The organism is Acidobacteriota bacterium, assembly GCA_003225175.1.
GTDB lineage: Bacteria > Acidobacteriota > Terriglobia > Terriglobales > Acidobacteriaceae > Gp1-AA112.
The window spans coordinates 1-57,671 of sequence record QIBA01000033.1 but is presented as its reverse complement, the minus strand read 5'-3'; the positions used below and the strand labels follow the sequence as shown (position 1 = coordinate 57,671).

The following is a 57,671-nucleotide window of genomic DNA, read 5'->3' as shown; positions in this document are numbered from 1 at the left end:
GCGCTGGAAGCAGAATCCTGGATCACACCGCCGCCAGAACTGGTCGACAGAAAATGTTTGGGCAAGTCGAGCATCTCAACCAGCCAGTCGAGCATGCGCATTTCGAGTTCAGTGCAGGCCGGACTCGTCAGCCACAGCATTCCCTGCACCCCGATGCCTGACGAAAGTAGATCCCCAACTAATGAAGGCGGCGAGCTGTTGCCGGGGAAATACGCGAAGAAATTTGGTGACTGCCAGTGCGTGATGCCCGGGAGGATCTTGCTTTCGAGGTCTCTCAGGATAGCTGGCAGCGGTTCCGGAGCGGAGGGCGCCTGATGCGGAAGAGACGCGAACACTTCGCCGGGCTTCACTTGCGAGAGTACCGGAAACTCCGGCGCACGCTCCAGGTACTTAGCAATCCAGTCGAGTGCGATACAGCCGTTACGAAGAAGTTCCTCTGCGGCCAAGCGAGATTTCTTGTTGGTATTTCCCATTTCTGTTTTGGCTGTCGGTTTTCGGCGATCTGCTTTCGGCCACTATGGCATCCCGCAGGATACGAGAAAACCTTGCGAGCTGACAGCTGTAGGTTCTAGAAACGCACCTTGAAATCCGGCTCCTGATGCACGTGGATGCTATCGATAAAGCGCACCTTGCCTGTACTGCGCGTCATGACCAGTGACTGAGTGCGGATTCCATCCCCAAAGAAGCGCACGCCTTTGAGCAACGATCCATCGGTCACGCCGGTGGCGGCGAAAACGATGTTCTCGCCCGGCGCCAGGTCTTTAGCGAGATAAACCTTCTTCGAATCCTTGATACCCATATTCTTCACTCGCTCTTCCAGCTCCGGTTTGTCCACCACCAGCCGCGCAAAGATCTCGCCGTTCAGGCAGCGCATCGCAGCCGCGGTTATTACACCTTCAGGCGCTCCACCAACACCCATTACCGCGTGGACACCGGTTCCCATCACTGCCGCGGCGATTCCCGCCGAAAGATCTCCGTCGCCGATTAGCTTTATTCGTGCCCCCGTCGCGCGGATCTCGGAGATAAGCTTTTCGTGCCTGGGACGATCAAGCACGATGACCACAAGGTCTTTCACATCGCGGTCAAGGCTCTTGGCAATCATCTTCAAGTTGTACTTCACCGGAGCGTCGAGATCGATTCCATCCTTGCACGGCGGTCCAACAACCAGCTTTTCCATGTAGCAATCTGGTGCGTGCAGCAGCCCGCCGCGTTCCGAAGCCGCGAGAACAGTAATCGCGTTGGCGGCTCCCGTAGCGCACAGATTCGTTCCTTCCAATGGATCAACGGCGATATCCACTTCCGGAAATGCCGTGCTCTCGGGATGTTTCGCTCCGACCTTCTCGCCGATATACAACATCGGAGCCTGATCCCGTTCACCTTCGCCGATGACAATCGTGCCACGCATTGGCACCGAATCCATCGCGCGGCGCATCGCCTCGGTCGCGACTTGGTCCGACTTAGGACGGTCCCCCATGCCCATCGTTTTTGCCGATTCGATCGCCGCCTCTTCCACGATGCGAGTGAATTCGAGCGCGAGTTCGAACTCCATTGCTTGGCTAAGACCGTTAGGCGAGGTAATCGTGTCGACCTGGGTTTTTGGCATGGAGAACCCTCCAATAAGGATGCTGATGCTTATGCAGGTGGGAGCAGCCTGCAGACGAAACTGCCGATTATATCGGAGCTTTGGACTACATGGGTTCCGGCCGCCCTCGGCCGGTGTAAGCGTGCCCATGCCCTCGGCCTGCAGCGGACCAAAAATCATCAATTGATGCGTGAAGTATGGAGTGTAAGTTAGCCTAACAATACTGCGCTTTTCAGCCTGATACCGGCCGGAACCCCACGTTTACTTCGTGACCGTTTTTGCCGCTGACATATTGTCGAAGCGATCCCAAACGCGCACGACTATAACGTGCTCGCCAGAATTGACGACTTGGCTTGGATCGTCGCCACCACCATCACGCATACGCGACCGCTTGCCCGGTTTTTTGGCATTGTCCGCAAGGATGACTTGAGACTCCCCAGGCGGCAACAGAGCAGCCGAAAAGTCGTACTCCTCCGTTGGTGAGTCGGAAAGCTTTCCTACGGGCTCCACGTAATGCCATTCGCCGGCGTCGATTGAGTATTCAGCGCGTTTAATGGGTGAAAAACTGTCAGCGGCGCGGAAGCTGATGTGCATGGTGTTTCCCTCCACCTTGGCTTGGAGGGATTGAACCACAGGAGGCGTGCTGTCGACTTCAAAGCGTGAACTAATCTTCTCGTCACTGAGCGCCTCGTCTGGCGAGTGCGAAGCAGCGTCCGAGGCCACGATGCGCACTACATACCCTCCATCCGGCAGCAGGCTCGAATCCCACGAGTAATACTTCTCAGTGATGTTGTCCTTCAGCAGCTTCCAATCGCTCTCGTTGTCGCCTCGGTAGTAGATGGAGTAGACAAGGTCGTCGTCATTGTCGTCATGTGCGCCCCAGCGCATGGCAATGTAGTCACGATCTTTGACCGCCGACGGCGGCGTGTCAAAGCGTACAGGCGCCGCAACCGTCGGCGTATTTCCCAAGGGAATGTTTACGCTCTCGCTGGTTGGTTTCTGCACAGGCAAAGAGGTGATGCGCGCGCCAACTTGCACGTTGATATCCTCCATTACGGGAGCAATATTCTTCGGCAGGTAATTGATCGCCACGTTTTCGATCTGGGTATTCGGATTTCCAGGATGTAACGACACTTTCCATTGCACAAAGCGCGCCGCCGGGATCGACAGCCGCCCGGCCGTTTTGAGATCGATCTTGGTCCATGGACTCCAGTTGCGATCGGGATTGTCGACATTCCCACTGCGGGCAAAGAAATCAAAATCGCCGGCACCACGCACTTGCGGACGTCCCCACTGCGAGAAGCTCTTGGCATCGAAGACGTCGCTTTCATACGTTCCTGCCTGATCGCGTCCAGGGCCGAGCACAAATAGCTTTCCCAGATTGGCCGTCACTGCATACACCGCCCCATTGCTGGCCCGAGCCATCGACGTAATCTGGTTGGCACTGAGCTTCACCAGATCGCGGTAAATTTCCGTTCTGGAATTCGGCGTCACGGCATAAATGTGGCCGCGATTGCCGGTACCCGCAAGCAGCTGTCCATCCGGCCCGAAGGTGAGCGCGTACACAAGATCGTCCTTCGACGTCCAGATGCGGCTCGGGGATCCATCGCTGGAGATCAAGTAGATCTCGGAACCTCCGCTTAGCTGTCCGGGCAGAGCGGGCGGAGGAGCCGAAGCCACGGCAGGAACACTGGCACCGATAGGAGGTGGAGGCTGTGGAACCGGAGTCGCTGCCCCGCGCTTTTCTCCCACACCAGCAGCGAAGATGTTACCGGCAGAGTCGGTGGCGAGCGCGGTGATCTCTTTCTTGGGAGCGCTATACAAAACGAAAGCCTCGCCCGCCGGCGGAATCCGATACACAAGCCCGCTGCCGTCCGACCCGGCAATCACAGTGCTCAATGCGGGCGCAGCCTTTTTATTGCGCTTGCCATCTTCTTGCTCGGAGGTTGACTTCACCAGAGCCAGGCAACGGATATGCGCTTCGTCGCTCTTGAAGAAGACCGATCCTTCTCCGTTTTTCTCAACTTTGAAGATCTGCCCATTATCGCCGGTAGCAACGTACATCGGACCAGCCGGATCAAGTTCAATGTCCCAGATGTATTTCGTTTTGGGATCGAAGAAGACAGAAGACTTGTACATATCCTCGGCTGTCTCGGTCTTCGAAACCGTCGATTCGGATGGCGTGGCCTCTTCTTTCTTTGCTTTCTTCTTTTCGGGAGCAGGCGAGTTGGGCTGGAGCTTGTACACACGCCCATCGGGAGAGGTAGCTGCGTAGATCGTGCCGTCGCTATCGATGGCGAGCGCCTGCACCTGAAGCTCTTTGGCTTCGAAGATCACGGCCGCCTTGCCGTCCGGAGTCACGCGATATACGCGAGCCGGCGATCCCGCTCCTAAATAGGCATTGCCTTGCGCGTCGCTCACAACCTGCCAAATGTACGTGGAAGGTGATGTGTAAATTGATTTCAGCGATGGGGCGAGCTGCAAGCGGCCATCGCTTGAGATCGCGACGCCATTGCTCGTCCCTTTTTCAAACTCTTCGAACTTGGATTGTTGCCACAGCTGAGTGCCCTCAGCCCAAACGGCCGAGGAGAGTAGAAGAAGGCAGAGCGCCTTCAGAAAGCCTTGAACCATATTTTCAAGTGTAAGCGAAAAGACTGGCCGAGGAGCGAACACGAAGGTCACGAAGAGGCGGCTGCCGGGCTGTCAGCAAGCGGTTTCGGCCTGTCCGCTTGGTTTGAGCAAGACAGCTTACTGGCCGAACGCTGACAGCTCAGTGCTGATAGCTGTCCTGCGTCACCGCAGCTTGCCCTGAGCGAAGCCGAATGGGTGTTCGCCTCGGCCTTTTTTTCCGAAGTACCCACAACAGTCCACAGCTTTGCCCTGATAAGCGTCATTGCTTCCGGCAGCGGACAGCCCTAGAGTCGAATGCCTCCAACGGCGTTAAACGGGCGACGCTGGAGTGGTGACTGCGACGAACAGGTGCGGGCTGGGCCGCACCTGTTATCCACAAATTATTAACAATCCGAATTCCGCCAAAAACAACCGTTCGGTCCTGTCGGGCATTGAACAGCAAGGGGTTAACCGTTCAGCAGCTGCTCTGCATTTCGGCTACAATATATAGGGCTAGACTATTGACAGACCCAATATGCAGGTGTAACTTACGTTTCCACCCACTCCTGAAAGTCGAGGCAGCGGGTGCAGTAGCCCTCCCCATCGGAATGGTTTTGCGATCGGGTGAGTTTCAAAGCGATGTCTCCCAAGACCGCAAATCTCGGATTCATCAAATCGCAAAATCATCCAATTTGCGTCGGACCCCTTGGACGGTCAGAGGTGAGCGTCCGTATGAGAAAAACCATTAACAGGGTGCCAGCGGTGACCCCAAGAAGTGGCTGTCGGCTTTCGGCCAATCGGTTTTTCTGTAATTCAAAAAACGGATTACTGGCCGAACGCCGAGAGCCGACAGCCTAGTGCCGATCGCAGACTGAAAACAGCGAATCCCTGAGTAGGAGCCCCATGGCGGAAAGTATTCATAAGACGCAAGTGGCAACCGGAGCAACCGCGAAGACGGTGCCCGCAGCCTCCACCCCTGCAACTAAGAAAGCGCCAGGTCTCCAATTCCGTCGTTACTTCACCAAGCCGGGTACATCGCCCTACGACCAGTTCCAGTGGGAGCTGCGTACGGCGTCGATTACCGACGCACAGGGCAAGACGATCTTTGAGCAGAAAAATGTAGAGACTCCTAAAGATTGGTCGATGACCGCAACCAACATCGTTGCCAGCAAGTATCTGCATGGAGCCGTGGGAACCCCCGAACGCGAAAGCGGAGTTCGCGCCCTGGTGGGCCGGGTGGCCGAGACCATTCGCGACTGGGGAGTCAATGGCCGCTACTTTGCCACTCGCTCGGATGCCGACACATTTCATGACGAGCTCGCCTACATCCTCCTCGACCAGCGCGCTGCGTTCAATTCGCCGGTATGGTTCAACGTAGGATGCGACCGTCTCGAGCCCAACTCCGACGCGCAGAACTGGCACTGGAATCCCGAATTGGGAAGCGTGCAGTTTGGCGTGACCGGATATCGTAATCCGCAGTGCTCCGCCTGCTTCATCAACTCGGTGAAAGACTCACTCGACTCCATTCTTACATTGGCCAAGACCGAAGGCATGCTCTTCAAGTGGGGATCGGGAACCGGCACCAATCTTTCTCCTCTGCGCTCTTCGACCGAGCAGCTCTCCGGCGGAGGCACAGCGTCAGGTCCTCTGAGCTTCATGCGCGGATTCGACGCCTTTGCCGGCGTGATCAAATCAGGCGGGAAAACTCGGCGTGCAGCCAAGATGGTGATCCTGAATGTCGATCACCCCGACATCGAAGAGTTCATCGATTGCAAGCGGGAGGAAGAGGCTAAAGCCTGGGCGCTGATCCGCGAAGGTTACGACGGCAGCACACCAGACTCACCGGCCTATTCGTCGATCTTCTTCCAGAACGCAAACAACTCGGTGCGGGTGACCGACGAATTCATGAACGCGGCTATCAACGACGAGAACTTCTTTACCCGCAGCGTGAAGGAGAAGAAGCCGTTCGCGTCGAAGAAGGCCAAAGATCTGCTCCGCAAGATCGCAGAAGCAACGTACTACTGCGGCGATCCCGGCATGCAGTACGACACCACCATCAACAAGTGGCACACGTCGAAAAACACGGCGCGCATCAATGCTTCGAATCCCTGCTCGGAGTACATGTTCCTCGACGATTCGGCCTGCAATCTCGCCAGCATCAACCTGCTGAAGTTCTACACGAACAACAGCTTCGACATCGAAGCCTACAAGTTTGCCTGCGACTTGCTGATCACAGCGCAGGAGATCCTGGTGGATAGCTCGGGCTATCCGACCGAAGCAATCGCGCGCAACTCGCACGACTACCGCCCGCTGGGACTCGGCTACGCCAATCTCGGCGGATTGCTGATGGCCGCAGGTCTTCCATACGATTCCGATGCCGGACGCGACTACGCCGCCTGCGTAACGGCCATCATGTGCGGCGAGGCGTACTACCAGTCGTCCCAGATCGCGGAGCTGTGCACGCAGCTAGCTCCGGCGACTCCGCTTACGCAAACCGCAGAGATCACCGGCGCAGCCTGCCCCGGCTTCTATGTCAACCGCGAGCCATTCCTGGACGTAATCAGGATGCACAGAGCAAGCGTCAACAACATTGGTTCTTCTGTGTCCTCTGTGGTGAACGATAAGCAATTGCCCAAGCTGATCGAAGCCAGCAAGGAAGCTTGGGATAACGCGCTCACACACGGCGAGAAGCACGGTTATCGCAATTCGCAGGTCACAGTGCTCGCACCAACGGGCACGATCGGCTTCATGATGGACTGCGACACCACAGGCATCGAGCCCGATTTGGCACTCGTTAAGTACAAGAAGCTGGTCGGCGGCGGCATGATCAAAATCGTCAACAACACCGTTCCGACGGCTCTATTCAAACTCGGCTACTCCGGTGAGCAGGCCAACAACATCGTCAGCTACATCGACGCCACCGGCACCATCGAAGGCGCTCCAGGTCTTAAGGACGAGCACCTGCCCGTCTTTGACTGCAGCTTCAAGCCGTCCAAGGGAACGCGCTCCATCCATTACAGGGGCCACATCAAGATGATGGCGGCCACGCAGCCGTTCATCTCCGGCGCGATCTCAAAGACCGTCAATCTGCCGAACGATGCAACCATTGAAGAGATTGCCGAGGCGTACATTGAATCCTGGCGCCAGGGCCTGAAGGCCGTAGCCATCTACCGCGACGGCTCCAAGGGCGCACAGCCACTCAACGTGTCAGACGGAAACAAAGCAAAAGACACAAAAGCCAGCGGCCAGCAGCCAGTAGCCAGCCAGCAGATCGTGCCAGAAGTCCAGGACCAAAATGGGCCACCGAAAGCCGTGCGCCATCGCTTGCCCGAAGAGCGCGCCTCTCTCACGCACAAGTTCTCCATCGCTGGGCACGAGGGCTACATCACTGTAGGTCTCTATCCCAACGGACAGCCGGGCGAAATCTTCATCAAGATGGCCAAAGAAGGCTCCACAGTCTCCGGACTCATGGACGCCTTCGCAACATCAGTCTCGCTGGCTCTGCAACACGGCGTGCCCCTGAAAGTGCTCTGCGAGAAATTCGCGCACACCCGCTTCGAACCCAGCGGCTGGAGCGGCAACGGCAAGATCGGCTTCGCCAAATCGATTACTGACTACATCTTCCGCTGGCTCCACTTCCGCTTCGTAGAGCCCGAACAAGGCGATCTGTTCGAAGGCATGCTGAAACGCAATGGAGTCGTGGATCCAGCCGCGTCGGCCGGAAGTTTGACGGCGCCGCCTGAGAGCGCGGTCAGCACGTTCCCCGCTGGTGCACAGCCTGGATTAGCCGGCAGCCGGAAGCTGGAAGCCGGCAGCGTGCATCCCGCCGATGCACTGCGCGAGATTGTGGACTTGGGCGACGCGCCCTCGTGCCACGTCTGCGGCTCCATCATGACTCGCAACGGAAGCTGCTACAGATGCATGAGCTGCGGCAGCACCAGCGGATGTAGCTAAGGACTGTTCGAAGCTGTGGTGGGTGACTTGGTGATATTGGTTTATTTCATCCGATCACCCGATTCAGTTTGCCTCTGGCCGAGAGGAGCACTCCCCCGAATGCGCGAGACGAAAGAGCTGTTGAGACCAGTTGAGGAAATCGAGTATCAACCCGAGCCAGGCAGTCTGGCAGGTTTCATTGCGAGCTTGACGGAAAAGGTAGACGAGCTCTTACTCGCCGCAAACTTGCGGCCCAATTTGGAATAGGTTTTTCGCTCCTAGCGTCAGTGCCTTGCCTGCGGCCAGGCGTCGAAGTCGCCGAGTTGTTGGGCTGCGGTTCGGCGCATCGCGTAGGCGACGGCCCACACTACAACGCCGGAGGTCCAGGCGAGCAGGAAACAGACAGCAATGCCCGAGATCAGTCCGTAGTATGAGGGCCATTGCCACGCCTTGTGAGGCAGCTCACCGCTGATGATCCTCCCGTAGAAGTGCGATACTCCGTGTATCTTCGCGATCATTCCGAGGACGATTACGAACACGATTGTCATCATGAAGATGGCGGATCGCGGAAAGCGGCATCTGGTCTGTCGAATCATGATTCCTCCGATCTTTAAGCCCTGTGGTTCGCTAAAACCGATGGCTTGGAGCTGCTCGCGCACGGCCCCGCCGGCAAGTCCGAAAAATTCCCGCAGATAAAAAGTTGCGCGCTCGCACATGCCCTTGCGTTTGTTCTCGTCTTGGGCCTCGACAAAGACGTCGAGCATCTCGTTGGCGAACTTGCAACGGTGCGCACGTGGATAGAGCCTGAGTAAGCATCGGTAAAGCGCGATCATGTTTGCTGCTCCGTTGCTATCACACGTAAGCCGGCAAGCCGGGTTAACTGCTTCAAGCGCGCGATCTCCTGCTGGAGAATTTTGCGACCTCGAGCGGTAAGCCGATAATCCTGGCGGCCGCGCGCTTTGTCGTCGGCGCTGTGCCGCGTAATCCATCCATAGTCCAACAGCCGCCGCAACGCTCCGTAGAGGGTGCCTGTGCTGAGCCGCACTCGCCGTTCGCTCATCTCTTCCACACCCTTCAATATGGAGTAGCCATGCTGCGGCTGCTCTTTTTGACGAAACATCGCTTTGCTATTTCCCTACCGCCTGCACGAGTTTCTGTATCGGTGTAACGACGACCAGGAGAAGTTCCGACTGTCCCTTCTTCATCGCTTCGAGCTGCGCCATCTGCTGATCCGCCCAGCCGGCCGGAACCGAGGCGCGAGAGCCCAGCATATCAAGGGCTTGCAACCCAATCGTGGCTGCGGTAGAGAGGTTTTGCGAAACCAGACTGTCCTCAGACAGGAGCGAATTCTGCAGCGCAGGCGACAGGCGATCGTGATTCAGCTTCCAGTCGATCATGGTGTCTCGTGCCACCGCGACGTCGTCATCGGAGACAGTTCCCGCGACGATGCGATCGACTAAGCGCGCAAATTTCCTTCCTTCAAGGCTTTCCGGCGGCACGGCATCGGGCAAGCGGTTGAGTGGAGCGTCAGCACCGTATTTTTGCGTACCTGAGCGGGAGTATCCCTTGACCGGCTCGATTGTTGTCCCCAACGTTCGGAGCGCCTCAAAGTGCTGTGGAGCGAGCCGTTCTTTCATCGCGTGCAATGCCGATTGATGAGTGAGCCCGAGCGTCTCCAGCCGCTCGCTTACGACTTCCATGCGGGCATACATCGAGTCCACATCGCGCACCTCGGCGGGAGACCAGAGGCGTTCGGCGACTACTGCCGTGCGCGGCCAGATACGGGAATCGACATTCTCGGCGCTCACCATCTCCGACCACATACATGCCTCTCCGCCGAGGATCATCTTCTGCTGGTCGGGCGAGAGCTTGGCAGCATCACCGCCAAGCGGATCGTTCAGGTAATGCTTCTCGGCCGACTCAGCCAGATCGAGGTAATAACCGTTCGAAAGTAGCGCGCGATTGCCTTGCTGCACTGCTTTTGCCTCTGATTCTGGTCCGCGCCAGGAGTGAACAACCACGTCTTTCGGTAGATCGGAAGTAAGGACTTCGTCCCATCCGACAGGTGTTTTCTTGTATTTCAGAATGATCTTGACGACGCGCTGCGTGAAGTACGTCTGGAGCTCCTCGTTGGTCTTCAGGCTGTGCGACTTCATGAAGCTCTGAATCTCGGAATTCGCCTCCCATTGTTTGCCATTGACCTCGTCTCCGCCGAAGTGAAAGAACTCGTCGGGAAATAGTCCCGTCATTTCCTTGATGAATTTGTCGAGGAACTTGTACGTGGATTCCTTCGTGGGATCCATCGCCGGATCGAAGACTCCCCATTTAGTCTCGATTTCATATGGACCGGGTGCCGATGCCAATTCGGGATAGCCGACGAACCATGCCGTAGTGTGTCCGGGCATGTCGAACTCAGGCATCACGCGAATGCCGCGATCGCGCGCGTAGGCGATCAGCTCCTTGATCTGTTCCTGCGAGTAGTAGTGACCGGCGGAGCCCATTTCATGCAATTTTGGGAATTTCCTGCTCTCGACACGGAATCCCTGGTTCTCGCTCAGGTGGAAATGGAGGACGTTCATCTTGACTGCTTCCATGCCGTCGAGAGTGCGTTTTACGACTTCGACCGGCATCCAGTGACGACAGGAATCAAGCAGGAGCCCGCGCCAGGAGAATCGTGGAGCGTCTTCGATGTGCACGGCGGGAGCCGCAAATCCTTGGGGGCTGGGTGAGACAAGCTGCAACAGCGTCTGCAGTCCATGAATTACACCGATAGCCGTTGGCGCGGCGAGCTTGGCGCCGCTGACAGATACATCCAGCTTGTACGACTCGTCCTCTCCAAGCTTTTGCACTTTTTCGGCAATGCGATCGCACTGGATCTGGATCGTTGCCTTGCCCGCTTCGGCAGTCAGGTAGCGCAGCGGAATTCCACTCTGGCGCGATAGGTGATCGACAAATCGCTGCGCGGCGCTTCGGACACGTGGATCATCGGCACCGCTTAACGCAATAGTGAGTCCCTGTTGGACCACCCACTGTCCTGAGCCCGCATCGACTTTTGCAGGCACAGGCATCAGGTTCCACGGCGGGCCGGATTGGGCTGCGTTAGTCGTTGAGGATTGTGTTGCGAACAGGGAAGTGGCAGAAAACACGCAAAGCAGGACAAGAAATCTCATCTATGATCCCGGTTTGGATTTGAAAACGAGCAGCGGAGCAGATTATCGCAATTCGTCGAGAAGTGCTTGCATCTCGGCGAGAGCGTGCTGATTTCGCGTGCGAGAAGCGCAGGCGATGCCGTCCTGGAGCATCTTGCGCGCTTCAACCTCACGGCCCGCTTTCATCAGCGTCTGCGCGGACATCTGGTACGCTGGCGTGTAGTCGGGATTCGCCCCAATCAGCCGCGCAAACTCGCTCAGAGCGGTATCGGAATCGCCTTTATTGGCATATTCCATCGCCAAGCCGTAGCGCGCGAAAGCGTCGTTGGGGTTCTGCGCAAGCATCTCCTGAAGCATTGCCACGCGGTCCATAGGCTATTTGTGCGCGAGCGCTCCGACCATGGATTCGAAGATGCGAAAGCCGTCGTTCATTCCCAATAGCGGATCGGAGCTACGATCCGGGTGAGGCATCATGCCCAGCACGTTCCGTCCAGCATTGCAGATGCCAGCGATGTTCTCGATTGAGCCGTTGGGATTGGCATCTGGAGTGATTCGCCCGTCAGCTGTCGAGTAGCGGAAAATGACGCGCTCCTCGCGATTCAGTTCTGCAAGCGTATTCGCATCGCAGAAGTAATTGCCTTCCATGTGGCCAATCGGAATCTCCACCACTTCACCCTGAGTGCAGGTATGTGTGAAAGGCGAGTGCGTGCTCTCGACGCGAAGCTTCACCGGCTTGCAGATATATTTCAACCCTGCGTTGCGCATCAGCGCACCGGGCAATAGGCCAGCTTCGCACAGGATCTGGAAGCCGTTGCAGATGCCGAGCACCAAGCCGCCGATGGCGGCAAAACGATTCACTTCCTGCATAATCGGAGCGAACTTCGCGATCGCTCCGGTGCGCAGATAGTCGCCGTAGGCAAATCCGCCGGGCACGACGATGGCATCGCAATCCTGGAGGTCGTGGCTGGCATGCCACAAGAACGTGACAGGCTGCTTCGCCGCCGCAGCGATAACGTGATAGGCATCGTGATCGCAATTGGAACCCGGGAAGACGAGTACGCCGAATTTCATGGTGTAATTTCAGTCTAGCATTGTGGCCGACACGATCCCGAGAACAGATTTTGCATGGAAATTCGCACGCACCTGCGTACTACCGGTTCTGCCCTGAGGAATTGGTTCATCGCCACTTTGCAGGATGCCGCTGCCGTGGGCGCGATGTGGCTTATCGGCCTGCTCATCCTCCGCGTTCCTCTTGCCTTCGTTTGGGCGATCATAGGCGGAGCCTGCCAATTCATTCCTAATTTCGGTCCGCTGATCGCAGTGATTGGGCCCGCGTTATCGACACTATTTACCAGTCAATCCGACGCGATGATGCACCTGCTGTACGTCTTCATGCTGTACGCAATCATCGCTGTCATCGACGGCTTGGTGCTTCAGCCGTACCTGATGAAGCGCAGCAACAAGGTACCGATTTGGGCCTCGATTCTCTGTCCCATTGCGCTCGGAATCGTCATCCCGTTCTGGGGCGTCCTGCTGGCGCCGCCGCTGCTAGCGGTGATTTATGCGTTCAAACGCAGGCAGCTTCCGCAGGCTCCGCCGCGCTGAGTAGGCTTTTGTTGCGTGCTATACTTCTCGTTTGTTCTCATGCGGATGCGGATTATCAGCGTCCAACTACATATCAAATTCGCTTCTGAGGTTGTTGCATGTCTGGCCACTCAAAATGGGCCACAATCAAGCACAAAAAGGGCGCGCTGGATGCTAAGCGCGGCAAGACATTCACGCGGCTAATCAAGGAAATCACCATGGCCGCTAAGTCAGGCGGCGGAGACCCTGAGGGTAATCCCCGTTTGCGCACGGCCATCGCCGCTGCCAAGGCTGAAAACATGCCTGCCGACAACATCAAGCGCGCAGTTCAGCGCGGCACTGGCGAGCTCCCTGGCGCAACTTACGAGGAAATTCTCTTCGAGGGCTACGGCCCGGGTGGTGTGGCGCTCCTGGTCGATGTCACGACCGATAATCGCAATCGTACCGTCAGCGAGATCCGCCACGCCTTCGGCAAGAACGGTGGAAACCTTGGTGAAGCTGGCTCTGTGGCCTGGATGTTTCACAAGAAGGGCTACATAGTGGTGCCGAAGTCAGTGGCAAAGGAGGACGATCTTATGTCGCTGGTCCTCGAGAACGGTGGTGAAGATCTTCGCGACGATGGCAATGATTGGGAAATCGTCACTGATCCCGCAGCCTTTGAGAGCGTACTCAACGCGATCAAAGGGGCCAATGTAGAGACTTCACTCGCCGAGATTTCGATGATTCCCCAGAACTACATCAAGCTGGAAGGACACGCCGCTAACACAATGATTCGACTGCTCGAAGCCTTGGAGGATCATGACGACGTCCAGCACGTTTACTCCAACTTCGATGTTGATACAAAGCAGCTCGAGGAAGTCGCCGGTTAAGAGACGAAAAGCAGTTGTCGTACAGCAGAATTCTCTGTTTGTTTCACTTTGCGGCTTCCGTCATCCATCTGCCGGCAGCAACTTCTTACCTCGGGGTCGCATCTTCGGCCTGTGAGCGGCAGTGCCTGCGGCAACGGAACCAAGCCCGCCATGAGCGACTGTGCCTGGCTCCCGTTACAATGGCTTGCCACGTTCTGTGCGCCAGTACGTACGAGCGCGATCGATTTCGCTTTCGACGAGGAGAGAACCGCTTGATCCCGAAAAATTTCAGAAAATTTGCGTTAGTTGCCACGCTTTGTATTTTCTCGGCGGCTTGTGGAAATAAGTCCGGGAGCAGTAACGAACCAGCTCCTGCGGGCCAGCCGACAGCAACTTCTACCCCCGGAACTGCGGGAGAAAGCTCCAGCGCTTCCAAGACAGCAGTTGCCCCTTCCCCTACGCTCAAGACGCGATCCTCCGCTGAGTCAGGTCCAGTCACAATTCCGGAGAACACGGTGATCACTGTGCGAACCGCACAACAACTGGGCTCAAAGATCAGTCAGGACGGAGACAGTTTTACAGCGACAGTTGCTCGTCCCGTGGAAGTCGGCGGCACGTTAGTGATTCCAGACGGTGCGAGCGCCACCGGAACCGTAGTTGCTGCGCATCCGCTTGGACGCTTCAAAGGTGGAGCGATGCTCCAACTGAGGCTCACGTCTGTGACGATCAACGGCCAGAACGTTCCCGTCAGCACCGCGTCATTCGCGCGGTCAGAAAAGGGTAAAGGCAAACGTTCAGCCACGCTGATCGGCGGCGGCGCCGGACTGGGTGCCCTCATCGGCGGACTCGCTGGCGGCGGCAAAGGCGCTGCTATCGGAGCGTTGGCAGGTGCTGGAGCCGGCACAGCAGGTACGGCTTTCACCGGCAACAAGGAGATCGTCATTCCAGCCGAATATGCGCTCAGCTTTAAGCTACTTAAGCCAGTGGAAGTGAAAAAGTAGCGACCGAAGACAGTTCCTCGCGTCGCTCAGGCAATACTAACCCCTACTCCGCAGCCGCTCGTTTACCCAGTTCTACTTTTCAAAGCGGAGCGGGGGACCGCTTGGTTCGGTTTTTGTCCTTGTCCGACTTTCCCATTTTCGGAACTCGTGTACCTGGCGCTCCTTATCGACTCCGGCCCAGCGCCTATGCTTTAGTCCGCAATGAGGTTGGGTTGTTTGCCATTGTCCGCACGCCGCTCGCATGTTACTTGCCGGGCGGCGGCATGGAAGCGGGAGAGAATCCAGAGCAGACAATAATCCGCGAGGCTCGCGAGGAATGTGGATTCATCCTCGATGCCGTAGCACTGGTCGGACGGGCGATGGAGATCTGCTACTCGATCGAAGAAGGCGAGTACTTCGAAAAAGACAGTTTTTTCATCGAAGCGACCATTGCCGGTCATGGCCCTCAGACAGAGCTCGATCACGAACTAATCTGGATGGATGCCGCCAAGGCACGGGAAGCCCTTTCCCACGGAAGTCATCGCTGGGCCGTTCACCGAGCCTTAGAGTCCTCATCCTCTTCTTAGACTCCGTCGTGCTGGAACCTTTTCCAAGGCACATGTACGAGGATCCCGCGAGTCGATAAACCGGGCGTTCTCCGGTAGAGCAACGGATAACAAAAACATTTTCTTTCTCCTCTGTAACTGCTTGAAGAGACACGAGCGGAAAAGTTGTAGAGTTGTAGAGCAACGGACGAACCTTGCTTTTACCTGGCCATCTGGCCATCATCGAGAGGTGGATCGAAGTTCCAATTTGGGAACAAGCGGCCTGGTCACGAACCTCTGGTTAACTCGCGGGAATAGCACAAGTGTTGAGTTCCAATCGCTTCGGCTCCAGGATCCCCGGGGGATCTCGGTGGGATCTCAACGCTAAGTCCTTCAGATTCTGAGATCGCCAAAAATGTGGGCAGGCGAACGACGGTTGCGACCTAGTGAATCAATGTCTATGGAGGAAAACGGTGCGGCTCGCAAATGGATATATGTTGGAACCGGATTAGTCAACGGTACATTCCTGATCTGGAATTCAGCGAAATCGCTCTGAAGCAGGCTAGATACACCAAAGTTTTGCAAACAGTGTTACCACTGTGATTTGAATGGCTTGAGAATGCCGCCTAAGCTGCGGCAGGATGTCGTCCTCGTCAATCAATATGGGCACAGGTGTACGCCGCTCGCAGCGCTTCCGCGTGAACTTTCCGATCAAGCTGTTCACGGTTGTGCAGCAGCGCCGCTGTGTGCTGCAGGGACGCAGTCATGACCTCTCGGAAGCAGGCATGGCGATCTATATTCCGGCTGAGCTGCAGGTAGGCCAGATGCTACAGATCGAGTTCATTCTTCCCGAATCCAGCCAGAGGCTCGGGGTAAGCGCTATGGTTCGAGATTGCTCTGGTTTTCGTTGCGGGGTGGAGTTCCTGAGTCTAACGGCTACAGAGCAAAAGGCCTTGACGGACTGCTGCGATCGGCTTGGTGGGACGTCGACGCATCCTCAATAAGATCCGCTAACGCGAAAATATTAGCGATTATTTGTTGCGCAATCGTTAGACTTACGAGCCATCGCCATGGAGACACCCGCCAAACGACAAATGCTGCACCGCATCATAGGCGCGGTTTTGCTCTTATTGATCGTGGGGTATGCTGCGCTTCTCTTCTCCGTAAATCACGCAATGCATCGATCGCCCGCGGAATTTGGGCGATTCATGATGAAGATGCCTTCGGCGATCTTCTTGATCGCGCCCTTTGAAACCATGTGGACACGCGCCCGTGCTGGACATTTGAACGTCGGCGATCCTGCGCCAGACTTCACGCTTGCCACTCTGGACAAGAGCGCACATGTTAGCCTCGCATCTCTGCGGAACGACAAACCAGTAGTCCTGGTCTTCGGCAGTTACACTTGACCGCCATTTCGGCGGGAGGTTCCCGCACTCAACAAGCTTTACGACGAATATGGTCAGCGTGTGCAGTTTTACGTCCTGTACATTCTGGAAGCGCACCCCAGCGACGTCTGGCAGATGCAGAGCAATGTTCGCGATAGAGTCGTCTTTGCCAGCCCAAAGAGCATGGGAGAGCGCGAACAGGTTGCAGGCATGTGCGTGCGCAAGCTTGGTATCAAATTTCCCGCGCTGATTGATAACTTCGATAACACCGCGGAGCAGGCTTACACCGGCTGGCCTGATCGGATTTATTTGATTGATAAAGACGGACGCATCGTTTACAAGAGCCGTCCAGGCCCCTTTGGGTTCCATCCCGAGGAGCTGAAGATCTCTTTGTCCCAGTTGCATTAGTCTGACAGCCGCCCTTTCGTCTCCAGCGGCACTAAAGATGGAACCGGGTAATTTGGGCTTCCCTGCCGGTAACAGGAATGGCGTTCCGCAGTAACGCGTGCGACCGGTTTGAGATGCCGCGGAACCGCATTTCAGGCGGATGATGTAAGCAGTGACATTGTTCCAACACATCGTAAGGACATTGGTGGGCGCGGAGCCCGGATCATTATCGCCGCCCGAAGTGGTGATCTGGCCTGCCGCCAGTAACGATCGTCGGCTTGTAGCCGTGTGCTCGCGCTGTAGCAAGACCCTTCGCGCTGGCTTTACTGCCGACGCGCTGCGGGGCCACTACGATCACGTCTGCGATTTCCATCCCCGCTCGGTAAACCGCTAATTCTTGCTTGCCTCGGATTGTTCTTATCAGCGGGATCAAAGGAGACTCAGCGGTTACGTTCTGCAACAAATGGGGCGCGAGTATCGCAGTATCGTCGCAATACTGTCAGCGTTGTGGGACTTCAATAGGATCGGATTGCCCGAGTATAGGTCTTGCTCGATACAATGTTCGCCATGTCTGAACCAACTCCTGAGCAACTGAAAGCGCGAATCGCGGAACTCGAAGCTAAGCTCACATCACGCAAGTCCAGGAATCTGGAATTTCGTGTGAGTGAAAAAGGTGGAGTAAGCGTGTATGGTCTGGGCCGGTTTCCTGTCACGTTGTATTACGAGCAGTGGATGCGACTTTTGGGGTCTGTCGATGAACTACGCGCCTTCATCGAAGAGAACAAGTCGCGGCTCAAAACAAAAGATGCGGAATAAGGTCATGCCTGCTGTGGCTCGCGTATGGGCACCGGAGTAGTAGTATCTCTTTCGCGCCAGGCGATGATCTGCTCGCGCAGCGTATTCAGGCTGTTAGTGATGCGGTCTATCTCATCCGCTAGCAACGTGCGATGCTCGGTTCCCAAGGCAGGAAGCAGAGCGTGATGATCCTCTCTAAGATCGGCGAATTGCGCGGTGAGACTTCCGCTCGGCGCAACACCGCGCTCAGCAGCTCCAAGGTTCTATCTACACTCTGAGCAAACTTACGAGACGTGTCGATCTGTGCACTTTTCGCAGCACTGTGCAAATCTGCTGGACATTGACATCAGCGCTGCAAGTGCCACGTCCGCAGCTGGGAAATGTATTCTCTTTGATGTTTTAGGAAAGGGCATCGGGTTCAGCCGCCATTAAGCAGCTAGATCAATGCACGGCTTTAGCCGTTACGGTCTGACGATGCCGCCCAATATTTTCCTGTGAGGCTAGTTATCCTCGCGATCTGAGCTTCTAATCTCAGGGGCTAAACCCATGAACACCAGCACTCCTTTAATGGCACGGCTGAACCCGATGCCCCTGCCGAAGCGGTGTACTCTCCGATATTTTCAACAGGGTGGAACTCATTCCACTAAGATTAATCAGCCTCAGAAGTAGGCTGAGGCAGGGCGCTTTCCTCGTAGGCCTTATGGTGTTTGGGCGCAAAAAGAATCTCGACCATAAGGATGGCAGCGCCTATCACAATCGCGCTGTCGGCGATGTTGAAGTCAGGCCAGACGTATTGGCCGATGTAAAACTCCAGGAAATCGACTACGTGTCCGGAGAGCACACGATCCCATAGATTCCCAAGGGCTCCACCGAGGATGAGAGACAGCGCAAAAGCTGTGCTGTTCAGGCCCTGCGTATGTCGCCAGAGAAGGGCAGAAACTACGATAAGAGCGAGCAGCGAAAAGAAAATCAGAAATACGATACGCAGCTCGGAGGGGGAATCGGAAAACAAACCAAAAGCCGCGCCTCCGTTAGTAACGTGAGTGAGCTTGAACAGCCCGGGAATCACTGTGATGCTGTCGTGCAGCGGAATCGTGTTGGCAATGATCCATTTGCTGAGCCGGTCGAGGGCGAGCACGACTCCAGCAATCAGCAAAACGTACTTTCGTAGAGTCCCTGTAGGCATTCCTAAACTACTGCGCTCCCAAAACGTCTAACTGATAAGCTCCGAATCCCTTTATAAGATTGCCACAGGAGATAGTTCGTTACCACTGGTCGAGTCTTGTTCGTATCATGGCATCGACTCTAAATCGTGCCGATGAAGCGACCTAATGTTCTCTACCGAACGCTCTCCCTGTCTTCCATCTCGTGCAGGGCTGCGCTGCAGCGCTCGCACACCGTTGGATATTCGGCATCGCTCCCAACCTGGGTCGAGTAGTTCCAGCAGCGTTCGCATTTCGTTCCGTCCGCCGGCGACACTTCAATTTTGAGACCCGATCCATTTCCATTGCTGGGAAGCTGTTGCAGCTCTACTTGAGAGACGATGAACAGATATCGCAGGGTTGCGAAATATTTTTCGAGCAGACCATGCGTCTCGAGTGGAGCAGAGATCGCGACCTTGGCTTGCAGCCCGCTGCCGATAACTTTGTCTTTGCGCGCGGTCTCCAGAGCGCGAAACACTTCTTCACGAACCAGTAGAAGTCGTTGCCAATCGGCCCGTATACGATCAGTGTCTGAGGGCACGGATTGTCCCTGCCGGTCAGGCTGGCGCTCGGTATTTCCCAAGACCTCTTCGGCTGTGGGGAAGAGCGCGAGGTGCACGCTCTCAGGCTTCTCGCCCATAAATGGCATGAATTCCCACACCTCTTCGGCCGTGAAGCTCATGATCGGCGCGACCAGACGGACGAGCACTTGCCCGATGCGCCAGATCGCAGTCTGTCCGGAGCGTCGTGCGCATGATGTGCGCGGATACGTGTACAGACGGTCCTTGAGCACGTCGAAGTAAAAGTTGCTCAGCTCGCTGGTGCGGAAGGCGATGAGGCGCTGGTAGATGCGATGGAACTCGAACTGTTCGTACCAGCGAAGCACGTCCTTCACCAGGTCGGAGGTGAGGAGCAGCATGTACTGGTCGATGGATTCCGTTTCCTCGAACGGCACCTGATCTTGCGCGGGATTAAAGCCGTCAAGATTGCCGAGGATCCAGCGAAAAGCGTTGCGGATGTCGCGATAGTTATCGGCGACGCGCCTCATTAACTCATCAGAGGCGTGCATGTCTTCGCGGAAATCAACGGACGCAACCCATAACCTCACAATTTCGGCGCCGAGCTTCTCTGCGACCTCTACAGGATCTACTCCGTTGCCGAGTGACTTCGACATGGCGCGGCCTTGAGGGTCGAGCGTCCATCCGCAGGTCACGGCGAGGCGGTATGGCGCTCGATTACGTGTGCCTACAGAGCAGAGCAGGGAAGACTGAAACCATCCGCGATGCTGGTCTCCGCCCTCGATGTACATGTCGGCGACGGCATCTTTCATCACTACCGCCCAACTTGAACCCGACTCAAACCAGACGTCGATGATGTCGAACTCTTTGCGGAAGTTTTGCGCGCCGCAGTTCTGGCATTTCACATTGGCAGGAACGATGTCCTTTACATTGCGCGTGTACCACGCGTCCGCGCCTTGTGCTGCGAACAGCTTGACTACCGCTTCGTTTGCCTCTTTCGAGCGCAGAGGCTGATTGCACCCTTGGCAGAAGAAGATCGGAATGGGAACGCCCCACACGCGCTGGCGCGAAATGCACCAGTCGGGACGCATCGCCACCATGTTCGAGATGCGTTCCTCTCCCCAGGCCGGATCCCACTCGGTCTTGCGAATCTCTTCGCGCGCGCGCTCACGCAGGGTCGAGCCGTGCATCGGGCTCTCCATGCCGATAAACCACTGCTCGGTGGCACGGAAGATCACGGGATTGTGGCAACGCCAGCAGTGCGGGTACGAGTGCGTGATCTTTTCTTCGCCCATCAACACATGACGCGCTTTCAATAACTCGATAATCGGCTGGTTGGCTTCAAATACGGTCTTGCTGTTGTACTCGGGCAGGCCGTTGCGCAGGCGTCCCTCGGCATCGACATTGCAGGTTTGGTCGAGCCCGTATTTGACGCCGGTATAAAAATCGTCTGCACCGTGCGAGGGAGCGGTGTGAACCGCACCTGTGCCTTGCTCGAGCGTTACATAATCGGCGAGAACTCCCAGGATCTTGCGATCCAGAAATGGATGCTGGAAGGTTGTGCCTTCCAATTTGCGTCCCGGGAAGCGTGCTATGACACTACCGTTCTGCAGTCCAGTGTGCTCCCGCGTCGCTTCGAGGAGCCCTTCAGCGATGATGTAAACGTTTCCTGCGTCTTCTAGCGCAACGTAGTCGTAAGCAGGATGGAAAGCTACCGCCATCGACGCAGGAAGCGTCCACGGAGTCGTCGTCCAGATGATGGTGTTGACGCATTTGCCGGCGAGCGCAGGATCGATCGCCTCCGGCTTACTCGTGAGCGCGTACTTCACCCATACGCTGGGACTGGTGTGCTGTTCGTATTCGACTTCGGCTTCGGCGAGTGCGGTGCGATCGACGATGCACCAATAGACGGGACGAAGTCCCTTGTAGACGAATCCGTTTTCCCAGAAGTCAAAGAAGACGCGCGCGATCACCGACTCGTATTGAGGTGACATCGTCGAGTACGGATGCTCGAAATCGCCGAAGACGCCGATGCGCTGAAACTGTTCGCTCTGCAGATTGAGATATTTTTCTGCGTACTCGCGACATGCACGACGCACCGCCGTCGGAGCCATCTCCAGCTTTTTGCGGCCAAGTTTTTCGTCGACTTTGATTTCGATGGGAAGGCCGTGACAATCCCATCCCGGGATGTATGGCGCGTCAAAGCCGGCCATTGTCTTCGATTTCACGACGAAATCTTTCAGCGACTTATTTAGGGCATGACCGAGGTGGATCTCGCCGTTGGCATACGGGGGACCATCGTGCAGATGATATTTAGGCGCACCTTTTCGCGCTTCTCGAATACGCTGATATATGCCGATTTTCTTCCAGAATTCGAGCCTTTTTGGCTCGTTTTGAGGCAGATTCGCCTTCATGGCGAAGCTGGTTTTCGGCAGATTCAGCGTGTCTTTCAATTCAGAGGGCATGCCCGGTCGTTATCTACTCCTCACACTAAAAAGGCGGGAAACTTCATTATAGGGGATGGGTTTCCACACATAACCATATCTGTGGTTCTGTCGTCGTTTGCTCGCATCTAACAAGCGATGCTGAGGTGGTGTCGGCAAAGGGCTATTTCGCTGATGCCAAATTGTGGGAAGAGTTGCTCGGTTTTTTTGAGCTTTTCGGAAACTTTTCGATGATTTTTTAGTCTGACATCTTGACAAACTCGCAATGCTCAGAGTTGCTGCGCGAGCAACATAAGGACTGAAGAATTCATCGGAAGAAGGTAAGCAGCCACTCCCAACGCGACGAGCGGAATCGGCTGAATGGGTCCAGAAAAAGTTTTTATGGCAAACCAGGTTTTGATCGCCCCCACTGAAAGTTCTCCGGTCCGGAGGCGGGTACCAGCAAGTGTACCCAACTTTGGTTTGAAGGCGGAGGGGTCGCTCTTTCAATCTCTGAAAGAGAATCTTCGCGACGTTTTCTTTCCAGAAAAATTACCACCGCTCAAGCTGACATCCCGTCCAGTTCCAGTTCGCAGCATCTGGGGTGCCTATGACAATCGGAAAGTCGCGCGCACATCTTCGGTGGTTGTGCATGCTGGAATTATCGCAGCTCTGCTTGCTGCCTCTATCTTGGGGCACAAGGTTTACCAGGAGGCGAAGAAAGAGACTGTTATTGTTATCGCTCCGGACATCTCCGAGTACATGCCGATGACACCTAAGCAGATGCCGACACTGCAAGGCGGCGGCGGGGGTGGCGATCGCGACAAAGTCATCGCTCCCAAGGGACGCATACCCAAGCCGGCGATGGAGCAGATCACGCCTCCAGAGGTCGTCATTCGTAACGAACATCCCAAGCTCACGGCCGAGCCAACTGTAGTGATGCCTCCACAGGTGAAACTGGCGAATAATAATCTGCCGAACTTTGGCGATCCGAAGTCCCCGGTAATCGCTGGACCTCCATCGAACGGCGTTGGGGCCGGATCTGGTATTGGCTCTGGAAGCGGTGGCGGAATCGGCTCTGGAGCCGGAGGTGGCGTTGGACCTGGTTCTGGCGGCGGATACGGCGGCGGAGTCTTCCGTCCCGGCATTGGTGGTGTAACTGCTCCTCGCGCGATCTATAAGCCGGATCCGGAGTACTCGGAAGAAGCTCGCAAGGCGAAGTATCAGGGCAAAGTAGTTCTGGGGCTCATCGTTGATGCCAGTGGACGTCCGCGAGGACTCAAAGTCGAGCATGGACTGGGCATGGGACTTGATGAAAAGGCGCTAGAAGCGGTCCGCACGTGGAAGTTTGAGCCAGCTGAGAAAGACGGCAAGCCGGTGGCGGTAGCCATCAGCGTGGAAGTGGAGTTTAGACTCTTCTGAAGTAAGTACTTATCAGAAGAATTTAACGGCATGAGCGAACCTGCTCGTGCCGTTTTGCTTTTGTGCGACATCATCACCAGCGGTATTCATAGGGCGTGCATAGACGAGAAGGCAAGAACAGCGAAAATAACAGCGGAGAGTTTGGATGCGGTCAGAGATCGTTGAATTCTGACTCTTTTCCTTGACGAATCGGTGCCACCGACGCTGGACGCATCTGCTGCGCTTATAATTCACTTTCCGAATCTTCTAATGTGCGCGTTATCTGTTCAATCGACGCGAATCATCATTAACGGCGATCGGCTCCATCAAGAGCTGGCAACGTTAGCGACGCTTTCGGACGCTGCACCTCCTGCAGTGACTCGAATCGTTTTTTCTGAGGCGGACCTTCGGGCTCGCGATTATGTAAAAGGCCTTTGCGCCGCCACCGGACTCGCAATCCGCGAAGACGCCGTTGGCAATACCTTTGCCCGCTGGCATGGAGACCGACTCAGCGAGGCTGCAGTCGGAACAGGCTCTCACATCGATGCCATACCCAATGCTGGGCGATTTGATGGCACTGTCGGCGTACTCGGCGGACTCGAGGCGATTCGCGCTCTCAAGCAGGCTGGGTTCTCGCCAAAGCGTCCCATCGAGCTGCTCATTTTCACCTCCGAGGAGCCGACGCGATTCGGCGTCGGCTGTCTTGGCAGCAGACTTCTTTCAGGCAACCGCGATGCTTCGGTTGACGAGAAGCTGAAGGACAAAGGCGGCCAGACACTATGTGACACTCGCAAGGCAGCAGGATTCAGCGGAGATTTGCAGCACGTGCAACTTCAGCGTGGGTACTACAGCAGCTTTGTCGAACTGCACATTGAGCAAGCCCCTCTGCTGGAACAGGAGCAACTGGATATTGGCGTAGTCACGGCAATTGCCGCTCCGGCAAGTTTGCGCATCCTGATAGAAGGGCAGGGAGGCCATGCCGGTGGAGTTCTGATGCCTGACCGCCACGACGCTTTGTGCGCGGCTTCAGAGATCATTCTCGCGATCGAGTCTTCCGTGAAGTCAACTGGTTCGCGGGACACCGTCGGCACCACCGGTGTGTGCGATGTCTTCCCCTCGGCGGTGAACAGTATCCCGAGCCACGTGCGGCTGGAAGTAGATCTTCGGGATATCGATGAACAGCGTCGCGAAACTGTCTTCCGACTCATTCGTCAAGAATGCGACGAAGTTGCAGCCAGTCGATCTGTAGACGTTCAAATCGAGATTGTGAATGCAGATGCTCCGGGCCAATGCGCGCCTGATGTGGTGGAGGGAATCGAGGGTGCATGCAGAAGCAATCAGCTTCGATTCAGGAAAATGGTAAGTCGCGCCTATCACGACTCGCTATTCATGTCGCGAATCGCTCCAACCGGAATGATCTTCATTCCATGCCGGGAGGGCATCAGCCACCGGCCTGATGAGTACGCCTCGCCTGAGGCGATCAGCAATGGAACGCGCGTTCTGGCGCACGTCCTTGCCGAGCTCGCTTCACGATAAAGCTGTCACAACCAAATATCACTGCACGCCAATGGCGTGGTAGAGCTCCGCGGGACGGAGCAGCTTGCCATTTTTCATCACGAGGTCGATTCTGCGAATGTCGCTGATTTGAGTTGTCGGATCGCCATTGACCAAGATCATGTCGGCGTACTTGCCCGTCGTCACCGAGCCGAAGTCCTTATCCATGTGCATCACGCGCGCACCCTCGAGAGTCGCCATACGGAGCACCTCGGACGCCGAGATTCCCGCATGCGTGTAGATTTCAAGTTCGCGATGCAGTGCATATCCGTTGCCGGCGTCAGTACCCGAAACCAGCTGAACGCCGCTGTCATAGAGCTTCTTCAACATCGCTTCCATCTTTGCGTAAGAGGCGCGGTACTGTTTGTCGGTGGCATCATCGGGAACCGGCAGTGAACCGCCTCCAGCTTTGATACCCCGCTGCGCCTGCACTGGTAAACGATCGAAGATGGGCTGATCTATTCTGGCAACTTGGCCCTGGCGGTCGGTGTAGGTGCTTTCCCAGACTCCCATTGTTGCGTCGATTACGATATGGCGTTCTTTCAGCAGCGCGATGAAGTTGTTCACCTGCGGACTGTTCAAATCGAGATCAGCGCCTCGCTTGCCGGGCGCGATAAATCGTTCGGGAGTGCGCGTCTCCTTTATGTCGGGCATGAAGTTCAGGAAGACGAAGTTCATGTGCTGAATCTCGTCAGCGCCATCGCGGATGAACTGCTCGGCAACCATCCCTGCGGGAACATGCCCGCTGACGCGCAGGCCGCGCTTGTGCGCCTCGTTGACGATGATCGGCACGAGCTCGGGCTTCACTGAGCTGTAGATCTTGATCTGCACATAGCCAAGATCGGCGTAGCGATCGACACGCGCCAGAGCCTCCTGCGGAGTTGCTGCGAGCACTTTAATAGGACCTTCAAACGCACCTGGTCCGTCGATGAAGCCCGCACGCACGACACGCGGCCCGATCTGCGTGCCGTCTTCGATGTGCTGCCGCAATGTGGTGAGATCCTCGATGCTGTTGCCCATGTCACGAACGGTGGTCACTCCTGCAGCCACATCCATAAAGGCATTCAACGGGAAGAGCTGGGCGTGCAGGTCCCAGAGTCCCGGCAGCAGCGTTTTGCCTGAACCGTCGATGACTTCAGCGTTCGCCGGCGCAGTTTGACCAGTTTCGGGAGCAATCGAAACGATGCGATCGCCATGCACTGCTACGCGTTGCCTAGGAAGGATCTTCGCCTTCTCCGAGTCGAAAAGATTCACATTCTTTATTACTACATCGCCCGTCGGGGCGTGAGTCAGTGCTCGGGCTAGTTCGGCAGCGCGAGCATTCTCCACTTGCTGTTGGGCTTTGTGCAGAGTCGGAACAACCGACTCAAATCCCTGACGCGCTGTGCTGCTCCAACCATAGGTAGTCGCAAAGAATTGCTGGTCTTCATCGAGCCAGAGGTATGCAGGCTCATAGCCCAGTCCCGAAACTTCGTAGAGTGTTGCTGTGAGCTTCGCGCCGTTCGCTTCGATGGGTACTGACTTCACGTTGCGGACCGCGACTTGTCCTGATGGCAACAGATCAATTTCGCCGCCATTCTTCAGGGCAGCTCGGGTTAGCAGCGCCAACGACTCGGGGCCGCCGTCGAGGTCGACGTAAGCCTTGCCAGAAGCGTTGGATAGGTGCGTGTCCTCAGCCTGGTTCTTCCATGAAGCGTTTGTGCCGTCGAGCGAGAAATGCTCCTCGACGGGATTCTTCATGTAGTCAACGCCTTTAGAGTCTTCGGCGATTACGAGACCCTTCACGTCGAGTTTGTAGTTTGTGTAGATCTTGGGGCCCCGTCCGCGATCGTTGAACTGGAAGAACTCGTGGATGATCCCATCGGAGGTGGTCCAGACCGCATCCTGGCCAGAGGGTGTCTTATCGCTCAGAACAGTGCGAACGCGCGCGTCTTTGGGAATGTCGCTGGGAAATTCGGGAGTTGGCGACGCTTTCTGTTGCGGCTTCGCGAGGACAGCGAGCGTCAGAACGAAAATGATGGTCAGGAGACGAGGATTCATGGCAGGGAAGCTTAACAGAGCGGGCAAAAGTACCCTCAGTTGTGAGCTGACAACCACTGGCAGGTTGGGAATTGAAACGGAGCGCCGGACGCGCACGCCCGGCTCTCCGTTGTGAGCTAAAGGAGTCCTCGACTAATGAGCGCGGCTTTGGGCGACAGCGTGATCGGAAGCGCGTCCTGCTTTTTCGCAGCACTCGCCGGCGGGAATAGGACTGCCATGAGGACAGCTAGTCGGATGTCCGAGAAATGAACAGATTTTTTCCGTCACTTCCGGCGAGAGGATGTGCTCGAACTTGCACGCCTGTTGCTCGATCTCGTCTTCGTTCTGCACTTTCAAAGTTTGCGTGAATAGCCGTTCTGCCAGGCGATGACGGCGAATCACATCTGCAGCGCGCTGCTCGCCTGCGGGAGTGAAATCGACAATGAACTCGCCGTGCTGGTGCGAATACGTGGCTGGATGGATGGCCTCGTGGCAGCGGTTGAGTACATCCTTGTGCGTGTGGTCGGCAGCTCCATGAGCCCGCTTCTTTACTAGTCCAAGCTGTTCCATGCGATCCACAGCGAGGGAGACTGGCAGTGCTCCATCGACCTCCATGCGCCCAACTTCCGCGAGCTCACCATTCTCATGCAGCGTCCAGATCTCTTCGAGCACTTCGTCGATCTGCATCTCGTCCGACATCGTGAAGGTTTGCTGATGCGCGATTTGTCCGTGATGCAGTTCGACGGAACGATCGGCGAGTCGTGCCACGACAGGATCGTGCGTCACCATCACAATCGTTCGTCCTTGTTGATGGAGATCTCGCAACTGCTTGAGAACGATTTCCTCGTTCTTGGCATCGAGGTTTCCGGTCGGCTCATCGGCCAGAATGATGCTGGGATCGTTGATCAACGCGCGGGCAATGCAGACTCTCTGCTGCTCGCCGCCGGAGAGCTGTGCTGGTAAATGATGCGCGCGCTCTTTAAGTCCAACACGGTCGAGAGCTTCCAGTGCCTCTTTCTTGTCAGTCATCGAGTGGAAGTACTGCGCCAGCATCACGTTTTCCAGCGCAGTGAGGTAGGGAATGAGATGGAACTGCTGAAAGACAAATCCGATCTTCTCTGCGCGAAAGCGATTCAGTTCTGAGCCGGAGAATTCGCCGAGATCCCTGCCATCGATGAAGATGTCTCCCGAAGTGGGACGATCGAGACATCCGATCAGGTTTACCAGAGAAGACTTACCGGAACCCGAGGGCCCCATAATCGCAAGCCATTCACCCTTACGCACGGAAAGTGAGACACCGTCGAGCGCGCGTATTTCGCCCGCCTGCCCGCGCTGGCTCGCCGGATACAGCTTCCGTACGTTGATGATCTCGATGGACATTACTCTCCCTTAAGGATGCCTGCTGGTTCGATTCGTTGCAAGCGCGCCAGCGGAACGATTGCCGCCAGCAACGCCAGAATAATGTCTGTAGAGATTACGAGAGGCAGCACGCTTAGCCGTGGTGTCACGACTGCATGGAAGTTAATCTCAGAGATCAATGCGGCGAGCACAGATCCGAGAGGATACCCCACCAGCGCAGCGCACAGCGCGACGGTCAACGCCTCTCCCGCAAACAGAGCGTTGACCGTGCTCTGAGAGGATCCGATAGCTTTCATTACGGCGAAGTCGCGACGTCGCTCAAGAACCGAAGAGGTCAGGGTCGAAAAGACGCACAGAGCGACCGTTAGCGCAATCAGCAGAGTGGAAGCGAGCATGATAGAACGCATGCGGCTCACTACGGCACCCTGTGCCTGAAGCAACTGCCGCACCGGTCGAACCTGCATGTCGGGGAACACCACTTGGAGTTGCGAGATCGCGGTGGTTATTTGATCGCGCGACCCGGGGAGCGAGATCTCGAGGATCGACGGCCCGATTCCGGTCCAGTGCTCGAATATCTTGAGAGAAATAAGAACGCGATCTTCGTCGTCCGATCCGGTCTTTAACGTGCCATAGTATTGGAGGTGAAGAGAGCGTCCCGCGAATGCTAAATCAAAACCGCCGTGATCTACCTGGAGATGCGACTCCGCTCGCACTCCGGTCAAAGCCTGATCGTCGCCGCTGGGCCATTTCGAAACGGACCACCACGAATTGAGTAGCCGGACCTGATCCATCTCCGTTCCAGCGACGACGATTGGTTCGTCGCGATTCGTGTGCGTGACCGCGAAGGCAAATGGAACCACCAGCGCCTCGGATCCGAGAATGGAGCGAGCGCGTGCTACGGCATCGCTGGGCAGATTCTTTCCATCAGGCGCAGCAAGTGTGATGTTTGCGCCGTAGGAGCGGAAATCCCTGTTCAATTTGTCTTCCAGACCCTGGTAGAGACTGAGCATAGCCGTAATCATCGTGGCGGCAACGCTCAATGCGATAAAGGCGATCAGCGGACGGTTACCGCGGCCCAGCAGTCCGCGCTTTAGTACATGAAAAAACATCGATGCGCGCACGCTCATGCGTCACCCCGCAGGACAAGCACGGGATCGAGCTTGAGCGCACGGCGAATCGCCGCCGCGCTGCCTGCAATTGTGACAAGCAGAGCAAGAAAGATCACCATCGGGAGCAGGACTGGAGTAATGGCAACGCCGGAATGGAACACTGCCTGGCCGATGCGCTGGGCGATCGCATCGCCCAGCAAGAATCCAAGAATTCCCGCGCCTAGCGCAAGTAGCGTTGCCTCGCAAACAAATAGGGACGCAATCGTCGAAGCCGTTGCCCCTAATGACTTCATCAGGCCGACCTCCTGACGTCGCTCCAGAATCGTAGTCGCCATCGCAGCAGAAACGGCTAAAGCGGCGGCGATCAGCGATGCCACTGCAATCAGCAACATCATTCCTGAAATGTGCGAAAGGATCGTGCCTTCGTTCTGCGCGGCTTGACGAATCTGCTGGGCGCGCGCTCCGGGAAAAATTTCGCGCAACTGGAGCGCAATAGAATTAGCATAAGGCGAGCAATACCATCGGTCGCGGTCGGCGGCCGTCATGCGCTCGGGATCGCGGCGGGCAAACGCGTCTTCCGGCTTGGTCAGCGCGCTCACATAAATCTTGTCAACCGCATCCGGCGCATGGAGTAATTGCTGTACCAGAGCGAGTGGAGCAACGATGGCGTTATCTTCGGCGCCTCCAGTTGTCAGAATGCCGCGGATTCGCGCACTCGACCCAAGCAGATCGATCGAGTCTCCCACCTGGTTCCCAATTCGAGACGCTAATTGCGATCCGATCAGCAAATCACTACTGCCGTCCGTTGGCCAGCTCCCTTGCACCTTCCACCATGGATACATCTTTTCCACTCCAGTTGAGAACTCTTCTGTTCCAAAACGGAGCTGCTTGTCGAAGTACGTGCCAATTACACGGATTGTCCCCGATCGAGTCGGCAACTGCGTCTCGAGAAAGGGAGCAAATGCCAGGATGTTATGGCCCCAGAAGATTCCTCTAATGTTGGACAGGGAAGATTCTTTGAGGTGAGTTCCACCGGATGCGGGTTTCAATTCCTGGTCGCCAATGCGCACAGAGAGTGCTGCATCGGCTGGATAAACCACAAGGTTTGCCCCATATCTGCGTAGCTCGCGATTGATCTTATCGCCGACATCCACGCCAACAGCGATCATGGCCGTCGCCACGGCGACTCCCAACGTGACAGCTATTCCGGCTAAGAGTTTGCGCCGCTGTTGTCGGCGGAAAGATTGGTAGAGGAGGCGGAGAAACACGATGTCCTACTTCGCCGAACTCGGAGCTTCGCGGGAGAGATCCGCCTGGCTAATCGTGATCTGCTCACCATTGGTTGACGATGTGAGCGGAATAGGATTGCAACCGCCGGACTGGCCCACCGACTGAGCATTGATCGGCGCAGAGCAGTTCTTGCAAATGATCTGATTGCCGCTCTTGTAAAAGCCTACCGGACCACAGATCTGACAGGCATCCAGCACGGTGACGACTTTGCCGTCGGGCTTCTTAAAAATCACAAAGAATACTTTCTTACTCTCCAAATTCGCGGAATAGCGATGCAGCTCACCATCAGAGACTTCGCTCATCGGGATCGAGACCTGGCCGCCGACAAACGCCACTTCGCGAGCAGGGGTCACCGAAGTAGTGCTCTTGGCGTAGATGAATTCAGCCGTCACGAGAACAATGAAGATGAATGACGAGCTATAGACAGCAGTCGACCAGAGCCGTTCCTTTCGTGCCGACCACAATGCCTTTCGCTGGAATGCCCGAGAATCTGTCGCGCCTGATCCCGGGAGAAGTGGTCCACTGCCTTGTCGCCTGCGCTGGTCAAAGAGGATCATCAGCGCTGCCAACGCGAGAATCGTCACGAAGAAGAACAGATCGTTGCGAACAATAGGGCCGATCAGGGCCATTTCTTCACGGCTCGAAGGAAGCACGCCATTTTCGGAAAGCTCGTGCAATCCGGAAACAAGAAGCTGAGCCGCAACGAAGATCAAAATGACCGTTGTTACACGAAAGAAACGACGCAGATCGATGCGTATGCTGCCTTTTACGAACATCACACCAAAGACGATTGCCAGCAGCACGCCGATTATCGTTCCCATGAAGCTCAGGAGTTGGGTAGAGTTGAACTCGACGGCTGCCAGAATCAAGACTGTTTCCACACCCTCGCGCAACACCATTAGGAAGATGAACAGAAACAGCCCGAATGTCCGTCCTCCGCTCGCCAAACCTCCGACTTTGCCTTCGATTTCGCCTTTGAGCCGCTTAGCCGCCCGGCTCATGAACCAGATCATGCTTATGACGAAGAACGCCGCTACCAGCATGACCCAGCCCTCAAAGATGTCCTGATTAAACTGGGTCCGGGACAACAATACGGCGACGCCAATACTGCAGATGAAAGCTGCTCCTAAGGCGGCATACACGACGCGGCGCAACTCAGGACGCTGCATTTTTGAGAGATAAGCCAGCGTGATTCCGACAATCAGAGCTGCTTCGACGCCTTCACGCAGGGTGACAATAACGGCTTGCAACATCGGTTAGGTATTGAAAATGAATTTCAATTTCAATTAGCATTGTAACAGTTAGCAGGGATTAGCTTCCAGGGTTTGCCACCGGAGCGAAGTGTGCCTTCAGCGGGCAAGTATCACCCGTTGGTTTCGAGCTACTCAGGTTACATCCTCATGTGTAACTCAGCGCGTCTAATCCAGTTCATCGCCCAGACCGTCCAACGTCTTCATCACAAAGATTGCCGGAGAAATTGTTCTTGCTGAAGTTGCGCGTGGCCCGTACCGTCGCGGAAATCGAGACGCTCAGACCGATGTGGGACTCGCTCATGAGTCCGAATTTGAGTTTGTTTCAAAGTTATCGATGGAGTTTTCTTGCGGCAAAAATCTTTGGCGAACGTGAAGAGCCTCACTTCATCGTTGCGGAGGATGACAACGGTGCGGCGATTCTCCCTTTGGTCATCCAGAAGGGCTCCCGCCTCCTGAGTTTTGCAGGGGAAGCTCTCTTTGATTATCGTGACTATCTGGCAATCGGTGATCCCGCATCGCTCTGGGCAGCGTGGCAGAAAGTAGCATCCATTGGTCTGCCATTGTCGATCACTGCGATCTGCCGTCCAGAAATGCCCGGTTGGGAGAATCTCCCAAAGAGCTTCTTCAGCAGGGCACCGCGTTTGCATAGATCGCAGATCACATCGGAACAACTCGTTCGATATCACCCGCGGGCGTTCAGTCGTCTGCGCAAGTTGGAGCGTATGGGTCTGCGCATCAGTCAGTACTCGGGTAACTCCCGGATCGTGTCAGGTATTTACCGAACTCGCACGGCCCAATCGAGCTCTGACGAACTCTTCCATGATCCGCTGCGTGCCGACTTCATGGTGGCGATCTGTAGTGAGGAAGGAGCGCGTTGCGAAGTGTTCGCCCTGGAGCATGGCAGCACTCTTGCTGCCGCCCTCGTCACCTTTCGCGATGGTGACTGGCGCCGTTTCTACACAACTTTTTACGATCGGCGATGGGCGCGCTTCTCGCCAGGAGTAACCTTGTTGTTTGAAGTCGTGCGACGTTCACTCGACCAGCATATTAACGGCGACCTGATGACTGGCGAGCAGCCATACAAGATGCGCGTGGCGCAGAGTGCGCAAGAGCTGTTCAAAGTGTCGGCCAGTGCAACGGAACTGCGGGAACTATTTCCAACCGCTGTTACTGCGGACTTCGCTGCCTGACTGACTATCCGGCCAAAGCTCGATTGCCGACAAATCGAGAAGGCGAGAATGGAAGCAGGTCGATCCGGCTCTGGCGTCCCTGAATCAACTCAGAGATAACGGCGGCAGTAATTGGGGCCAGGAGAATCCCATTTCGGAAATGCCCGGTCGCTACATATGTGCCGGGCAAAGATCCGGGGCCAATAATAGGAAGCCCGTCAGGAGAGCCCGGCCGCAGTCCCGCCCAGGCTTCAATCATCTTTGCCTCTCCCAGCGATGGTACGAGATTTGACGCTGCCTGATGCAGTTGTTGGATGACGTCCGGCTCTACCGTTTTGTCGAATCCTGCTTGCTGGACACTCGCACCAATCAGGATTCGGCCAGTCCTTCTGGGAAGCAAATAAACTTCGCGGGAGCGCACAACATGGCGCAAATTGCTGTCGGCCGGAATCACAGTCAACATTTGTCCCTTGACCGGATGCGAAGGAACGGCAACCCCCTTGATGTCAGCTGCCCAGGCGCCTGCGCAATTTACGAACGTCGCAGCAGCATAAGGACCAGCACTGGTTCTTACTTCCAAGTCGCATGTTGCCGCAACGCTCACCCGTTCCACCAAGGCTTCATGATGAACCACTACGCCCATCCTCTTTGCCGCCACCAGCGCTGCCTGCAGCAGAAGCAGAGGATTGACGGTCTGCTCTTGCAGGAAACAGACTCGCGGGAGATCGGCCAATCCAGGCTCAAGACTCTGCAGCTCGGTAGTGGAGAGCGGGTGAGATGACAAATCCTCGTCACTCCGGCCGATATATAGCGTGCCACGGTTCTCAAGTTCGACCTTTATTCCTGAGCGGAGTTCCAGTTCCTCGACGAATGCGGGATATATTGACGCACTGAGCCGCGTCAGGGGTTTCAATTTGGGATCGGTTTCCGGATCGTCGACGACGAGCATTCCAGCCGCTGCGCTGGAGGCCTCGCGACCCGGTTCACCACGGTCCAGAACCGCGACTGTCGCGCCTGCGCGTCGAAGTTCTATAGCAACAGATAGGCCGATGATTCCGGCGCCGGCGATGACAACATCACAGGTATGCACAAGACGATTCTAGCTGCTCTTACTGCTGAGGAATGGCTACGAGTGGTGGCGCGTCCTGGGAGTCGTTTGTGCGCGCTCACTGGCTTTTGAGGTATTAATCAGCTTCGAGAAAACTACGAGCCGTTTCGGAGCTGGGCCGATGTAATAAATGGGATAGCAGGTAATCAAGGTGAGGCGCGCATCGGACGTCTTCTTCAGCACCGACACGTCATTCGGCATCACGATTTTCTTGCCGGTTACCTGGAACGTGTAAGTATGCCCATCTCGCCGCACCTGAATTTGATCACCGTCCTTGAGCTCATAGATGTGACGAAAGAAAGTGTCGCGGTGAGCGGAGATCACAGAATTGCCGGCTTCCCCAGGAGACGGAGTGCCTTTGAGATGGCCCGGACCTAGCCGCAGGGCTTTGTGATTGGTTCCCTCGACCACGATGACATCGAGATCGATTTTGGGAATCGAGACACGCGTCAATCCATCGTGCCTGGAAACGGGGCACAGGGCACCTGCAAGGGAAGAGCTCTGTTGCTCCAGCCATTGCCGGTGTAGTGCCTGCTGCTCCCGGTACATGGCCGCATACTCGGATCCTACGTATCCAAGCAGAACGGCACCCAGCACAATCAATGCACCAGACACTCTCTGCTTAATAGCCCCTTCGCGCGTGCGTCGTAGAAGCTTGTGCCATTCAACATGCAGCTGAGAGTTGCCGGCCCCTTTTTGGTTCATACTTTCCATAGCAGCTAGCGAATGAGCCAACCCCGTAGGTTGGATGCCCGGATTTAAACGTGGGAAAGCTCTACTTGTGAGCTGGACGAGTGCGCAGCGCTGAAATGAGGCCGCCCAAAAAGATTCCGAAACCGATTACTGAGAGCAGCGGCAGAGAGCTGCTCCCTGCGGGTAGGTCGAGAGATTCATTTGATTGTGAGTTGGCGCGACCTTGAGCAATAGCACTGGAGGCGAGCTTTCGCTGTGACTCGATGGAAGTAAAATTCCCCCCGGAAGTTTGGACTGGCCCGCATACGGTAACCGGCCTTCCTTGAGACGCAGTCAGAGACCAGGCACGATAATGCGCCGCAAATGGCGCAGCAATGGCGAGTAACAAAAAAAGTATGAAGGCACGAGCATTCTTCATGGCGCGGTGAAAATACTTAATTACTTAGTTACTACAAATGAGAATCGCGATTCCATTTTTTGTCAGGCAAATTCCGAACGCGTCGTGCGACTCGGAAAAAGCATCTGAGCCGGACAAAGCTCCCGGAATCAGCTAGTTACTGCTTGAGTACTATGATTGCTCCAGCCGAGTACCACACTCGACCGTACAGTCCCTATGCAATTTCATAGCCCAAGTTGCGTACGAACTGAATTTGCCCCCAAAGAAGCAGCTCTGAACCAGAAAAAATGTAGGCCGACGTACCAGAATCTTATTTCATGACTCTCGTTGGAAGCGTTGTTTCCTGAGCTGCCGCTATCTGCGTGGCATCGATCACGAGGGGTGCGTGATCGTAAAAGTTAACCGTTGCCTGAAGCGACTTCCGTTTATCCCAATCTTCGCGTGCTAGCGGAAAGCTGAAGACGACTACTCCCTGCTGATCGGCCTGTGCGTCAATCCTAGATTCCGACTGCAGAGGCTTTGCGTCGGGGATAGCCAGCTGAGGATAGGCCTGAACAATGCGCTCATAATCCGATGCCGGAGCGGCGCTGTCGTTAAACTCTCCTTTTTCGGCTACGAGCTTGCCCTCAATGTTTTTGATGTACATCGGCTTTCCGATGGCGTTCTTCACATCGATTGCAATGTTGACCAGGACTGAGTCTCGTTTCTCGACATTTTGATCCAAGGTGCCTTCCTGTCCCGGAGCAATCGAACCTTTAGATTCAATGTGCAGAGGTAGGGCAACTACTCGAATTGCCGAACCGGTTGAAGTTGGTGGATTTCTCGAAGAGAGGAGATACACGCCTACAATAATGGCCAGCACAACTGCGGCGATGACCACTGGGACAATCGGGGGAAGACTCCAGCGTGCACTGTCCAGTTCTTCGCTCATGGGCACGTGGCCGGCGTCGAACCGTGTCGCCTCCGCCTTCTTCATTTTCGGACTAGTTGGGCTCGCCATGCTTCCTCCTTCGAGCAACTCTCATCCTAAGATGCCGATTTTGGCTTTCATGCGACGGCTGTACGCGAATGCCGTGTCATGGCTTCGGCAAACTGCCTGACAGGGAGTGTGTTTAGCACATCCTCGCTGGTAAGCCACGCGCGACGGGCCTGTATGATCCCAAATCGCATCTTCTCGAGATGCAACGTGTGGTGCGAATCAGTGTTGATGACGATCTTCACGCCGCGTCCTTTCGCCATCTTCAGGTGACGATCAGATAAATCCAGACGATCGGGATATGCATTGAGTTCCATCGCTACATTGTGAGTCGCGGCAGCTCTTAAGATCGCGTCAAAATCGAAATCGTAACCCTCGCGTCGCAACAGAATACGCCCAGTGGGATGGCCGAGGATAGAAATGTGCCCGCTGGTAATCGCGCGTAACAAGCGATCTGTCATCTGCTGTGGTTCCTGCTGGAAATGCGAATGGATACTCGCAATCACGAGATCCATTTCGCCAAGCACATCACCGGAGAGATCGAGTTGCCCGTCAGCCAGAATGTCTACTTCAATTCCAGCGAATATCTTGATACCGTCGCTGTGTTTATTGGCCTCGCGAATTTTGCGGATATGCTCCACCGCCCGCTTGTCGTCGAGTCCGTTGGCAAACGCCAGATTCTTCGAGTGGTCAGTGATGGCCATGTACTCGTAGCCGCGCTCGCGGGCCGCACCGGCCATCTCTTCGATCGTGCAGCGGCCGTCGGTTTCGAGGGTGTGCATATGCACGTCGCCACGAATATCCGGGAGCTCAATCAGGTGCGGAAGCAGGTGCTTCTCAGCTGCCTCGATTTCACCTTGATTTTCGCGGAGCTCCGGAGGAATGTAATCGAGCTTCAACGCAGCATAGACTTCCTCTTCGGTTGCGCTAGCGACGTGAGTGCCGTCTGCAACTCGTGTAAGCGCGTACTCACTCAACGAATAGCCCATCTTTAATGCGCGCTGGCGGATTGACACATTGTGACTCTTCGATCCAGTGAAGTACTGCAGTGCTGCACCGAAGGACTCAGGCTTTAAGGTGCGAACGTCTACCTGCATTCCTCCACGCAACCGGAAGCTCACCTTGTTCCCACCCTTGGCAAGCACTTCGCTGATCCCGGGGAAGGTTAGGATTCGATCGAGCAACGGCTCCAGATGCTCATCGGCACAACATGGGCCCGTTATCAGAATGTCGAGATCTCCGACGGTCTCTCGTCCTCGACGCAGGGAACCAGCCGCGGTGATCTTCTCAATGCCGGGCATTTCCGCGAGAAACTCTTTGATCTTCTGTGCTGTGCGTTCAGCCGCGTCAAGAAGAAAGCGTCCGGAGATGCGGCGATACTCCTCGATGCCCCTGAGGATTCTCTGCTCATGCTTCTCTCCCATGCGCGGAAGTTCTCGGATTTTTCCTTCACGACCCAGCTTCTCTATACCGTCGACGTCACACACTTGGTATGCGTCCCAGATCAAAGCGATCGTCTTAGGGCCGAGTCCCTGGATTTTCAAAAGCTCCAACATGGAAGGTCGATATTTCTGGAGCAGCTCGGCGTGAAGAGGGAAATTGCCTTCTTTTAGAAGTTGCTGAATGTTTCCGGCCATACTCTTGCCTATGCCCGGGATCTCAAGCAGCTTCTTTGTGTCTGCAGCAATGTCGGCTACGCGCGTGGGTAGTCCTTCCACAGCTTCAGCCGCACGGCGATAGGAGCGAATGCGAAATGGATCATCGCCGCGAATCTCCATCAGGTCGGCGGTTTCATAGAACACAGCAGCGATGTTGCGATTTTCCATGGAGGTGCGTCGTAATTCTAAATTCCTTGGCCTTACGGCAAATAAAAAACCCAGCCATTTCGGCTGGGTTCTGGATAACTTTCGACCTCGCTAGTTCAGCTTGGTCACATTGTCGGCTTGGGGGCCCTTTTGACCCTGCACGATCTCAAATTCGACCTGATCGCCTTCCTGCAGGCTCTTATAGCCCTCGGACTTGACGGCGCTGTAGTGGACAAATACATCTGGTCCACTTTCCTGACCAATGAATCCAAAACCCTTAGCATTGTTAAACCACTTCACAGTGCCTTTAATTCGCGTCGCTTGCATACTTTTCCTATTTTTCCTTCTGGGGCCGAACAGCAGGTGCCGGGACCCGAACTTCCAGACCACCCTTGGGGACTGCACAAGGAGACTTACTTCACACGCCCGAAGTGAGCAGGGGAACGGCGCGAGGGGTAATTCTTGGGGTCCTAGTGAGGTTACTGGTTACTTAGAATTATCCAACAACGTAACAATGTTGTCAAAGCAGTAAACATGCTCGATGGCGCTTCGGAGTCATCCGAAAAAACTAAACGCCAGCTTGATTGATGGGTGCTAAAGCGCTGAATCCAACCAGAATAGTGATGCGAGCGTCTTGGCGTCTCGGATGGTTCCGTTTTGCGCCATCTTCAGTGCGGCCGGCAGCGGGAAGAACTTCGTTTGGATGCGCTCATCATCTTCCAGCTGAGCCTTTCCTTGGGTCAGATCGGTGGCCAGATAGATTTCCATCGTCTCGTCTAATATGCCTGGGCTGACGTAAAACTTCAGTGCTCGTTTCCAGTGTTTTGCGGTAAGTCCCGTCTCTTCCAGCAGCTCTCGTTTCGCTGCCGCTGCCGGCTTCTCTCCTGGATCGATATGGCCGGCCGGCAACTCCCATAGATAATCGTCCGCCGCATAACGATACTGACGTTCGAGGAGCACCCGCGGCTCGGATGCGGAATCGTCGACTGCCAACACAACCACCGACCCGTGATGGCGAATGATCTCTCGCAAGGCGACAACTCCCTCGGGTTCGCGAACTTTATCTGCGACTACCGTGTATACCTTGCCTCGATATCCAATTTTGCGAGACAGAATTTTGGCGTACTTCGGTTGAGGAAAATGGACTAGCTTGCTCTTTGCGTGCGTCCGACTGTTAGGCATGAAGCGATAGGTTAACATTCTGTCGCGAATCAACATCTCTCACCATCTCATGACAGCCGCCAAGCGCAACCGGTCCATCGATACGACGATCATCGGCGCCGGAACTCTGGCAACTGCCTTGGCTATAGCTTTCCGTCGCAGCGGGCACCGTGTTGCCGCGATTGTTTCTCGCGACAACGCGCAGTCCATCTCGCGTGCGCGCAAGCTCGCCAAGCGAGTCGGCGCGCATGTGATCACTCTCCGCGATGCGCAATTCGCCACCACAACAACTTGGATATGTGTGCCGGATGATGCCATCTCGGAAGTTGCCAGCCGGATCGCCGTGGGTCGCGACTGGAAGCGCAAGATCGCGATTCATTGCAGCGGCGCTCTCGGGTGCGATGCCCTGGCTCCGCTCAGGGAAGTGGGCGCAAGTGTCGCCTCGGCGCATCCGTTAATGACATTTGTGTACGGTTCCAATCCGGAATTGAACGGAGTGCCATTCGGGCTGGAAGGCGACCGCGACGGTCTGGTTGCGGCCAGCGCGATCATTCGCACTCTTGGAGGGAAGCCGTTTCGCGTTCCAACCGAGCTGAAGCCTGTTTATCACCTGTTCGGATTCTTTTCGTCTCCTGCCTTGGTGGCTTTAATAGCTGCCGCTCAGCAAGTTGGAAAACTCGCGGGTTTCGATGGACGTAAGTCGCGCCAATTGATGGGACCGATCGTTCGCCAGACGATCGAGAACTGCCTTCTCGGTACTCCCCAGGAAGCATTCAGCGGGCCTCTGCGCCGCGGAGACATTGCCACCTTGCGCAAACATCTCGACGTGCTGAAGGAGCAGCCCGAACTCCTGACGCTCTACAAATCGCTCACCAGCATTGCGGTGCAAGATCTGCCGGTTGCCTATGCCGACGCCCTGAAAAAACTGATCGGCTGAGCCCGGCCTATTTGGATCGCGGATGAGTGGGCGGTACCGAAACGGGATTGGGAAGCGGTTTACCTGTTGGTCCGACGCGTGGTGGTGTCTTTCCCACCAAACCATCTCCGCGACTTCGGAGCTCCTTCAGAATTGATTGCCGATCGCGCGAGTAATCTGCTGCAAGCCGCGTGAGCGCGAGTGTCACGATGTCGTGGTGATGTAGTTCTTCTGTTCCTGCCTGACGGCGTGCGTCCAGCCATAGACGATGCACGAGCATCACGTCTTCCGTCTTGAGGTCGGGAGTGTGCGGACCGATACGGAAACTCTGTACCTCTGGACCTGGCTTCACGACTTGAAACACAAACTGATGCTTTGGCGGAGGCGCAGCTTCCCACGCCTGGCCCATGCGGAATGCCTGCTCCTCGGCTGTCATTTTTGTGGAGAGTCCGGCTACAACACGCGCTGCCAGGAGAGAATTTGCGGTCTGGACGATAGCCGAGAAGACATCGCGCGCGGGCACGACCATCAACGAAATGTGTTTGCCGTAGCTCTCGGCGATGCTCACACATTTGGTGAACAGCGTCTGCTCGTGATCGCTGAAGATCTGTTCGGTAGAGAGATCAACCTCGCCGCTTCCTGGTCCTGTAAGCCGGGCAGCAAGGACTACAACGTCGTTCTCTGTCGTGTCGGTATTCTGTAAAACCCATCGCAGCTGCAATAGCGTGTTGTAGTCACGAACGGTGACAAGCGTGCAGTCCGGACGGATACCGACTGCTTCGCGCTCAATTCGTTCTTCGTGCAGGAGCTGGAAGTGTTCCTTCATCTCCTTTTCCGCATGCTTGAACTTGCGGGCATTCACGCGCTCGGAGATGGTGAAGATGGCAAAGAATGCAGCCGCGAACATTAGGCCGGTAATGGTCGCTATCTTCTTTGTGGCCAAGTTCACGAGCGCTGTCGTGAGCAGCACCATGAAGACAGAGAGCAAGCCAAGAGGAACCTCTCTACCCGCGATACTGATGTTCGGAGGTACCTTCCAACCGCGTTCACCTTTGTATTTGAAGCGCAACACGAGCATAGCTACGCTGTTGAAGGTGAAGCTCCAGATCACGCCGAATGCATACGCTTCACCGAGGACATTCACATCGCCGCGACTCAACAGAATCGTGATGATCTGCAGGCCTACGATCAGGTTCACGATGCGATAGCTGGTTCCATATCTTTTCTGCGGTTTCCGGAACCAGTCAGTAAGGACGCCGTCTTCAGAAACTCGATTCAACACGCCATTCGATCCGATGATTGAGGTGTTGATCGCGCCTGACAGAATCAGGAAGCCGACGACCACGACAAAGGTGCGGAACAAGAGCTTCAGGAAGAGCGGGCCGCTGAACCACATCACCAGTTCGGCGAGAAGATTGTTCTCATAGCTGGAGACTGGAACGTTCTGCGGAATAATCATCACTGCAAGCATGGTTCCGACGCCGGTGAACAAAAAGCTGTAGATGGCAACAATGATCGCTGCCCGCTTGAGGTTCTTCAGCTTCGGATGAGCGATTTCACGATTCACCTGGGCGAGCGTTTCTTCACCACTCATGGCAAGAACGGAATGTCCGAATGCCATGAGAATTCCGAACAATCCGAAGTTAGTGGCAAGGCTCGTGTGAGCCAGAAAGCCGAGGGAGGTTTCGTTGAAGTGAAGGTTAGCCGGCGTTGGCAGAGGTGGGATCGAGCCACCGATCTTCATCAAAGTGACTACCGCCCATCCGAGCAGAAGGACCACCATGACAGTGGTGATCTGCATAACGCGCAGAGCCTTGTCGCTTGACTCTTCGATGCCTTTGATGTTCTCCCACCAGTAATACAGCGTCACCGCAAGGCAGATCACGACGGCGGTTGCATTCACGTTCACTTGCGGTGTGCCGTGAAACATCGCGTGGAAGCCGGGACCAATCCAACCGTGAGCGTCAGCTTTACTAAAGAGCTCATTGATGAGGCCCGCGATGTATTGTCCGGCCGAAACGCCGGAGATCGGTCCCGTGAGAATGTAGTCAAACATCAGCGCTGAGACGCTCAGTTTTGCGAGCGTTCCACCCAGCGCTTCCTTCACAACGCGGTACACGCCGCCGCGCACAAACATCGAGCAGCTCTCGACGTACACCGCGCGTACGGCAAAGGAGAACAGCATCACCCCGAGGATGAACCAGGGAGCTGTTCGTCCAAACGCATCTTCGGCTATGCCGCCAACGTAGTACGCCGACGAGCCGAGATCGTTCAGGACGATGGCCGCCGCGCGCCAGAACGAAATGAACGTTAGCGCCACCGAGGAGGCGACTACGATTCGTACCCGGTTGGAAGGCGGTAAGTTCTGGGAACCAGAGGACATTCTTAGCAGACCGGCTGCCTGATTCGTCCCAGCGTCAGTGGGGAGAACTGACAGGGTTCAGTGGTTTGCCTGCTCAACTCTACGCTCGGGTAGTAGCAGCGTCAACGTCGAGATCACCATCTTCTTCGAACAGCAGAGCCACGTCCTCGAAGAAACTGATCGCGGACCACCACCAATGACCCGGCCACTCCGGCGAGAAAAACGCCGATCGAGACTCGGGACAAAACTGGACCAACGCAACTCATCGTTGGACAATTCTACAGAAAGCGCTTCTTCTGCGAAATAATGCCTGTTGCTCATAACGCGAAACGCTGGTAATAGAAAACGCAACGAGCTGGAAACAATTTCCGAGAAAACCGTTCATATATCCTCCATCAATTAAATTTATATTGGTTAGGTGCAGGCTCACGGTAGTCTGATGGCTTGATTCTGCACTGTTGCCACGGCCCTTTATTCCACCTTGAGGAGATGCATGTCGACCGAACTGCGTAATTTCCTGGCCATTCCTTACGACGAGTTGGAGGATCTCAATCTCAAAGCGAAAGAGCAGCGCAAGACGCGCATTCCCTTCGACCAGATACAGGAAGAGCTCCTGCGCTATCTCACGGATGAAAAGCGCATTAAAGCCGTGACCGTGCTGTTCAGCGACCTTGAAGGTCGACTGCACATGCTCGATTACGACAAAAAGTTTCTTTTGCGCAGTTACGATAACCTCACTTTTGACGGGTCTTCAATCCGCGGGTTCACCGCGCAGCGCGAGAGCGACTTGCGCCTCGGGATCGATTGGAGCGCGTTCTACTGGGCTCCGGCTGATGTTTTCGGCGCTGGCAAGGTGCTGGTTTTCGGAGATGTCATCGACAAAGGCGGAACCCCCTACACCGCCGATATTCGCGGCATGTTCAAACAGTGGGCGGAGAATCTTTTTAAGACTGAAGGCTACACGCTGAACGCCGCCAACGAGATCGAAGGCTTCCTCTTTCAAGGACCAGACGCCGAACGCCGCTACCACGAAACAGGCAAGTTTGAGTACGTGAACACGGGCGGCTATTATCATTCGCTTCCCGGAGATCCGCTGCGCACCTTCATCGATACGACGGCAGAAGTACAGCGGTCGATGGGCTTCCAGAATGAAAAGGACCATCCCGAAGTCGCGCCTTCCCAATTTGAAATCAACTACAGCTATGGTGAAGCTGTCGCAGCCGCCGATCAGATCCAGCTCTACAAGCTGATCTGCCGGCAGGTGGCCACCAAAATGGGATTCACGGCATCGTTTCTTCCCAAACCAGTCGTTGGCGTGAACGGCAGCGGCATGCACACGAACGTCTCCGTCAGCAAGAACGGCAAGAATGTCTTCTGGGACAAAGAAGGGGAAGAGAAGCTCGCAAAAATTGCGTGGTCGTTCGTCGATCGGATTCTCACTCACGGCAACGACATCTGCCTGATGCTTAATGCCAGCGTGAACGCCTATCGCCGTCTCGACCCGCACTTCGAGGCGCCAAACCAGATCAAGGCATCGCCAGTGGATCGCGGATCCATGATCCGTGTTCCAATCGGTAACGAAAAAACGTCACGCGTGGAAGTGCGATCAGTAAGCCCTGATGCGAATCCATACATGGTGATGTACGCGGTTTTTCGCACGGGATTGCAAGGAGATATAGCCAAAATCAAGAATCTGCGACAGGCCGAACGGTACCTGCCAGACAACATCTACACAGCTCTTGATAACTTCATGACTGCGGAGTGGACGACGAAGCTTCTTGGCGAAGACGTAAAGAGCCGATACGCCGACCTGAAGAAGGCCTCCGCCGATCGTTGTCCACGTCTGCTCGGCACGTTCGTAAAGACTCCTGAAGTGCAGTATCACCATGATGTTTACAATCAGTACCTCTGGAACCTTTTCTAGAGAGCCCTCTCCCATCTGGTCTGGTGACCGAGGCGTTCTCTTATCAAACAAAAACGCCGGGCGAGGACGCCCGGCGCTCCGTTATTGTTTAACTTATCCCTTCACATTCACGGTCGAGAAGGCTAGCACCACGTGACCGCTGGCTGGCGCGCCGAAGGCGCGCGCCGGTTCGAACGTGGTGAAGATCAGCGCGTTGTCGATCTTCACGCGTACAGCGTCACTGTCATGGCCCGACAAAATGCGGTAATCGAGCACGCGTCCACTTGAATCCACGCTCGCTTCGATCAGCACTGGGCCGTCAATCCCCTGGATCTCATATGGTCCGTTCGAGAGTCGCGGCGGTGTGTACAGCGAGGTTGGGATGTCGTCTGCCACTTCGGGAATCGCGAAGAATCCAATGAGCACGCCGAACATGATCACGGCGGTTGTGAGCCCGGCAGTGGCGGGCAGCATGAATGTATTGATTGCGTGTTCGATTCGCAGGGCGATATTTTGCAGCGTGCGGGCTGCGCTGCGCGAGCGCTCCTGCTGAATCGCGATCTTCAACCGGAGCGGAAGGTCGCTGGGCGCCTTGCGCGTCCCAATTGAGGACAACAGCGCTTGCGTGCGCTGCAGGGAAAGATAGCTTGTGTTGCAGGGGCTGCAGCTTTCCAGGTGCGCAGAAATTACGCGCATCTCATGACCGCTCACGGCCCCGTCTAGATACGTGGACAACTTCGACTTGGCTTGTTTGCAGTCCATTACTTGCTTCCGACCTCCAGTGATGCCACTCGAGCGCCGTGGCTGGGAACCTTCAGGCCCAGATCGCGGCCCGCTTGCCTGGCGTAATCCTCAAGACGTTTCTTGAGCGCGAAGCGTCCACGCATTAGTCTCGACTTCACCGTACCGAGTGAAACCTGCAGGATCTCGGCAATCTCTTCATAGGAGAGTCCCTCGATATCCCGCAACACGACGGTTGTGCGGTAGGGCTCGGCGACCTGCGCCAACTCCCGCTCGACCTTGATGCGAACCTCCTCGTGCGCCGTGCAATCGAAGGGCGAATCGTGCTCGTCAACCAAAGTCTCTTTGAGCGCAAATCCCTGACGATCTTCTTCGCCGATCGGAGCTTCCATCGTTGTCTCGCGACGCTTGTGGCGAAACCACCAGCGGCGCTGGTTCGACGCCTCGTGCAGCGCGATGCGGTAAATCCAGGTCTTGAGGCTCGCTTCGCCGTGAAAGCGCTTTATGCCGCGGAAGACCTTGAGAAAAACCTCCTGAGTTGTGTCTGCCGCATCAGCCGGATCATTAAGGATGCGATACACCAGTCCATACACGGGCTGGTGATAGTGCGCGATCAGCCACTCATAAGCGTCTTCTGAGCCGGCTTTCAGCTCAGCGATAAACGACGTCTCCGCGGCACGTGCTGATATCGCGCTTGCGAGGTTTGCCAACGTAGTAACTCCCGCCATGCTTCTCACGGCGCTACCCATAACTTAGCAGGTCTCCCCGTCTTGGCAACACACAACCTCTATGCGGATAGACCCCAGAGCTCCAGGGAAAGTTCCCGGAATGCCACGCCCCTCACTGGTTCGGGCACACCTAAAGGACGCTGCATGCTGTGTTACACGAGAACGCAGCAGCCCCCAAAAACTCTGATGTTATAGAGAACCCGATTCGATGCGCGGTTGCAAGCTTACTTTAGTTTCACTTTGGGGTCGAAGCCCCTGTGGTTGAAGGGTTTGCGGCGCTTTTCTTGGTCGTCTTTTTCTTCTTCGGAGGCGGCGCAGGCTCGTCGTCGTCCACAACAATCTTTTTCGGCGGTGCCTGTTGCTGGGCAGCAATAGCAGCGGCTTTTTCGCGCTCGGCGGCCGCCATGCGGTCATCCGCAGTGGCAGTCATCTGCTGCAGATACTCTCCGTAGTTGCGCCGATATTCATCCAATGCGGAGGCATGCGGGACCATCAAATCGTATTCTTCGCGCTTGCCAAACGCGCCCGCCGATTCACTCACGGACGCGACCACATCATAGAGCGCATTCAGATTGCGATAGAGCTTGAAGTTGGCAGCCAGGCTTTGCGGTGTTGTGCGTACAGCGGCGATAAGTCCGGGCAACGCTGCAGTCACATTGCGCTGCACAGAGCCGATGTTCTCCGAAGCCTGATGCTTAGTCGCCGAATCGACCTTCCACTTCTCCACGCGCAGCTTGCCCACGTCAGCATTCAGGCCGCTGGTCTCCTGCTCAAGCCTTTGCAGGATCGCGCCAAGGTCGCCCGAGTTCGACGGCGATGGTGTTGGCGTAATCGTCGGATTTGCAACCGGAGGCGGCGCGCTGAGAGGGCGTGAACCAGCCTGCGAAGAAATTGGCGGATTGCCTGGCGGATACGACGTCTGCGCAGAACAGAAGGCCGATATGGCGATGGTTAAGAGAAGAAGGCTGCCCCTGATCACATGAAAAGGATACTCCTGGTGGCAACCGAACCGCTCGACCCCAAGAGCGTTGATTGACCGAAGCCCCCGGCGCAGGCGAGAATAAGAGCTGTCCTATCGTCCTTCCTCACAGTGGGCCTGTGGCGCAGCTGGGAGCGCGCTTCCATGGCATGGAAGAGGTCGTCGGTTCGATCCCGACCAGGTCCACCAATTACTCAGGTTTTGATAATAGCGCTAGCGCGTCCCGGCACGCCGGGAAGGTCGTCGGTTCGATCTCGACCGGGTCCACCAACACTCAGTTTCCGTTAGGCGGAGAGCGCGTCCCGGCTGGGCTCATCTTTTTCCAGCCAAGCCTAGAATTAATGGGATGCGTTCAATTTTGGTCCGAACATTGATTCTGGGTGTGCTGGCGGGTGGGTTTGCTTGGCGCAGAAGGAATCTAGTGCGCCGAAGGCGCCGCGCATCATTGTCAAGTTGCCCGATAACCTTCATGTTGCGAGCTCGACCAAAAATAAATCAAAAAAACAGTTGTTCCACCCTGTTTCCGTGCACCCTTCGAAAGACACGAAGAGTGGCGCCCCACTCAGTTAGGGGATTGTGGCCGGAGCTGCTAACTGGACCCGCCAAATGGGGCCGCCGTTGTAGAGTGGCCCTTCCAACTTGACGAACGCTGGCGCTTCGCCACTGAGAACCCATACCTGCATGTCTGGCGGCTGCTTGCCTAAGATAGGCGCTAATAACCCAGCGACACCTCCGATTTTGACCTTCACAACGTAGTGCATGGCTTTATGTTCGGTGCTACCGCTCGACAACGATTCTTCGCCTTGTGGAAGGATAACGAGCTTAACCAACCGCGGCTTAGGGGTGGTCGCCAACTGGGACACAGTCGTTTGCGGCAGACTTGGTTGGATGTGCTTCACCAGCGTCAGAAGCATGCCATTGGCAAGGTCGGGCGGCAGTTTGAGCTGCCGCCTGATCACTTTCTCCCCGTCGCCGCGATCTTTGTAGTGCACTGTGATTGTGTCCGTGGATGCGTCGATTGACGTTTCCATGGGCTGCTTGAACGATGGACCTCGCTCGATGAGATGGTCGTTCAAAAGCCGGAAACTACCGCTTTGAGAAAATATGGCCTTGTCGTCATAGAGCGAACCATCTTTGAAGCGAAAGATCAGATGGCTCGTGACGCGATTACCCTCTGCAATCTGGGTCATCTCGCCGTCGGCGAGGCTTTTGCCTTCAAGAGTGCGCAGCGCGAGAAAGCCATGCATCAGCCCTTCCTTGTGGCGCACAGGGACCTGCTCAGCACTCAGCACTTTGGTTAGGAGCAGGGTGGCACACGCCATCAGGAGGGCGAGCAGCCTGAACCGAGGAAGTTCTACCATTGCCATATCCCAAAATGACAATTGGATGTTCGTTGAGTCTTAGGCCAATTACTCTGACAGCATTTCCCGAACGGCAACCAAGAAGCCTATTGGATCACTTGCATCTACTGAGCGGGTTGCGCCGCGAACGTCGCCTTCGTGATGTGGGCGATGATGGGTTCTTTATCACTATGAGGTACCGAATGCCCCAAAATAATCAGATCGAATCGGCCAGCCTGTTCGCTACAAATTTCCCAAGCCTTCGCGAATCCCTCCGCAGATCTCACTTCATGACTCATTTGCTGAAGAAGCAATTGGCGCGTCAGAAGCAACGACGGGTCATATGAGATCGACAAAATACGTTTGGCCATCAACTTTCTATATGGCCAGTTTCTATCACGCCGTCTTGCCATAGCCTGATTGCTCTTCAAAAGCGCGGATCGACTCCTCGAATTCTTCGTGGAGGCCCTCGCCCATCAGCATCATGTCGGAGATGCAGGTGCTCATGTCAACGGCGAGAAGATGCTTGTGCAGGACGCGCGAGATGACAACGTGCAGGAGTCGCGCTTCGATCGCGATACGCCGCACGGTATAGCCCTGTTCATAGCGCTCCTGACCGTGTCTTGTAGCGCCTTTTTTCGCGTTGTCAGCAATCACGTTTGGTCCAGCCTCGATTCGTTTCGCAAGCTCTTCGATGATCAAACGAATGTGATCGAGTCGCTCCTTCTGGCTGAGGCTAACGGAAGAAAGCATTGTGTTCTGGCTTGTTTCCCTGAGCCATTCATCCGTGATCTCATCGATGCTCTCACGCAAGATGGTTGAGACGCGCTTAACCTGTAGAGGGATAACGTGCCGGGGTTGTTTGGATTTTTCCTTAATCGTCTCGACGAGCTGCTTCACGTTAGTCGGTTTTGTCAGATAGTCGTCAACCTGGTTTCGTATGGCTTCCAGTGCTGTTGCGAAATCGGGATACCCGGTGAGAATCAGTGTGACCGCGCTCGGCTGAACGCGGCGCATGGCACTGATCAAGGTGAATCCGTCTCCCTTCTCGCCTATGTTTAGGTCTGCCAATAACACATCGAATGAATCTCGGTTGATGTAGGCCAGCGCTTCGGCAACCGTAGCTGCCACTGACACTTCGAAACCTTCCTGCTCCAGAATGAGCGGCAATGTCATTCGAATGCCAGGTTCGTCATCAGCGAAAAGAATCCGGGTCTTACGTTCTTGCATATGGGTTCGAAAGGGCGCGTCTGCGGAGTAGTCTTTCGCGGTTAATGCGTTCCGACAGCATTTTTCGCGTGGAGAAGTGAGACTCCATTTTTGAAATGAATCCCATACCTTAGTTGCCGGGTTCGAGTGCAGAGTTGGCTAACGTGTTGCCAATAGACAGCATCTCAGGTAGATAGGCCAATGGTTGGGCTCGGAGTAGATGGTTCGTGAATGGGGCTCGCAATTGCGAGAAGACAAGCGCGCATGAGCATAATCTTGGTACTTCCGCAGCAACAGGGATTTCCCAAAAACGAATTTCCAGCCAGGAGCACAGGTCCTGCAGAACAGCGTCTCAGACGAACTGTCCTTGTGGTTGATGACGAGAGTCTGATCGCCGACACCCTCGCCGAGATCCTCAACGACAGCGGCGATTTTGACGCAATCGCGGTGCATGACGGCGAACGCGCTTTGGATCAGGCACAAGACCGCGCTCCCGACATCCTAATTACCGATGTTGTAATGCCCGGAATAAACGGAATCGAGTTGGCAAAATCAATTCGTTCTCGATACCCGAAAACGCGGATCATATTGCTCTCAGGCCAAGCCCAGGCACGCGACTTAATGAGGGAGGCGAGCCACGAGGGATATGCATTTGAGCTGTGGGCCAAACCAATCCATCCCGATCTCCTGTTGGAACGACTGAAGCGGAACCGAACCTGAAGCCAGAATGCGCGTACCTCTCGACTCAAACTTGAAAGCCGACTTGGGATCGTCGCACTGGTTTGTCCGATATGGGGCAGCAGCACTGTTTGTTCTTGCTGCGCTGGTGTTGAATTCGCTGGGGCCGGCAAAGTCGCTGCCTTTTATATTCTTCTTTGCGGCGGTGGCGCTCAGCGCGCGGATATGTGGTTTTGGCGCCGCGCTGTTCGCGACAATTCTCTCGGCTGCGGTTGTGGACTTTTTCCTGCTACCGCCGCAATACGCGTTTGCATATCGGGGTAATGATCTCCTACGCCTTCTCTTTTTCGCACTTGTGGCGCTCGTCATCAGCAGTATCGCCAAACAGAAATCCAAGGCGCAGAAGATCGCCGATGAGCGTACAAAACAGTTTGCGGCTGTTGTAGAGTCTTCGGACGATGCGATTTACAACAAGAGTCTCGATGGAATTGTCCTCACTTGGAACCGAGCGGCGGAGCAGCTTTTTGGATATACGCCGGGGGAAATAATCGGCAAGAACGTTGCACTGCTAGCTCCGCCAGAGAAGGCGACCGAAGTCGATGAGATTCTGCAACGACTCAGGCGCGGAGAGAGAATTGGGCATTTCGATACAGAACGCGTAACCAAAGACGGAAGACGCCTTCATATCTCACTCTCGATTTCTCCTATATTCGACGAGCAAGGAACTATTGTCGAAGCGGCGACTGTTGCTCGCGACTTCACCGAGGGCAAACGTGCCGAGGCCGCACTGCGGTCGAGCGAGGAGCGATTTCGTGCCGCGCACGCTATGGCGAACGTCACAGCGTTCGACTGGGATGTGGAAACCGGTGGGGTAACCTGGTTCGCCCAGTTACCCGCATTGCGTGAGCTTGCGCCGGATGGAAAATTTGAGAGCTGGAGGAAGGTAATTCACCCGGAAGACAAACCGAAAGTTGACGCGGCAATCGAGCGGCTGCTTCGTGAGGGCAGCGCGGACATCGAACTCCGGCTGCTCAGACCTGATGGGCAAGTCGTGTGGCTGAGTGAACGTGGGGAGTTGTATCACGACGAGACTGGCAAGTCCCATTGTCTCGGCATTGTCATGGATATCACAGAACGCAAACGCAACGAGGAGATTCTCCGGCGCTCGGAGAAGATGGCCGCCATCGGACGCTTGGGAGCAACCATTGCCCACGAACTCAATAATCCGCTTGAAGCGGTGACGAACCTTGTCTATCTCATTCGCAAGAACAAGTCTCTTGACGAAAAAACCCAAAGACAACTCGACGTAGTCGATCAGGAACTGGCTCGCATGGCAGACATGACACGGCGCACGTTGGGCTTTTACCGCGACACCGCCTCTGCTGTTCCTGTGCTTCCTGCAGAGGTTATGGATGAAGTGCTCGCCCTATACGCGCACAGACTGCAATCTAGACTAATAGACCTGAAACGGGACTACCAGACGCACAATGAAGTATCCGCATTCCCCGGTGAGATTCGGAAAGTGTTCTCAAATCTTATCGCCAACGCGATTGATGCGGTTGGCAATCGGGGCCGAATCACGATCCGTATCAGGAATTCACAAGATTGGCGAAATCCAGGTGTTCGGGGCGTTCGTATCACGGTTGCCGATTCGGGTTCCGGTATCCACCCGGTAGACAAAAGCAAAATTTTCGAGCCGTTATACACAACCAAGACAGAAACTGGCACCGGACTCGGATTGTGGCTCTCGAAAGACATTATCCAGAGCCACGGCGGATCGATTTCGGTTCACAGCGGAGGCTGGCCAGGACCAAATTGCAGAACCGTATTTTCAGTATTTATTCCGGCGAAATCCGCGCTGTCTTCAGCAACAGTCGAGGAAGAACGACAAACGGCGTGAGGAAGCAGTTGGATTCAGACCTGAAAACCGTAGATTCGGATCAGATCGCGCGGCACGCGGCGCATTATAGACGAGACGTTCTGGATAACCCACTCATCGAACACCGCGATGAGTGGAGCCTCCCGCTGCAAAAACCAAAATGGGAAAAAGTGGGCCGGGTGCTGCCGTCTTATTTAGGTATCAAGATCCTTTCTCACCTGTCCCGCTAAGGGCCTGCCGGAGCGCCCACCTCGCGAAGGAGGCGGGCAAAGCGTGGTTCGTCGTGCAGCGACTCGAACTCGATACGCTGGGGAAGATACAGCAGAGCTGCGTTGCGCTGCTGCAAGGCGGTTTCGAGCAGCGTGAGTGCTCGATCGCGATCTCCGAGGGCGGTGTAGATGCCCGCCAAATCTACGGGCGAAATATAACGACTTGCACTCTCCGCCTCGAGATGGCGCAAGATCCGTGTACCTTGCTCGCGCTCGCCGCCTTCGATCAGGGCGCGGGCAAGATCTGCCTGGACCTCCAGCGTCTCGCCTGCCAGGCTTACGCCTTTACGGTAGGCGGCGATCGCTTCCGGCAACATTCTGTGCCATTCGTAGGCGTAGCCCATGTGCTGGTACACGCGCACATAGTTGGGATCCAACGCAATCGTCTTCTTGAACTGCGCTAATGCTTCGTCGAAGCGCCCGGCCCGCAGCAACGCCAGTCCCATATGGGAATTCATGTGCGAGGACAGCGGGTCCAGCTCCAGCAGCCTTCGCGACTCCTGCAGCGCCTCCTGATGGCGACCGGCTAGCGTGAGGTAATGCGAGTAGGAGTGGTGCGCCTCTTCGTAGGTTGGTTTCAGTTCGAGCGCGCGCTTGTATTGGCTCTCCGCCTCTGTCCACTTCCACTCGCCGTAAAAAAGCTCGTTCGCGAGCGAGACATGCGCCTCGGCGAGATTTGGACTGATGCTCAGAGCGCGCACCGTAGCCTGCTTGGATAATGCAAATGCTTTTGCCGGATCCAAGTCCGCATCGGCCTGTTCGGCATAAGCGTCGGCTAATCCGGAATAGCCGAGTGCGAAGTTTGTATCGAGTGCGATCGCCCGCTGGAAATACTGCACGGCCAGAGCGATGGTCGCGTTGCTTTTGTTGTCCAGCAGGAAATGGCGTCCTTTCAGATACGCCGAATATGCCTCCCAGTTTGTTTGCCCCGACTGTGCGGTCTGAACCTGAGGCGGTCGCAGGCCTACGTCGATGCGGGAGGCGATCGCCTGGGCAACGTCGGCTTGCAGGGCAACGATGTCTTTGAAGTCGCGGTCGAAGCTCTCAGACCATACATGCATCTGGTCGCTCACTCGAATCAACTGCGCCGTGATGCGCGCCCGCGAAGCTGCCTCGCGCACGCTGCCTTCGAGTACGTAATCCACTCCAAGTTCCTGCCCAATCTGGTCGATGCCTTTGCCGCTGTTCTTGTACTTCACGGCTGAGGTGCGGGCGATCACTCCGAGCCGATTTGGGTCCATCGCCCCAAGCTGCGCGATCATCTCCTCGGTCATGCCATCGGCGAAATACTCCTGGCCGGGATCGCCTGTGAGATTCTCGAATGGCAGGACAACCAGCCGAACCTGTCCCGCTTGCCGGCTGCTTCTCGCTAGGCGATAGCCAATCAAAGCGGCGAGCAACAGTGCAGTCGCAACGATCGCTACTGCCAAAGTGATCCAGTGGCGCCTTCGCAGTGGGGCGTCAATAGATTTTGGCAGCGGCTCTGCGGTTTGGGGCACGTCCCGCAGAGGCGGCCGTGAGCTGATCTCAGGCGCAGTGGTCGCCTCAGCCTTGGCGATGAACCTGTAGCCTCGTCGCGGCAGAGTGGCGATAATCCGCGGTCGCTCGGCATCGTCGTTGAGGACCGCGCGAATCTGCTTAATTGCCTGATTGATGGCGAGATCAAAATCTACGAAGGTATCGCCCGTCCAGACATGATCGCGGAGCTCCTGCCGCGTGACCAGCGCACCCGGGTGCATCGCGAGATAGGCGAGAATTTTGAATGGCTGCGGCTGCAGCTTGAGAGAAAAGCCGTTCTTGCGCAGCTCTTCGGTAGAGAGATCTAGCTCGTAGTCCTCAAACCGGATTACAGTCGGAATTTGCGTCGCCGGACGCATCGAAGGGCCTCGGGGAGAGGTCTGATTCTACCCCAAAAAGCTTTTCCTTCCTGCTGCTTACATCTTCACTTCGTAATCACTGGCAAATCACACCCGAAACATTGCCACAGCTCGGCCGCAGCGCAAACCTGCAGCTTCCAGAGGAGGAAATATGAATTCTATTCCGAAGCAATCCGCCCGCTATGTCCCGATCTTCGCTGCCGTGCTGGCTATCTTCTTTATTGTGCTCAGTCCCGTTCAGGCGCAGTGTCCCATTCCAGATATCGCTCACACCAGCCTGCTCGAGGCCAACCAGCCGGGGATGGAAATCACCACGGCTCAGCTGGTGGACTTTCTGGCGCAGCGCACGCCTCCGGTTCTCGACGTCCGCTTTCCCCAGGAGTATGCGATTTCGCACATTCCCGGCGCCATCAACATACCTCCAGACTCGACCGCTGATCCCAACAACGTGCAGCATGAATCTGGAGAGATCGCCGCCCGATATCCAGCTGACGCACCGTTGGTCCTCACCTGCAACGGACCCTCTTGCGGCAAGAGCAAGAGAGTGGCAAAAGCGCTACACGATAATTATGGATTCACCAACGTTTTGCGCTATCAACTCGGCCTGCCGGTATGGCGCGCCCTGGGCAACACGGTGCAAACCGATCTGGACGGCTTTGCTTACATCTTCAATCGCGACTTCACGGCTGTCTTCGTCGATGCGCGTGCACCCGAAGCCTTCCGCGCCGACACGGTCGCTTGCGCAGTGAACGTTCAGAAGGACGAAGCCGATGCAGCCAACACTGACGGACGGCTGCCTCTCCTCGACAAGGGAGCACGCGTCGTGGTCTTTGCCGACAACCTTCAGATGGCGAAGACAGTTGCAGCACAGATCGCGAAGAAAGCCTACTGGAGCAGCAGCTACTTCAGCGGCAACTTCGAAGACCTGGAAAACAGCCGCGAGATGCGAATTCACAGCGAGCGTCGCTGCCATGTCTCAGAAGCCCAGCACACGGAGCCTGAGCACGACGACGACTAGACGACGTATGGGGCCAAGCTATTGATGTCATAATTCGCCGAGTGCCTCAATCAAATAAGTTTGCGAGTTCTCTACTTCGAGGAATTGCTCGGGGTCTATTTGGGATTGCGGGGATCGCTTTCTTTTGGGGTGGAAGAGCCATCAGCGAGTTTGCGAAGGTAGATCGGCTACTCGCCGAGATCGACGGTCTAGTTCTCGCAGCGGCATCTGTGGGGCTCGGGGTGATAGCGGAGTCTGCAGGAAGGCGACTAGGTGAGCGTCGTACAGGTGGAAGTCCGCCGTCAATTAAAGACTGAAATCAAACGGGGACAGCAGAAACTTTCGCCTCACGAGGCCATGAGAGTAAAAGGTTCCGTCTGCTGTCCTCCACTTCAGCAGCTTCTCCTGATCTTCTAGGACCAGAATGGGAACCTCCTGGATGCCCCCGTGCTCTCCCGTGCTCTCAAACAAAGAAAACCGCTGAGCGGCAAGGCTCAGCGGTTTCAGACAAGATACTGGTGAGAAGCGTGGATTCAGCGTTACCTGTTGTCGCCTTTCCCCTTGCCTTTATCCTTATCGTTGTGGTGAAAGCCAAATTTGTGGCTTTTCTTGCCTTTCTTGCCTTTCTTTTTGGCGGCGTTTAGAGAGTGGACTTCATTCGCCCGATCTTGGCCGTGAAGCTGAGCGCCACGGTTAGAGCGCGTCCCAGAGTGTCCTTGCCCGTATGCTTGCAAGCTCATCACACCGACGAAAACAGCGGTCGTGAAAATAAGCGAGATTTTCTTCATTGCGAACTCCTTTTGTTTCGGTCTCCAGTCGATAGCATCCACAAGGTGAGTGTGTATTGGATGTGGGTACGATCAAAGTTACTGAAGTAGTGTGCGTATCTGGGTCGGGCGGCCCTTCCGGCAAAACAATCGAATTCGTCCAAACGTACATATCACTCCGGTACCCTCGACGCCTGGCAAGGTTGTCTTTAATACTCTCTCTGCAAAACAGCAAGCAACAAAACCAAAGCCGGGAGTGTGTCCATCGTGATTCGCAGATTTGCAGCAGTTTCTTTACTAGCATTTTTAGCCACATCCGTACTTGCGCAGAACGCGCCCACCAACCAGAAGGACGCCGACGAAACCGGGTGGACCTCCACGCTGAACTTCGAAGGCAGCGCCAACTCCCAGGAGCGAGTGCTCGATCTGGGATCGAACGTCGGCTACAACTTCAACGAACACTGGGGCGTAGACATGGGCGTGCCCTTGTCGTTCGTCTCTTCGTCAACGCCAACGACCACCACGGGCACAACGACAACCAAGGGCACCTCCAGCTCGTTAAACAGCCTGGGCAACATCTACATGGACATGAAGTTCAAGACGACCGGCGATGCCGCGAATTACAACTCCACGCTCACGGTAACCGCTCCTACGGGCAGCACTACGAAGGGCGTAAGCACCGGCCGTCCAAATTATGGGTGGAACAATCACCTCGAGCACGACTTTGATCGTCTAACTCCTTTCCTCGAACTCGGCCTGTCGAACGGCCTGACCGACACAAAGTCTTTCCATCGTCCGTTCACGACCTTGGGCTTTGTGAGCCAGTTCACCGGCGGCAGCAAGATCGACCTGGGCGGCAACTTTAGCGTGGGCGGCAGCCTCTACGACGTGCTTCCCTCCGGACAGCAGAAGATGTTCAGCAAACTTGTCGCAAAGAAGTCAACGACTACGGCCGGCACAGGTAAGAATGGACGAGCATACGAACTTGCCGCCGAAACCACGGGCGACGCCTCCCTCACACATGACAACGGCGGCTCCGCCTGGATTGAGTACTCCCCCGACAAAATTTTCGATTTCCAAATCGGATACACGCACAGCGTGCATTTAGCGCTCGACTCGGTAGCTTTCAATCTGGAAGTCAACCTGGCCAAGCTGATGAATAGAGGTAAGAAGTACTAGCTGCCACTGAGCGCCTGCAGGGGCCATCGCTCCGAAGACCAGCGGCAGCCAGTTGGTGTGAGAGTTACCCGAGTGCCGTTTTGGTTTGCGTGAAGCCAGCAGCCAGCACCCAACAGCTGAAAGCTTAGCCAACCCGTTCCCGCTATGGGATTCGGCCTGCTCTCCGGGATCCTGATAAAGCTCCTCCGTGTGCACTTTTCCCAGGAGAGCAGAGACCGGGCCGGGTGACGCACCTTTCCTCGGCTTTCGCTCGCAGTTTCCCAAAAAAGTGGATTCCCGGTCTTCAATCCTCGTTATTCTCCGTGCTGATGGCTATGGATAAGCGGTCACCGGGTTCAAAGCACCAGGCTTGGTCGCGGCGCTCCCTGTGTCATTCACAACGTGGGTGATCTCCCCCTTGCCATTCAAAAGGACGGTTCCGGCATCGTGGACCGCCACTCCGCTCGCAACCGGCACCGTCATCGCGGCGTCCTCGATGATGTAGATTCCCTGATTGAAGAATGAGTAGATCCCGAAGCCATACGTGTGGTGCGTGGTGACGCCGTCACTTACCACATAGGATGGATATCCGTTCGCCGTTCCATCCATCCATGCGCTCTGGCTAGGCACGTC

The 57,671-nt window shown here is 55.7% G+C and carries 51 protein-coding genes, 1 tRNA gene and 1 pseudogene (1 of these 53 running past the window's edge); 20 read left to right on the top strand and 33 right to left on the bottom strand.

What is annotated here, in order from left to right:
• The 3 genes from DMG62_05010 to DMG62_05000 form a co-directional block, all read right to left on the bottom strand.
• A protein-coding gene (locus tag DMG62_05010) for an aspartate aminotransferase family protein (protein PYY24078.1) crosses the window boundary here: on the bottom strand, positions 1–473 show its 5' end (the start). The gene continues 979 nt to the left of window position 1, outside the view; 473 of the gene's 1,452 nt are visible here — the first part of the coding sequence; it begins with the start codon at positions 471–473; its stop codon lies off the left edge, out of view.
• 95 nt (positions 474–568) lie between these two features.
• Positions 569–1,549: a class II fructose-bisphosphatase gene (gene glpX, locus DMG62_05005; GenBank protein PYY24133.1), complete on the bottom strand. Its 981-nt coding sequence runs from the start codon at positions 1,547–1,549 to the stop codon at positions 569–571.
• A gap of 294 nt (positions 1,550–1,843) precedes the next feature.
• On the bottom strand, positions 1,844–4,213 hold the full coding sequence (locus DMG62_05000) for a hypothetical protein (GenBank protein ID PYY24077.1): 2,370 nt from the start codon (positions 4,211–4,213) through the stop codon (positions 1,844–1,846).
• A gap of 882 nt (positions 4,214–5,095) precedes the next feature.
• Between DMG62_05000 and DMG62_04995 the strand changes: the two genes are divergently transcribed.
• Positions 5,096–8,146 carry a vitamin B12-dependent ribonucleotide reductase gene (locus tag DMG62_04995; protein PYY24076.1) on the top strand — a complete coding sequence of 1,017 codons (3,051 nt, stop codon included), beginning with the start codon at positions 5,096–5,098 and terminating at the stop codon, positions 8,144–8,146.
• 263 nt (positions 8,147–8,409) lie between these two features.
• On the opposite strand, the gene DMG62_04990 is transcribed toward DMG62_04995, so the two are convergent.
• Genes DMG62_04990 through DMG62_04970 form a run of 5 tightly spaced genes read right to left on the bottom strand, consistent with a single transcriptional unit; the run spans position 8,410 to position 12,345 of the window.
• Positions 8,410–8,958 carry a hypothetical protein gene (locus DMG62_04990; GenBank protein ID PYY24075.1) on the bottom strand — a complete coding sequence of 183 codons (549 nt, stop codon included), beginning with the start codon at positions 8,956–8,958 and terminating at the stop codon, positions 8,410–8,412.
• On the bottom strand, positions 8,955–9,245 hold the full coding sequence (locus tag DMG62_04985; GenBank protein ID PYY24074.1) for a PadR family transcriptional regulator: 291 nt from the start codon (positions 9,243–9,245) through the stop codon (positions 8,955–8,957). The genes DMG62_04990 and DMG62_04985 overlap by 4 nt, the downstream gene beginning before the upstream one ends.
• Before the next feature lie 7 nt (positions 9,246–9,252).
• Positions 9,253–11,295 carry a beta-N-acetylhexosaminidase gene (locus tag DMG62_04980; protein PYY24073.1) on the bottom strand — a complete coding sequence of 681 codons (2,043 nt, stop codon included), beginning with the start codon at positions 11,293–11,295 and terminating at the stop codon, positions 9,253–9,255.
• 42 nt (positions 11,296–11,337) lie between these two features.
• On the bottom strand, positions 11,338–11,646 hold the full coding sequence (locus tag DMG62_04975; GenBank protein PYY24072.1) for a hypothetical protein: 309 nt from the start codon (positions 11,644–11,646) through the stop codon (positions 11,338–11,340).
• Positions 11,647–11,649: 3 nt separating this feature from the next.
• On the bottom strand, positions 11,650–12,345 hold the full coding sequence (locus DMG62_04970) for a phosphoribosylformylglycinamidine synthase I (protein PYY24071.1): 696 nt from the start codon (positions 12,343–12,345) through the stop codon (positions 11,650–11,652).
• Between the two features lie 54 nt (positions 12,346–12,399).
• Here DMG62_04970 and DMG62_04965 point away from each other — a divergent pair, with 54 nt between their 5' ends.
• Both DMG62_04965 and DMG62_04960 read left to right on the top strand, forming a co-directional pair.
• A complete protein-coding gene (locus tag DMG62_04965; GenBank protein ID PYY24070.1) occupies positions 12,400–12,879 on the top strand; it encodes a hypothetical protein in 480 nt (159 codons plus the stop codon).
• A 98-nt stretch (positions 12,880–12,977) separates the two neighbouring features.
• A complete protein-coding gene (locus tag DMG62_04960) occupies positions 12,978–13,727 on the top strand; it encodes a YebC/PmpR family DNA-binding transcriptional regulator (protein PYY24069.1) in 750 nt (249 codons plus the stop codon).
• A gap of 85 nt (positions 13,728–13,812) precedes the next feature.
• Here DMG62_04960 and DMG62_04955 read toward each other — a convergent pair whose 3' ends face one another.
• Positions 13,813–14,229 carry a hypothetical protein gene (locus tag DMG62_04955; GenBank protein ID PYY24068.1) on the bottom strand — a complete coding sequence of 139 codons (417 nt, stop codon included), beginning with the start codon at positions 14,227–14,229 and terminating at the stop codon, positions 13,813–13,815.
• Here DMG62_04955 and DMG62_04950 point away from each other — a divergent pair.
• From DMG62_04950 to DMG62_04925, 6 genes are all read left to right on the top strand, one after another.
• Positions 14,222–14,707: a hypothetical protein gene (locus DMG62_04950; GenBank protein PYY24067.1), complete on the top strand. Its 486-nt coding sequence runs from the start codon at positions 14,222–14,224 to the stop codon at positions 14,705–14,707. The two genes, DMG62_04955 and DMG62_04950, sit on opposite strands and share 8 nt — an antisense overlap.
• Before the next feature lie 101 nt (positions 14,708–14,808).
• Positions 14,809–15,273 carry a hypothetical protein gene (locus DMG62_04945; GenBank protein ID PYY24066.1) on the top strand — a complete coding sequence of 155 codons (465 nt, stop codon included), beginning with the start codon at positions 14,809–14,811 and terminating at the stop codon, positions 15,271–15,273.
• A 599-nt stretch (positions 15,274–15,872) separates the two neighbouring features.
• On the top strand, positions 15,873–16,235 hold the full coding sequence (locus DMG62_04940; GenBank protein ID PYY24065.1) for a hypothetical protein: 363 nt from the start codon (positions 15,873–15,875) through the stop codon (positions 16,233–16,235).
• Between the two features lie 90 nt (positions 16,236–16,325).
• Positions 16,326–16,637, top strand: coding sequence for a hypothetical protein (locus DMG62_04935; GenBank protein PYY24064.1), 312 nt, complete (start codon positions 16,326–16,328; stop codon positions 16,635–16,637).
• 114 nt (positions 16,638–16,751) lie between these two features.
• Positions 16,752–17,024: a deiodinase gene (locus tag DMG62_04930; GenBank protein PYY24132.1), complete on the top strand. Its 273-nt coding sequence runs from the start codon at positions 16,752–16,754 to the stop codon at positions 17,022–17,024.
• A gap of 546 nt (positions 17,025–17,570) precedes the next feature.
• Positions 17,571–17,819 (top strand): hypothetical protein, encoded by a 249-nt coding sequence (locus DMG62_04925; GenBank protein ID PYY24131.1) that lies wholly within the window; start codon positions 17,571–17,573, stop codon positions 17,817–17,819.
• Between the two features lie 628 nt (positions 17,820–18,447).
• Here DMG62_04925 and lspA read toward each other — a convergent pair.
• On the bottom strand, positions 18,448–18,984 hold the full coding sequence (lspA, locus tag DMG62_04920; protein PYY24063.1) for a signal peptidase II: 537 nt from the start codon (positions 18,982–18,984) through the stop codon (positions 18,448–18,450).
• A gap of 152 nt (positions 18,985–19,136) precedes the next feature.
• Positions 19,137–21,983, bottom strand: coding sequence for an isoleucine--tRNA ligase (locus DMG62_04915; GenBank protein PYY24062.1), 2,847 nt, complete (start codon positions 21,981–21,983; stop codon positions 19,137–19,139).
• Between the two features lie 339 nt (positions 21,984–22,322).
• On the opposite strand from DMG62_04915, the gene DMG62_04910 reads away from it, so the two are divergent.
• Together DMG62_04910 and DMG62_04905 are read left to right on the top strand one after the other, a co-directional pair.
• Complete coding sequence (locus DMG62_04910) at positions 22,323–23,363, top strand: energy transducer TonB (protein PYY24061.1); 1,041 nt, start codon at positions 22,323–22,325, stop codon at positions 23,361–23,363.
• Positions 23,364–23,612: 249 nt separating this feature from the next.
• Positions 23,613–24,878 carry a Zn-dependent hydrolase gene (locus DMG62_04905; protein PYY24060.1) on the top strand — a complete coding sequence of 422 codons (1,266 nt, stop codon included), beginning with the start codon at positions 23,613–23,615 and terminating at the stop codon, positions 24,876–24,878.
• Positions 24,879–24,896: 18 nt separating this feature from the next.
• Here DMG62_04905 and DMG62_04900 read toward each other — a convergent pair whose 3' ends face one another.
• The 5 genes and pseudogenes from DMG62_04900 to DMG62_04880 all read right to left on the bottom strand — a co-directional run bounded on the left by DMG62_04900 (position 24,897) and on the right by DMG62_04880 (position 31,926).
• A complete protein-coding gene (locus tag DMG62_04900; GenBank protein PYY24059.1) occupies positions 24,897–26,936 on the bottom strand; it encodes a hypothetical protein in 2,040 nt (679 codons plus the stop codon).
• Between the two features lie 699 nt (positions 26,937–27,635).
• Positions 27,636–28,295 (bottom strand): annotated as a pseudogene (locus DMG62_04895) (ABC transporter ATP-binding protein).
• Entirely contained in the window at positions 28,295–29,401 is a 1,107-nt protein-coding gene (locus DMG62_04890) for an ABC transporter permease (protein ID PYY24058.1), read from the bottom strand. Before DMG62_04890 ends, DMG62_04895 begins: the two are co-directional and overlap by 1 nt.
• Positions 29,398–30,651: a hypothetical protein gene (locus tag DMG62_04885; GenBank protein ID PYY24057.1), complete on the bottom strand. Its 1,254-nt coding sequence runs from the start codon at positions 30,649–30,651 to the stop codon at positions 29,398–29,400. The genes DMG62_04890 and DMG62_04885 overlap by 4 nt, the downstream gene beginning before the upstream one ends.
• A gap of 6 nt (positions 30,652–30,657) precedes the next feature.
• Complete coding sequence (locus DMG62_04880; GenBank protein PYY24056.1) at positions 30,658–31,926, bottom strand: DUF2318 domain-containing protein; 1,269 nt, start codon at positions 31,924–31,926, stop codon at positions 30,658–30,660.
• A gap of 224 nt (positions 31,927–32,150) precedes the next feature.
• Between DMG62_04880 and DMG62_04875 the strand changes: the two genes are divergently transcribed.
• The gene (locus tag DMG62_04875) at positions 32,151–33,116 is read left to right on the top strand and encodes a hypothetical protein (protein ID PYY24055.1); all 966 of its coding nucleotides are present in this window, start codon (positions 32,151–32,153) and stop codon (positions 33,114–33,116) included.
• 4 nt (positions 33,117–33,120) lie between these two features.
• Here the strand turns inward: DMG62_04875 and thiO are convergent, their stop codons facing one another.
• From thiO to DMG62_04840, 7 genes are all read right to left on the bottom strand, one after another.
• Complete coding sequence (thiO, locus tag DMG62_04870; protein ID PYY24054.1) at positions 33,121–34,185, bottom strand: glycine oxidase ThiO; 1,065 nt, start codon at positions 34,183–34,185, stop codon at positions 33,121–33,123.
• 36 nt (positions 34,186–34,221) lie between these two features.
• Positions 34,222–34,917 carry a hypothetical protein gene (locus tag DMG62_04865; protein PYY24053.1) on the bottom strand — a complete coding sequence of 232 codons (696 nt, stop codon included), beginning with the start codon at positions 34,915–34,917 and terminating at the stop codon, positions 34,222–34,224.
• Between the two features lie 61 nt (positions 34,918–34,978).
• Positions 34,979–35,314 (bottom strand): hypothetical protein, encoded by a 336-nt coding sequence (locus tag DMG62_04860; GenBank protein PYY24052.1) that lies wholly within the window; start codon positions 35,312–35,314, stop codon positions 34,979–34,981.
• 289 nt (positions 35,315–35,603) lie between these two features.
• Entirely contained in the window at positions 35,604–36,269 is a 666-nt protein-coding gene (locus DMG62_04855) for a hypothetical protein (protein ID PYY24051.1), read from the bottom strand.
• Between the two features lie 71 nt (positions 36,270–36,340).
• On the bottom strand, positions 36,341–38,095 hold the full coding sequence (locus tag DMG62_04850; GenBank protein PYY24050.1) for a DNA polymerase/3'-5' exonuclease PolX: 1,755 nt from the start codon (positions 38,093–38,095) through the stop codon (positions 36,341–36,343).
• Positions 38,096–38,185: 90 nt separating this feature from the next.
• Positions 38,186–38,401, bottom strand: a complete 216-nt coding sequence (locus DMG62_04845) for a cold-shock protein (protein PYY24049.1) — start codon at positions 38,399–38,401, stop codon at positions 38,186–38,188.
• Positions 38,402–38,668: 267 nt separating this feature from the next.
• Positions 38,669–39,256, bottom strand: a complete 588-nt coding sequence (locus tag DMG62_04840; protein PYY24130.1) for an NUDIX hydrolase — start codon at positions 39,254–39,256, stop codon at positions 38,669–38,671.
• A 49-nt stretch (positions 39,257–39,305) separates the two neighbouring features.
• Between DMG62_04840 and DMG62_04835 the strand changes: the two genes are divergently transcribed.
• On the top strand, positions 39,306–40,172 hold the full coding sequence (locus DMG62_04835) for a hypothetical protein (GenBank protein ID PYY24048.1): 867 nt from the start codon (positions 39,306–39,308) through the stop codon (positions 40,170–40,172).
• A gap of 7 nt (positions 40,173–40,179) precedes the next feature.
• Here DMG62_04835 and DMG62_04830 read toward each other — a convergent pair whose 3' ends face one another.
• Entirely contained in the window at positions 40,180–42,534 is a 2,355-nt protein-coding gene (locus DMG62_04830) for an APC family permease (protein PYY24047.1), read from the bottom strand.
• A gap of 472 nt (positions 42,535–43,006) precedes the next feature.
• Between DMG62_04830 and DMG62_04825 the strand changes: the two genes are divergently transcribed.
• Complete coding sequence (locus tag DMG62_04825; GenBank protein PYY24046.1) at positions 43,007–44,437, top strand: glutamine synthetase; 1,431 nt, start codon at positions 43,007–43,009, stop codon at positions 44,435–44,437.
• A 93-nt stretch (positions 44,438–44,530) separates the two neighbouring features.
• Here DMG62_04825 and DMG62_04820 read toward each other — a convergent pair whose 3' ends face one another.
• The 3 genes from DMG62_04820 to DMG62_04810 all read right to left on the bottom strand — a co-directional run bounded on the left by DMG62_04820 (position 44,531) and on the right by DMG62_04810 (position 46,864).
• Entirely contained in the window at positions 44,531–45,178 is a 648-nt protein-coding gene (locus DMG62_04820; protein PYY24045.1) for a hypothetical protein, read from the bottom strand.
• Positions 45,178–45,885 (bottom strand): RNA polymerase subunit sigma-24, encoded by a 708-nt coding sequence (locus DMG62_04815; protein PYY24044.1) that lies wholly within the window; start codon positions 45,883–45,885, stop codon positions 45,178–45,180. The genes DMG62_04820 and DMG62_04815 overlap by 1 nt, the downstream gene beginning before the upstream one ends.
• A 235-nt stretch (positions 45,886–46,120) precedes the next feature.
• A complete protein-coding gene (locus tag DMG62_04810) occupies positions 46,121–46,864 on the bottom strand; it encodes a hypothetical protein (protein ID PYY24043.1) in 744 nt (247 codons plus the stop codon).
• A gap of 113 nt (positions 46,865–46,977) precedes the next feature.
• Between DMG62_04810 and DMG62_04805 the strand changes: the two genes are divergently transcribed.
• Positions 46,978–47,053 (top strand) — tRNA-Ala (locus tag DMG62_04805).
• 377 nt (positions 47,054–47,430) lie between these two features.
• Here DMG62_04805 and DMG62_04800 read toward each other — a convergent pair.
• The 3 genes from DMG62_04800 to DMG62_04790 form a co-directional block, all read right to left on the bottom strand.
• Positions 47,431–48,132 carry a hypothetical protein gene (locus DMG62_04800; protein ID PYY24129.1) on the bottom strand — a complete coding sequence of 234 codons (702 nt, stop codon included), beginning with the start codon at positions 48,130–48,132 and terminating at the stop codon, positions 47,431–47,433.
• 197 nt (positions 48,133–48,329) lie between these two features.
• Positions 48,330–48,617, bottom strand: coding sequence for a hypothetical protein (locus DMG62_04795; protein ID PYY24042.1), 288 nt, complete (start codon positions 48,615–48,617; stop codon positions 48,330–48,332).
• A complete protein-coding gene (locus DMG62_04790) occupies positions 48,601–49,434 on the bottom strand; it encodes a hypothetical protein (protein PYY24041.1) in 834 nt (277 codons plus the stop codon). Before DMG62_04790 ends, DMG62_04795 begins: the two co-directional genes overlap by 17 nt.
• A gap of 243 nt (positions 49,435–49,677) precedes the next feature.
• On the opposite strand from DMG62_04790, the gene DMG62_04785 reads away from it, so the two are divergent.
• Genes DMG62_04785 through DMG62_04775 form a run of 3 tightly spaced genes read left to right on the top strand, consistent with a single transcriptional unit; the run spans position 49,678 to position 52,200 of the window.
• The gene (locus DMG62_04785) at positions 49,678–50,133 is read left to right on the top strand and encodes a response regulator (protein ID PYY24128.1); all 456 of its coding nucleotides are present in this window, start codon (positions 49,678–49,680) and stop codon (positions 50,131–50,133) included.
• Positions 50,134–50,140: 7 nt separating this feature from the next.
• The gene (locus tag DMG62_04780; GenBank protein ID PYY24040.1) at positions 50,141–51,991 is read left to right on the top strand and encodes a hypothetical protein; all 1,851 of its coding nucleotides are present in this window, start codon (positions 50,141–50,143) and stop codon (positions 51,989–51,991) included.
• Entirely contained in the window at positions 51,988–52,200 is a 213-nt protein-coding gene (locus DMG62_04775; protein ID PYY24039.1) for a hypothetical protein, read from the top strand. The genes DMG62_04780 and DMG62_04775 overlap by 4 nt, the downstream gene beginning before the upstream one ends.
• Here DMG62_04775 and DMG62_04770 read toward each other — a convergent pair.
• Positions 52,197–54,116: a hypothetical protein gene (locus DMG62_04770; GenBank protein ID PYY24038.1), complete on the bottom strand. Its 1,920-nt coding sequence runs from the start codon at positions 54,114–54,116 to the stop codon at positions 52,197–52,199. The two genes, DMG62_04775 and DMG62_04770, sit on opposite strands and share 4 nt — an antisense overlap.
• A gap of 151 nt (positions 54,117–54,267) precedes the next feature.
• Here DMG62_04770 and DMG62_04765 point away from each other — a divergent pair, with 151 nt between their 5' ends.
• A complete protein-coding gene (locus DMG62_04765; GenBank protein PYY24037.1) occupies positions 54,268–55,134 on the top strand; it encodes a sulfur transferase in 867 nt (288 codons plus the stop codon).
• A gap of 518 nt (positions 55,135–55,652) precedes the next feature.
• Here the strand turns inward: DMG62_04765 and DMG62_04760 are convergent.
• Positions 55,653–55,901: a hypothetical protein gene (locus tag DMG62_04760; GenBank protein ID PYY24036.1), complete on the bottom strand. Its 249-nt coding sequence runs from the start codon at positions 55,899–55,901 to the stop codon at positions 55,653–55,655.
• A 237-nt stretch (positions 55,902–56,138) separates the two neighbouring features.
• Between DMG62_04760 and DMG62_04755 the strand changes: the two genes are divergently transcribed.
• Positions 56,139–57,059 carry a hypothetical protein gene (locus DMG62_04755; protein ID PYY24035.1) on the top strand — a complete coding sequence of 307 codons (921 nt, stop codon included), beginning with the start codon at positions 56,139–56,141 and terminating at the stop codon, positions 57,057–57,059.
• Positions 57,060–57,371: 312 nt separating this feature from the next.
• Here DMG62_04755 and DMG62_04750 read toward each other — a convergent pair.
• The coding region (locus DMG62_04750) for a hypothetical protein (protein ID PYY24034.1) at positions 57,372–57,671 on the bottom strand (300 nt) is incomplete at its 5' end.

Excerpts from the sequence above, each read along its gene's own strand:
- glpX (PYY24133.1), bottom strand. The coding sequence starts at position 1,549 with ATGGAGTTCGAACTCGCGCTCGAATTCACTCGCATCGTGGAAGAGGCG.
- DMG62_05000 (PYY24077.1), bottom strand. The coding sequence starts at position 4,213 with ATGGTTCAAGGCTTTCTGAAGGCGCTCTGCCTTCTTCTACTCTCCTCG.
- DMG62_04995 (PYY24076.1), top strand. The coding sequence starts at position 5,096 with ATGGCGGAAAGTATTCATAAGACGCAAGTGGCAACCGGAGCAACCGCG.
- DMG62_04990 (PYY24075.1), bottom strand. The coding sequence starts at position 8,958 with ATGATCGCGCTTTACCGATGCTTACTCAGGCTCTATCCACGTGCGCAC.
- DMG62_04985 (PYY24074.1), bottom strand. The coding sequence starts at position 9,245 with ATGTTTCGTCAAAAAGAGCAGCCGCAGCATGGCTACTCCATATTGAAG.
- DMG62_04980 (PYY24073.1), bottom strand. The coding sequence starts at position 11,295 with ATGAGATTTCTTGTCCTGCTTTGCGTGTTTTCTGCCACTTCCCTGTTC.
- DMG62_04975 (PYY24072.1), bottom strand. The coding sequence starts at position 11,646 with ATGGACCGCGTGGCAATGCTTCAGGAGATGCTTGCGCAGAACCCCAAC.
- DMG62_04970 (PYY24071.1), bottom strand. The coding sequence starts at position 12,345 with ATGAAATTCGGCGTACTCGTCTTCCCGGGTTCCAATTGCGATCACGAT.
- DMG62_04965 (PYY24070.1), top strand. The coding sequence starts at position 12,400 with ATGGAAATTCGCACGCACCTGCGTACTACCGGTTCTGCCCTGAGGAAT.
- DMG62_04960 (PYY24069.1), top strand. The coding sequence starts at position 12,978 with ATGTCTGGCCACTCAAAATGGGCCACAATCAAGCACAAAAAGGGCGCG.
- DMG62_04940 (PYY24065.1), top strand. The coding sequence starts at position 15,873 with ATGTCGTCCTCGTCAATCAATATGGGCACAGGTGTACGCCGCTCGCAG.
- DMG62_04935 (PYY24064.1), top strand. The coding sequence starts at position 16,326 with ATGCTGCACCGCATCATAGGCGCGGTTTTGCTCTTATTGATCGTGGGG.
- DMG62_04930 (PYY24132.1), top strand. The coding sequence starts at position 16,752 with ATGCAGAGCAATGTTCGCGATAGAGTCGTCTTTGCCAGCCCAAAGAGC.
- DMG62_04925 (PYY24131.1), top strand. The coding sequence starts at position 17,571 with ATGTCTGAACCAACTCCTGAGCAACTGAAAGCGCGAATCGCGGAACTC.
- lspA (PYY24063.1), bottom strand. The coding sequence starts at position 18,984 with ATGCCTACAGGGACTCTACGAAAGTACGTTTTGCTGATTGCTGGAGTC.
- DMG62_04915 (PYY24062.1), bottom strand. The coding sequence starts at position 21,983 with ATGCCCTCTGAATTGAAAGACACGCTGAATCTGCCGAAAACCAGCTTC.
- DMG62_04910 (PYY24061.1), top strand. The coding sequence starts at position 22,323 with ATGGGTCCAGAAAAAGTTTTTATGGCAAACCAGGTTTTGATCGCCCCC.
- DMG62_04905 (PYY24060.1), top strand. The coding sequence starts at position 23,613 with ATGTGCGCGTTATCTGTTCAATCGACGCGAATCATCATTAACGGCGAT.
- DMG62_04900 (PYY24059.1), bottom strand. The coding sequence starts at position 26,936 with ATGAATCCTCGTCTCCTGACCATCATTTTCGTTCTGACGCTCGCTGTC.
- DMG62_04890 (PYY24058.1), bottom strand. The coding sequence starts at position 29,401 with ATGAGCGTGCGCGCATCGATGTTTTTTCATGTACTAAAGCGCGGACTG.
- DMG62_04880 (PYY24056.1), bottom strand. The coding sequence starts at position 31,926 with ATGTTGCAAGCCGTTATTGTCACCCTGCGTGAAGGCGTCGAAGCAGCT.
- DMG62_04865 (PYY24053.1), bottom strand. The coding sequence starts at position 34,917 with ATGGAAAGTATGAACCAAAAAGGGGCCGGCAACTCTCAGCTGCATGTT.
- DMG62_04860 (PYY24052.1), bottom strand. The coding sequence starts at position 35,314 with ATGAAGAATGCTCGTGCCTTCATACTTTTTTTGTTACTCGCCATTGCT.
- DMG62_04855 (PYY24051.1), bottom strand. The coding sequence starts at position 36,269 with ATGAAGAAGGCGGAGGCGACACGGTTCGACGCCGGCCACGTGCCCATG.
- DMG62_04850 (PYY24050.1), bottom strand. The coding sequence starts at position 38,095 with ATGGAAAATCGCAACATCGCTGCTGTGTTCTATGAAACCGCCGACCTG.
- DMG62_04845 (PYY24049.1), bottom strand. The coding sequence starts at position 38,401 with ATGCAAGCGACGCGAATTAAAGGCACTGTGAAGTGGTTTAACAATGCT.
- DMG62_04840 (PYY24130.1), bottom strand. The coding sequence starts at position 39,256 with ATGCCTAACAGTCGGACGCACGCAAAGAGCAAGCTAGTCCATTTTCCT.
- DMG62_04835 (PYY24048.1), top strand. The coding sequence starts at position 39,306 with ATGACAGCCGCCAAGCGCAACCGGTCCATCGATACGACGATCATCGGC.
- DMG62_04830 (PYY24047.1), bottom strand. The coding sequence starts at position 42,534 with ATGTCCTCTGGTTCCCAGAACTTACCGCCTTCCAACCGGGTACGAATC.
- DMG62_04825 (PYY24046.1), top strand. The coding sequence starts at position 43,007 with ATGTCGACCGAACTGCGTAATTTCCTGGCCATTCCTTACGACGAGTTG.
- DMG62_04820 (PYY24045.1), bottom strand. The coding sequence starts at position 45,178 with ATGGACTGCAAACAAGCCAAGTCGAAGTTGTCCACGTATCTAGACGGG.
- DMG62_04815 (PYY24044.1), bottom strand. The coding sequence starts at position 45,885 with ATGGCGGGAGTTACTACGTTGGCAAACCTCGCAAGCGCGATATCAGCA.
- DMG62_04795 (PYY24042.1), bottom strand. The coding sequence starts at position 48,617 with ATGGCAAGACGGCGTGATAGAAACTGGCCATATAGAAAGTTGATGGCC.
- DMG62_04790 (PYY24041.1), bottom strand. The coding sequence starts at position 49,434 with ATGCAAGAACGTAAGACCCGGATTCTTTTCGCTGATGACGAACCTGGC.
- DMG62_04785 (PYY24128.1), top strand. The coding sequence starts at position 49,678 with ATGAGCATAATCTTGGTACTTCCGCAGCAACAGGGATTTCCCAAAAAC.
- DMG62_04780 (PYY24040.1), top strand. The coding sequence starts at position 50,141 with ATGCGCGTACCTCTCGACTCAAACTTGAAAGCCGACTTGGGATCGTCG.
- DMG62_04770 (PYY24038.1), bottom strand. The coding sequence starts at position 54,116 with ATGCGTCCGGCGACGCAAATTCCGACTGTAATCCGGTTTGAGGACTAC.
- DMG62_04765 (PYY24037.1), top strand. The coding sequence starts at position 54,268 with ATGAATTCTATTCCGAAGCAATCCGCCCGCTATGTCCCGATCTTCGCT.
- DMG62_04760 (PYY24036.1), bottom strand. The coding sequence starts at position 55,901 with ATGAAGAAAATCTCGCTTATTTTCACGACCGCTGTTTTCGTCGGTGTG.